Annotated in this window: 50 protein-coding genes and 5 tRNA genes (1 of these 55 cut by a window edge); 41 read left to right on the plus strand and 14 right to left on the minus strand. The window is 45.5% G+C overall.

Annotated features, from left to right (window positions below; all coding sequences use genetic code 11):
* The 7 genes in view from meaB to ICN44_RS06340 are tightly spaced (at most 32 nt apart) and all read left to right on the plus strand, a layout consistent with a single transcriptional unit that may run on beyond the window.
* On the plus strand, nt 1–687 hold the 3' portion of the coding sequence (gene meaB / locus ICN44_RS06310; RefSeq protein WP_216263232.1) for a methylmalonyl Co-A mutase-associated GTPase MeaB. The gene continues 339 nt to the left of window position 1, outside the view; 687 of the gene's 1,026 nt are visible here — the last part of the coding sequence; the start codon falls outside the window, past its left edge; it ends in the stop codon at nt 685–687.
* 10 nt (nt 688–697) lie between these two features.
* A complete protein-coding gene (locus ICN44_RS06315; protein WP_072582555.1) occupies nt 698–2,230 on the plus strand; it encodes an acyl-CoA carboxylase subunit beta in 1,533 nt (510 codons plus the stop codon).
* A gap of 15 nt (nt 2,231–2,245) precedes the next feature.
* Nucleotides 2,246–4,282, plus strand: a complete 2,037-nt coding sequence (gene accC, locus ICN44_RS06320; RefSeq protein ID WP_255537449.1) for an acetyl-CoA carboxylase biotin carboxylase subunit — start codon at nt 2,246–2,248, stop codon at nt 4,280–4,282.
* A 14-nt stretch (nt 4,283–4,296) separates the two neighbouring features.
* A complete protein-coding gene (locus ICN44_RS06325) occupies nt 4,297–4,764 on the plus strand; it encodes a VOC family protein (RefSeq protein ID WP_216263180.1) in 468 nt (155 codons plus the stop codon).
* A 32-nt stretch (nt 4,765–4,796) separates the two neighbouring features.
* Complete coding sequence (gene tsaB / locus ICN44_RS06330) at nt 4,797–5,501, plus strand: tRNA (adenosine(37)-N6)-threonylcarbamoyltransferase complex dimerization subunit type 1 TsaB (RefSeq protein ID WP_216263181.1); 705 nt, start codon at nt 4,797–4,799, stop codon at nt 5,499–5,501.
* Nucleotides 5,498–6,031 carry a ribosomal protein S18-alanine N-acetyltransferase gene (gene rimI, locus ICN44_RS06335; protein ID WP_255537450.1) on the plus strand — a complete coding sequence of 178 codons (534 nt, stop codon included), beginning with the start codon at nt 5,498–5,500 and terminating at the stop codon, nt 6,029–6,031. Before tsaB ends, rimI begins: the two co-directional genes overlap by 4 nt.
* The gene (locus ICN44_RS06340) at nt 6,028–6,552 is read left to right on the plus strand and encodes a hypothetical protein (protein ID WP_216263182.1); all 525 of its coding nucleotides are present in this window, start codon (nt 6,028–6,030) and stop codon (nt 6,550–6,552) included. The genes rimI and ICN44_RS06340 overlap by 4 nt, the downstream gene beginning before the upstream one ends.
* Before the next feature lie 17 nt (nt 6,553–6,569).
* Here ICN44_RS06340 and lplT read toward each other — a convergent pair whose 3' ends face one another.
* A complete protein-coding gene (gene lplT, locus ICN44_RS06345) occupies nt 6,570–7,889 on the minus strand; it encodes a lysophospholipid transporter LplT (protein WP_216263183.1) in 1,320 nt (439 codons plus the stop codon).
* Nucleotides 7,890–7,963: 74 nt separating this feature from the next.
* Here lplT and alr point away from each other — a divergent pair, with 74 nt between their 5' ends.
* Entirely contained in the window at nt 7,964–9,055 is a 1,092-nt protein-coding gene (gene alr / locus ICN44_RS06350; RefSeq protein WP_216263235.1) for an alanine racemase, read from the plus strand.
* A 71-nt stretch (nt 9,056–9,126) separates the two neighbouring features.
* On the opposite strand, the gene ICN44_RS06355 is transcribed toward alr, so the two are convergent.
* Nucleotides 9,127–10,014 (minus strand): outer membrane protein assembly factor BamD, encoded by an 888-nt coding sequence (locus tag ICN44_RS06355; protein ID WP_216263184.1) that lies wholly within the window; start codon nt 10,012–10,014, stop codon nt 9,127–9,129.
* Between the two features lie 20 nt (nt 10,015–10,034).
* On the opposite strand from ICN44_RS06355, the gene ICN44_RS06360 reads away from it, so the two are divergent.
* From ICN44_RS06360 to ICN44_RS06390, 7 genes are all read left to right on the plus strand, one after another.
* The gene (locus tag ICN44_RS06360) at nt 10,035–11,072 is read left to right on the plus strand and encodes an RluA family pseudouridine synthase (RefSeq protein ID WP_216263185.1); all 1,038 of its coding nucleotides are present in this window, start codon (nt 10,035–10,037) and stop codon (nt 11,070–11,072) included.
* Nucleotides 11,072–11,833 (plus strand): peptidoglycan editing factor PgeF, encoded by a 762-nt coding sequence (gene pgeF, locus ICN44_RS06365; protein WP_216263186.1) that lies wholly within the window; start codon nt 11,072–11,074, stop codon nt 11,831–11,833. Before ICN44_RS06360 ends, pgeF begins: the two co-directional genes overlap by 1 nt.
* A gap of 116 nt (nt 11,834–11,949) precedes the next feature.
* The gene (gene phaC / locus ICN44_RS06370) at nt 11,950–13,584 is read left to right on the plus strand and encodes a class I poly(R)-hydroxyalkanoic acid synthase (protein WP_216263187.1); all 1,635 of its coding nucleotides are present in this window, start codon (nt 11,950–11,952) and stop codon (nt 13,582–13,584) included.
* Between the two features lie 32 nt (nt 13,585–13,616).
* Nucleotides 13,617–14,357, plus strand: a complete 741-nt coding sequence (locus ICN44_RS06375; RefSeq protein WP_216263188.1) for a 3-ketoacyl-ACP reductase — start codon at nt 13,617–13,619, stop codon at nt 14,355–14,357.
* A 128-nt stretch (nt 14,358–14,485) separates the two neighbouring features.
* Nucleotides 14,486–15,046: a polyhydroxyalkanoate synthesis repressor PhaR gene (gene phaR, locus ICN44_RS06380; RefSeq protein ID WP_216263189.1), complete on the plus strand. Its 561-nt coding sequence runs from the start codon at nt 14,486–14,488 to the stop codon at nt 15,044–15,046.
* A gap of 2 nt (nt 15,047–15,048) precedes the next feature.
* Nucleotides 15,049–16,407 (plus strand): 30S ribosomal protein S12 methylthiotransferase RimO, encoded by a 1,359-nt coding sequence (rimO, locus tag ICN44_RS06385; RefSeq protein WP_216263190.1) that lies wholly within the window; start codon nt 15,049–15,051, stop codon nt 16,405–16,407.
* Between the two features lie 81 nt (nt 16,408–16,488).
* Nucleotides 16,489–17,673 (plus strand): acetyl-CoA C-acyltransferase family protein, encoded by a 1,185-nt coding sequence (locus tag ICN44_RS06390; protein ID WP_216241650.1) that lies wholly within the window; start codon nt 16,489–16,491, stop codon nt 17,671–17,673.
* Between the two features lie 43 nt (nt 17,674–17,716).
* On the opposite strand, the gene serB is transcribed toward ICN44_RS06390, so the two are convergent.
* Nucleotides 17,717–18,607, minus strand: a complete 891-nt coding sequence (gene serB, locus ICN44_RS06395) for a phosphoserine phosphatase SerB (RefSeq protein ID WP_216263191.1) — start codon at nt 18,605–18,607, stop codon at nt 17,717–17,719.
* Nucleotides 18,608–18,627: 20 nt separating this feature from the next.
* Nucleotides 18,628–22,170 carry a transcription-repair coupling factor gene (mfd, locus tag ICN44_RS06400; RefSeq protein ID WP_216263192.1) on the minus strand — a complete coding sequence of 1,181 codons (3,543 nt, stop codon included), beginning with the start codon at nt 22,168–22,170 and terminating at the stop codon, nt 18,628–18,630.
* 23 nt (nt 22,171–22,193) lie between these two features.
* On the opposite strand from mfd, the gene ispD reads away from it, so the two are divergent.
* The 9 genes from ispD to ICN44_RS06445 all read left to right on the plus strand — a co-directional run bounded on the left by ispD (nt 22,194) and on the right by ICN44_RS06445 (nt 31,457).
* Nucleotides 22,194–22,946 (plus strand): 2-C-methyl-D-erythritol 4-phosphate cytidylyltransferase, encoded by a 753-nt coding sequence (gene ispD, locus ICN44_RS06405; protein WP_216263193.1) that lies wholly within the window; start codon nt 22,194–22,196, stop codon nt 22,944–22,946.
* A 10-nt stretch (nt 22,947–22,956) separates the two neighbouring features.
* Nucleotides 22,957–23,460 carry a 2-C-methyl-D-erythritol 2,4-cyclodiphosphate synthase gene (gene ispF, locus ICN44_RS06410; RefSeq protein ID WP_216263194.1) on the plus strand — a complete coding sequence of 168 codons (504 nt, stop codon included), beginning with the start codon at nt 22,957–22,959 and terminating at the stop codon, nt 23,458–23,460.
* 77 nt (nt 23,461–23,537) lie between these two features.
* Nucleotides 23,538–23,624 (plus strand) — tRNA-Leu (locus tag ICN44_RS06415).
* 56 nt (nt 23,625–23,680) lie between these two features.
* The gene (gene tig / locus ICN44_RS06420; RefSeq protein ID WP_216263195.1) at nt 23,681–25,018 is read left to right on the plus strand and encodes a trigger factor; all 1,338 of its coding nucleotides are present in this window, start codon (nt 23,681–23,683) and stop codon (nt 25,016–25,018) included.
* 42 nt (nt 25,019–25,060) lie between these two features.
* A complete protein-coding gene (clpP, locus tag ICN44_RS06425) occupies nt 25,061–25,690 on the plus strand; it encodes an ATP-dependent Clp endopeptidase proteolytic subunit ClpP (protein WP_072582405.1) in 630 nt (209 codons plus the stop codon).
* 28 nt (nt 25,691–25,718) lie between these two features.
* Nucleotides 25,719–27,080 carry an ATP-dependent Clp protease ATP-binding subunit ClpX gene (clpX, locus tag ICN44_RS06430; protein ID WP_216263196.1) on the plus strand — a complete coding sequence of 454 codons (1,362 nt, stop codon included), beginning with the start codon at nt 25,719–25,721 and terminating at the stop codon, nt 27,078–27,080.
* Between the two features lie 189 nt (nt 27,081–27,269).
* Nucleotides 27,270–29,702, plus strand: coding sequence for an endopeptidase La (lon, locus tag ICN44_RS06435; protein ID WP_215322156.1), 2,433 nt, complete (start codon nt 27,270–27,272; stop codon nt 29,700–29,702).
* A gap of 106 nt (nt 29,703–29,808) precedes the next feature.
* Nucleotides 29,809–29,884, plus strand: a tRNA-Val gene (locus tag ICN44_RS06440).
* Nucleotides 29,885–29,993: 109 nt separating this feature from the next.
* Nucleotides 29,994–31,457, plus strand: a complete 1,464-nt coding sequence (locus ICN44_RS06445) for a peptidylprolyl isomerase (RefSeq protein WP_216263197.1) — start codon at nt 29,994–29,996, stop codon at nt 31,455–31,457.
* Nucleotides 31,458–31,475: 18 nt separating this feature from the next.
* Here ICN44_RS06445 and ICN44_RS06450 read toward each other — a convergent pair whose 3' ends face one another.
* On the minus strand, nt 31,476–32,147 hold the full coding sequence (locus ICN44_RS06450) for an arylesterase (RefSeq protein WP_216263198.1): 672 nt from the start codon (nt 32,145–32,147) through the stop codon (nt 31,476–31,478).
* Between the two features lie 2 nt (nt 32,148–32,149).
* Here ICN44_RS06450 and ICN44_RS06455 point away from each other — a divergent pair, with 2 nt between their 5' ends.
* From ICN44_RS06455 to ICN44_RS06465, 3 genes are read left to right on the plus strand one after another with little or no spacing between them, the layout of a single operon-like run.
* The gene (locus ICN44_RS06455) at nt 32,150–32,824 is read left to right on the plus strand and encodes an ABC transporter ATP-binding protein (RefSeq protein WP_216263199.1); all 675 of its coding nucleotides are present in this window, start codon (nt 32,150–32,152) and stop codon (nt 32,822–32,824) included.
* A 21-nt stretch (nt 32,825–32,845) separates the two neighbouring features.
* Nucleotides 32,846–36,883, plus strand: coding sequence for a phosphoribosylformylglycinamidine synthase (gene purL / locus ICN44_RS06460; RefSeq protein WP_216263200.1), 4,038 nt, complete (start codon nt 32,846–32,848; stop codon nt 36,881–36,883).
* A complete protein-coding gene (locus ICN44_RS06465; protein WP_255537451.1) occupies nt 36,828–37,658 on the plus strand; it encodes a spermidine synthase in 831 nt (276 codons plus the stop codon). Before purL ends, ICN44_RS06465 begins: the two co-directional genes overlap by 56 nt.
* A gap of 82 nt (nt 37,659–37,740) precedes the next feature.
* Here ICN44_RS06465 and ICN44_RS06470 read toward each other — a convergent pair whose 3' ends face one another.
* Both ICN44_RS06470 and ICN44_RS06475 read right to left on the minus strand, forming a co-directional pair.
* On the minus strand, nt 37,741–40,326 hold the full coding sequence (locus tag ICN44_RS06470; protein ID WP_216263201.1) for a bifunctional aconitate hydratase 2/2-methylisocitrate dehydratase: 2,586 nt from the start codon (nt 40,324–40,326) through the stop codon (nt 37,741–37,743).
* A 173-nt stretch (nt 40,327–40,499) separates the two neighbouring features.
* On the minus strand, nt 40,500–40,688 hold the full coding sequence (locus tag ICN44_RS06475; protein WP_216263202.1) for a superinfection immunity protein: 189 nt from the start codon (nt 40,686–40,688) through the stop codon (nt 40,500–40,502).
* Between the two features lie 111 nt (nt 40,689–40,799).
* Here ICN44_RS06475 and ICN44_RS06480 point away from each other — a divergent pair, with 111 nt between their 5' ends.
* The 4 genes from ICN44_RS06480 to ftsB are packed head-to-tail and all read left to right on the plus strand — an operon-like array spanning nt 40,800 to nt 44,988.
* Nucleotides 40,800–42,461 (plus strand): CTP synthase, encoded by a 1,662-nt coding sequence (locus tag ICN44_RS06480; protein ID WP_216263203.1) that lies wholly within the window; start codon nt 40,800–40,802, stop codon nt 42,459–42,461.
* Nucleotides 42,462–42,470: 9 nt separating this feature from the next.
* Complete coding sequence (kdsA, locus tag ICN44_RS06485) at nt 42,471–43,334, plus strand: 3-deoxy-8-phosphooctulonate synthase (protein ID WP_216263204.1); 864 nt, start codon at nt 42,471–42,473, stop codon at nt 43,332–43,334.
* Between the two features lie 41 nt (nt 43,335–43,375).
* Nucleotides 43,376–44,662, plus strand: coding sequence for a phosphopyruvate hydratase (gene eno, locus ICN44_RS06490; RefSeq protein WP_072582415.1), 1,287 nt, complete (start codon nt 43,376–43,378; stop codon nt 44,660–44,662).
* Nucleotides 44,663–44,682: 20 nt separating this feature from the next.
* Nucleotides 44,683–44,988, plus strand: a complete 306-nt coding sequence (gene ftsB / locus ICN44_RS06495; protein WP_216263205.1) for a cell division protein FtsB — start codon at nt 44,683–44,685, stop codon at nt 44,986–44,988.
* A 4-nt stretch (nt 44,989–44,992) separates the two neighbouring features.
* On the opposite strand, the gene ICN44_RS06500 is transcribed toward ftsB, so the two are convergent.
* On the minus strand, nt 44,993–45,958 hold the full coding sequence (locus ICN44_RS06500) for an Hsp33 family molecular chaperone HslO (RefSeq protein WP_216263206.1): 966 nt from the start codon (nt 45,956–45,958) through the stop codon (nt 44,993–44,995).
* A gap of 65 nt (nt 45,959–46,023) precedes the next feature.
* On the opposite strand from ICN44_RS06500, the gene gltX reads away from it, so the two are divergent.
* The 4 genes from gltX to ICN44_RS06520 all read left to right on the plus strand — a co-directional run bounded on the left by gltX (nt 46,024) and on the right by ICN44_RS06520 (nt 47,812).
* Nucleotides 46,024–47,421 carry a glutamate--tRNA ligase gene (gene gltX, locus ICN44_RS06505; protein WP_216263207.1) on the plus strand — a complete coding sequence of 466 codons (1,398 nt, stop codon included), beginning with the start codon at nt 46,024–46,026 and terminating at the stop codon, nt 47,419–47,421.
* Nucleotides 47,422–47,499: 78 nt separating this feature from the next.
* Nucleotides 47,500–47,575: transfer RNA gene (locus tag ICN44_RS06510), tRNA-Ala, on the plus strand.
* Between the two features lie 32 nt (nt 47,576–47,607).
* Nucleotides 47,608–47,683: transfer RNA gene (locus ICN44_RS06515), tRNA-Glu, on the plus strand.
* A gap of 52 nt (nt 47,684–47,735) precedes the next feature.
* A tRNA-Asp gene (locus ICN44_RS06520) sits at nt 47,736–47,812 on the plus strand.
* A gap of 83 nt (nt 47,813–47,895) precedes the next feature.
* On the opposite strand, the gene ICN44_RS06525 is transcribed toward ICN44_RS06520, so the two are convergent.
* The 3 genes from ICN44_RS06525 to ICN44_RS06535 are packed head-to-tail and all read right to left on the minus strand — an operon-like array spanning nt 47,896 to nt 50,544.
* Nucleotides 47,896–48,423 (minus strand): hypothetical protein, encoded by a 528-nt coding sequence (locus tag ICN44_RS06525; protein WP_216263208.1) that lies wholly within the window; start codon nt 48,421–48,423, stop codon nt 47,896–47,898.
* Between the two features lie 9 nt (nt 48,424–48,432).
* On the minus strand, nt 48,433–49,662 hold the full coding sequence (locus ICN44_RS06530; protein ID WP_216263209.1) for a TolC family protein: 1,230 nt from the start codon (nt 49,660–49,662) through the stop codon (nt 48,433–48,435).
* 3 nt (nt 49,663–49,665) lie between these two features.
* Nucleotides 49,666–50,544 (minus strand): carboxylesterase, encoded by an 879-nt coding sequence (locus tag ICN44_RS06535; protein ID WP_216263210.1) that lies wholly within the window; start codon nt 50,542–50,544, stop codon nt 49,666–49,668.
* A 41-nt stretch (nt 50,545–50,585) separates the two neighbouring features.
* Between ICN44_RS06535 and ICN44_RS06540 the strand changes: the two genes are divergently transcribed.
* Nucleotides 50,586–51,047, plus strand: a complete 462-nt coding sequence (locus ICN44_RS06540; RefSeq protein ID WP_216263211.1) for a DUF4118 domain-containing protein — start codon at nt 50,586–50,588, stop codon at nt 51,045–51,047.
* Nucleotides 51,048–51,198: 151 nt separating this feature from the next.
* On the opposite strand, the gene ICN44_RS06545 is transcribed toward ICN44_RS06540, so the two are convergent.
* Nucleotides 51,199–51,363 carry a hypothetical protein gene (locus ICN44_RS06545; RefSeq protein WP_216263212.1) on the minus strand — a complete coding sequence of 55 codons (165 nt, stop codon included), beginning with the start codon at nt 51,361–51,363 and terminating at the stop codon, nt 51,199–51,201.
* A gap of 39 nt (nt 51,364–51,402) precedes the next feature.
* Nucleotides 51,403–52,011, minus strand: coding sequence for a hypothetical protein (locus ICN44_RS06550; RefSeq protein WP_216263213.1), 609 nt, complete (start codon nt 52,009–52,011; stop codon nt 51,403–51,405).
* Between the two features lie 162 nt (nt 52,012–52,173).
* Here ICN44_RS06550 and hyi point away from each other — a divergent pair, with 162 nt between their 5' ends.
* From hyi to ICN44_RS06575, 5 genes are all read left to right on the plus strand, one after another.
* On the plus strand, nt 52,174–52,953 hold the full coding sequence (gene hyi / locus ICN44_RS06555; protein WP_216263214.1) for a hydroxypyruvate isomerase: 780 nt from the start codon (nt 52,174–52,176) through the stop codon (nt 52,951–52,953).
* A 15-nt stretch (nt 52,954–52,968) separates the two neighbouring features.
* On the plus strand, nt 52,969–53,868 hold the full coding sequence (gene glxR, locus ICN44_RS06560) for a 2-hydroxy-3-oxopropionate reductase (RefSeq protein ID WP_216860470.1): 900 nt from the start codon (nt 52,969–52,971) through the stop codon (nt 53,866–53,868).
* An 8-nt stretch (nt 53,869–53,876) separates the two neighbouring features.
* Nucleotides 53,877–54,461 carry a YqiA/YcfP family alpha/beta fold hydrolase gene (locus ICN44_RS06565; protein ID WP_216263215.1) on the plus strand — a complete coding sequence of 195 codons (585 nt, stop codon included), beginning with the start codon at nt 53,877–53,879 and terminating at the stop codon, nt 54,459–54,461.
* A gap of 83 nt (nt 54,462–54,544) precedes the next feature.
* On the plus strand, nt 54,545–55,114 hold the full coding sequence (locus ICN44_RS06570) for an HNH endonuclease (RefSeq protein WP_370624875.1): 570 nt from the start codon (nt 54,545–54,547) through the stop codon (nt 55,112–55,114).
* Between the two features lie 254 nt (nt 55,115–55,368).
* A complete protein-coding gene (locus tag ICN44_RS06575) occupies nt 55,369–56,112 on the plus strand; it encodes a DUF3108 domain-containing protein (RefSeq protein ID WP_370624876.1) in 744 nt (247 codons plus the stop codon).
* A gap of 9 nt (nt 56,113–56,121) precedes the next feature.
* Here ICN44_RS06575 and ICN44_RS06580 read toward each other — a convergent pair.
* Nucleotides 56,122–56,234, minus strand: a 113-nt coding sequence (locus tag ICN44_RS06580; RefSeq protein WP_216262962.1) for an integrase core domain-containing protein, incomplete at its 5' end; no start/stop codon positions are given.

Genomic DNA, 56,234 nt, shown 5'->3' on the forward strand with positions numbered 1-56,234 from the left:
CTATCCGTTCTGGAGCACGCCTTTATTCGCCCCAGTCCATCGTCTTGTACGCTGGGTGGCGTAGCGGAGAAGACGCGTGAAGCCATGTTGGTTGCTGAAGCCGCAGGTTTTGATGTGATTATTGTTGAAACAGTCGGCGTAGGGCAGAGTGAGATTGCAGTTGCGGGTATGACAGACATGTTCTTGTTAATGCAACTCCCCAATGCTGGCGATGATCTGCAAGCGATTAAAAAAGGTGTGATGGAAATTGCCGATCTGATCGTCATCAATAAAGTAGACATTGATCCTGATGCTGCAATGCGCGCTCAGTTATTTATCACCAGCTCCTTACGACTGCTCGGCTTTCAAGGCAATCCAGATCACGCATCCCATGACAAAGAGTTTTGGCACCCACAAGTCATGACCTTAAGTGCTTTAGAAGGTAACGGCGTTCCGGAGTTATGGGAAAAGGTATCTCATTTTGAATCTCTCCAAAAAGCCAATGGGAAATTTGACTCTCGTCGCAAAGAGCAATCAGGTGCATGGATGTGGGATCGCATCGATGCAGGATTAAAAAATGCATTTCGTAGCAATGAAGCCGTTCAAGCGCTTCTACCAAGCTTGGCAGCACAAGTAAACCAAGGAGCTATGGCAGCTTCAGTAGCGGCAAGACGACTACTGGAAGCCATGGGGCATGAATTTTTCTAAGGAGCAGGAAATGAAGGAAATCATTCAACAACTCGAAGCTAAGCGTGAGCTTGCTCGATTGGGTGGCGGGCAAAAGCGCATCCAGGCTCAACATGCGAAGGGCAAATTAACTGCTCGTGAGCGCATTGAACTTTTGCTTGATGCAGGCACATTCGAAGAGTGGGATATGTTTGTTGAGCACCGTTGTCATGATTTTGGCATGGCTGATCAAACCGTTCCTGGTGATGGTGTTGTCACGGGTTATGGAATGATTAATGGCCGCCTGGTATTTGTTTTCTCACAGGACTTCACCGTTTTAGGCGGCTCCTTATCAGAGGCCCATGCAGAAAAGATTTGCAAGATCATGGATCAGGCACTCAAGGTAGGCGCTCCTGTAATCGGCCTGAATGATTCTGGCGGTGCGCGTATTCAAGAAGGCGTTGCCTCGCTTGGCGGCTATGCAGAGATTTTTCAGCGCAATGTAACCGCATCTGGCGTAATCCCACAAATATCCTTGATCATGGGGCCTTCGGCTGGGGGTGCTGTGTATTCACCAGCCTTGACCGACTTTATCTTCATGGTCAAAGATAGCTCTTACATGTTTGTAACGGGACCTGAAGTAGTGAAGACCGTTACTCATGAAGATGTTACTGCCGAAGAATTAGGTGGTGCAGTGACTCACTCAACAGTATCTGGTGTTTGCGATTTGGCTTTCGATAACGATGTTGACGCGATCATGATGCTGCGTCGTTTCTTTAACTACTTACCGCTCTCAAACCGTGAGAAACCACCTTTGATCAAAGGTGCAAACCGTACAGAAGAGCCTGATTTTTCATTAGACACCTTAGTACCATCCAACCCCAATCAACCTTACGATATGAAAGAGTTGATTGAGAAGATCGTGGACGACGGTGAATTCTTTGAATTACAGCCTGACTACGCAAAAAACATCGTAATTGGCTTTGCTCGTATCGAAGGCCGTTCGATTGGTATTGTTGCTAATCAACCACTGATTCTGGCTGGTTGTTTAGATATCAAGGCATCCATCAAAGCTGCGCGTTTCGTGCGCTTCTGCGATGCCTTCAATATTCCGGTAGTGACTTTAGTTGACGTTCCTGGCTTTATGCCTGGCACTGCACAAGAATACGGCGGGATTATTAAGCATGGTGCGAAATTGCTCTATGCGTACGCCGATTGCACCGTGCCCAAGGTAACTTTAATTACTCGAAAAGCATACGGTGGCGCCTATGACGTGATGGCTTCTAAGCATTTACGTGGTGACGTCAACTTTGCCTGGCCTTCAGCAGAAATTGCCGTGATGGGCCCTAAGGGCGCTGTTGAGATTATTTTCCGTGAAGAGAAATCGGATCCAGAAAAAATCACTGCACGTGAAGCTGAGTACAAGTCGAAGTTTGCCAACCCTTTTGTGGCGGGTCGTCGCGGTTACATCGATGACGTCATTCTCCCGCACGAGACCCGTAAACGGATTGCTCGTTCACTAGCGATGCTCAAAGATAAAGACTTGAAGAATCCTGCGCGTAAACACGGCAATATTCCTCTGTAAAGGCGCTGACAAATTATGACTACGAAAATGTTTAAGAAAATACTGATTGCTAACCGCGGCGAGATTGCTTGCCGTGTGATGATGACCGCTAAAAAGATGGGCATCAAGACTGTAGCCGTTTACTCAGAGGCCGATAAAGAAGCGCGTCACGTTCAGCTGGCAGATGAGGCTGTTTGCATTGGGCCAGCACCTTCGCGTGAATCCTACTTAGTAATGGACCGAATTATCCAAGCCTGTAAAGATACCGGTGCTGAAGCGGTTCATCCTGGCTACGGCTTCTTATCTGAGAACGAGCAGTTTGCTAAGCGTTGCGAGGAAGAAGGCATTGTCTTTATTGGCCCCAAACATCAGTCTATCGCCGCTATGGGAGATAAGATTGCCTCCAAGAAGCTTGCCTTAGAAGCCAAGGTAAATACCATTCCTGGTTATAACGAGGCGATTGACACCACTGAAGAAGCGGTCAAAATTGCTCAAGGTATTGGCTATCCCGTCATGATTAAAGCTTCGGCAGGCGGTGGTGGTAAGGGCTTGCGCGTTGCATTTAATGATAAAGAAGCTGCCGAAGGTTTTGCAGCTTGCAAAACCGAAGCAATGAATAGCTTCGGTGACGATCGTATTTTTATCGAGAAGTTTGTAGAGGGTCCGCGTCATATTGAGATTCAGGTTTTAGGCGACTCCTTTGGCAATGTGGTTTATCTCAATGAGCGTGATTGCTCCATTCAGCGCCGTCATCAAAAAGTCATTGAAGAAGCGCCTTCGCCTTTTATCGATCCGGCTACTCGTAAAGCGATGGGCGAACAAGCAGTTGCATTGGCAAAAGCTGTGAACTACCAATCTGCCGGTACGGTGGAGTTTGTGGTTGGCAAAGATAAGTCTTTCTATTTCCTAGAAATGAATACCCGTTTACAAGTTGAGCATCCAGTGACCGAAAGCATTACTGGTCTTGACTTGGTCGAGCAGATGATAAGGGTAGCTGCTGGTGAGAAGTTGGCGTTCAAGCAAGAAGATGTGAAGTTGGATGGTTGGTCGATGGAATGCCGTATCAACGCCGATGATCCATTCCGCAATTTCCTTCCTTCAACTGGCCGTCTAGTGAAGTACCGTCCGCCAGAGTCTATCAATGGAGTGCGCGTTGATACTGGCGTGTATGAGGGCGGTGAAATTCCGATGTACTACGACTCAATGATTGCTAAATTGATTGTTCACGGCAAGGATCGTACGGAAGCAATTGAAAAGATGCGCGCAGCATTGAATGATTTTGTGATTCGCGGTATTCATTCCAATATCCCATTTCAAGCGGCCTTATTGCAACATCCTCGCTTTGTAAATGGCGACTTTACAACTGGCTTTATTGCAGAAGAATATCCAGAGGGCTTTAAAAAGGATTCTGTACAGCCCGCTGATCCTAAGCGTTTGGCAGCATTGGCTGCTTTTATGCGCTATCGCTATCTTGAGCATATCAAGATGATTGATGGTCAATTAGCTGGCCATGAAATGATCATTGCGAAGAAATTTGTAGTGGTTACTGGCAAAAAAACTGGCTCCATGAATGATCCGTATGAAGTGCCTATTCGTGTTGAGCTGAAAGACGGGATCTATTCTGTCTACATTGATGACGCAGATGGTGTAAGCCGTTATGACATTGTCAGTGACTGGCGTCCTGGACAAATTTGTCTGCATGCGACTATTAATGGCACTCACAAAATCACTGCACAAGTTGAGCGTCGTGGCGTTAAGTATCTGTTAATTCTTGATGGCGCTCATTACGAGTGCATGGTTCTGAGCCCCTTGGGCGCAGAGTTACAACGTCGCATGCCAATCAAGTTACCGCCAGATACTTCTAAATTAGTGATGTCTCCAATGCCAGGGCTGCTCACAAAAATTGCTGTCAAGGCAGGTGAAGCGGTTACAGCAGGTCAGAAACTAGCCTCAATTGAAGCGATGAAAATGGAAAACACACTATCCGCCATGCAAGATGGTGTGGTCGCTGAAATCTGCGCTAAAGAGGGCGATAGCTTGGCGGTGGATCAATTAATTATTCGCTTTGAATAAATAGGTAAATGATTATGAGCACAAAGCCATTTAAGATTTTAGGTATTCAGCAAATCGCTATAGGCGCTGAAAATAAAGATCGACTTAAGAAATTGTGGGTTGATATGCTCGGATTTGAATACAAAAGTACTTTTGTCTCTGAACGTGAAAACGTTGATGAGGACATCTGTGCAATTGGTTCTGGTGCCCATGAGATTGAGGTTGATCTGATGCAGCCATTTGATATCGACAAGAAGCCGGCCGTACACCAGACGCCTTTAAATCATATTGGTTTATGGGTGGATGACTTGCCTAAAGCGGTCGAGTGGCTCTCAGCCAATGGCTTGCGATTTGCTCCAGGTGGTATCCGCAAGGGTGCAGCTGGCTACGACATCACCTTTGTCCATCCCAAAGGGAATGACGAGTTCCCAATAAGCGGTGAAGGGGTGCTCATTGAGTTGGTACAAGCGCCCCCCGAAGTGATTGCAGGATTGAGTTCATAATTTAGTTTTGTAATTAGCAAACAGGATTCAAATTGGCAAATATATTGGCCATCGACACCTCTTCAGCGTGGTGTTCGGTGGCTTTATCTTTAGGTGATAAAGCACCAGAATTCAGGCATGAAGCTGTTTCAGCGGGTGCCAGCCAACTTCTATTGCCCTGGGTTGAGTCACTACTAGCTAATGCAAAACTGTCTTTAAAAGATCTTGATGCTATTGCTGTTGGTATTGGACCAGGCGCATTCACGGGAGTTAGATTGGGTGTGGCGGCAGTTCAGGGTCTCGCTATTTCAAATAATCTTCCAGTCATATCCGTATGTAGCTTGGATGCAATAGCTGCGCAAATCACAGGTACTGACACATACAAAAAAACCAAGCCCCAACGATTCATGATTGCCATTGATGCACGCATGGAAGAGATTTATTGGGCGAACTATGAGTCTCAAGCCACTCAATTACCAAAACGCGTAGGTGATATCCGCCTTACAAAGCCTGAAGATCTCAACTTTGATGGCTTGCAGCTCATAGCTGGCAGCGCTTTAAATGCTTACAGCAGTCGTATGCCGATATTTGATAGCCCAAAGGATGTCGAGATCTCAATCTCTGCATTGGGTGTCTTAGAATGCGCCAAACAATCGTTTAAAGAAGGTTTGCAGGAAGATGTTCGACTGCTTGAGCCAATGTATGTAAGGAATAAAGTGGCATTTACCACTGCAGAGCGTGAAGGGGGGATGAGATGATGTCCGACATTTCCCCTGGGGAAGGGGTTGCAGAGCTCTCGTTCATGCCAATGCAAGCCGCCGACTTGGATGAAGTTCTCAAGATAGAGTCCGTCTCGCACATTCACCCTTGGACAAAAGGTAATTTTTCTGATTCTTTAGCGGCAGGACATTGGGCATATTGCATTCGGCCGCAGGTAGACCAAATGGTGAAGGGTAGTTATTTGGATCCAGCAGTGCTTTGGGCTTACTGCATCCTATTTCCTGCGGTAGATGAATTACATCTTCTAAATATTACGGTGTCGCCCCATTTGCGCAAGCTTGGGCTAGGCCAACGAATGATGGCTGCGATTGAGGGTGTGGCCGCCCAGCAAAAAATGCCTCGTATCATCCTGGAGGTAAGGCCAACTAATGCAGCTGCGGTAACGCTCTATCAAAAATTGGGTTACGAACAAATCGGTGTTCGTAAAAACTACTACCCAGCTAATCCAGAGACTGGATCTCGTGAAGATGCGCTTGTAATGGCTAAATCGATTAAGCTAGAGCCATGACCAATACACATTCAGCCTTCTTAAAAGAAATGGGCATCACCGAATGGACTTCTCGGGATGTCGAGCAAGCGACAGGCTCAGCAACCGAGCAGACCAATGCTCAAGCTTCTCCTGAAGTTGCACAATCAACTCCAAGAACTAGCTATGGAATGTGGTGGTTTTTTGGTAACGAACCACAGGGCGATGCTCAAATCTTGTTCCAAAATATGATTCGTGTTTTAGGGTTGGCTAAAAATGAGTGGGCTTGGAAAAATCCAGGTCAGAGTCTGAGTCAGTTGAGCGCTCCTGAAATGCCTGTTATAGCAATTGCCTTCGGCGGACCCACTACTCAAAAAATCACTGGTGAAAGAGATCCATTGCCGCAGTTGCGCGAAACAGTTTTGGCTTTAAATACTGGTAATGAGGAAGAGATTCCGGTGATTGCTTCTTTTGAGCTCAATCAAGTGCTTGCAAAATCAGGTGATAAAGCGTTGCTGTGGCAGGATTTGTTGTTAGCGAGATCTGTTCTGCAAAATAGTTGATATGAGCGTAAGCAAGCCTATTGCTTGTGTTCGCCGATCAGATGCATGGAGTCGTACTCCGCTTGATTCCTGGCGTGGCGTTTAATCACTAGCCACATAATTAGGCTAACAATCAAACCAAATCCGATGATTACAAATTGAACTGGTATATCCAGCCAGATCAGCAGAGAATAAACTAACAACATCACTAAAACAGAAATGTTCTCGTTAAAGTTCTGTACTGCAATGGAGTGACCTGCAGACATTAAAACGTGGCCACGATGTTGCAACAAGGCATTCATTGGCACTACAAAGTAACCGGCCAACCAACCTACTAGAATTAATAAAAAATAAGCAGGCAATAAGTTCAGGGATATCTGAAACTTACCCACTGTAAGGATGCTTACACTGGGAAGCATATCTGAGTTATAGACTGCCATGACGCAGACAACCAGGCCCATAGCAATGCCATAGGGCAATACTTTTAAGGATTTACGAAGTGGAATACGCCAAGCGGCATAAACAGCGCCACCAGCAACACCTACAGCTGAAATAGCTTGCAGAATGGCGCCCTGTGAAAGGTTCATATGTAAAGCCACTTGTGCCCACTTAATGACAATAAATTGCAGAGTTGCACCAGCACCCCAAAATAAGGTTGTTACTGCGAGGGAAATTTGACCTAGGCGATCATTCCAGAGCGTTTTAAAGCAAATGGCAAAGTCTTTGACCAATTCAATTGGATTAGTTTTCTGTGAAACATATCGAGCGCCAGTATCAGGAATCTTTAAGTTGATTAGGGCGGCAACGACATAAATCATCATGATGATCAAAATTGCTGACTCGGCTGGCGTATCTATGCCAGTGTCAAATGCAGGCATGTCCAGAGCTAAGAGGCTTTGAGATACGGTACTACTAATTAATACGCCACCTAAAACAGTACCCAAAATGATAGAGCCTACCGTTAACCCCTCGATCCAACCATTGGCAGCAACTAATTTTTCAGGGGGTAGAAGTTCGGTCAAAATTCCATATTTAGCTGGTGAGTAAGCAGCGGCACCCAAACCAACAATGGCATAGGCCATCAGGGGATGACTGCCAAACAGCATGGCCACGCATCCAACAAATTTAATGGTATTGGTGATGAACATGACATTACCCTTGGGGCGGGAATCTGCAAAGGCTCCAACAAAGGCTGCCAGAAGAACATAGGACAGTACGAAGAACAATTTGAGCAGCGGCGTCATCCAGGCCGGAGCTTGAAGCTGAGCCAGGAGCGCAATAGCTGCGATTAGAAGTGCATTATCGGCAAGCGACGAAAAAAATTGCGCCGCCATAATGATGTAAAAGCTACGGTTCATTCGTACAATCTAGTCATTACTGTAATTAAAGCATGAAAGGAGGGGTGAAAATGGATGATTCAGCTAACGGCCTGATTAATAGGCCAATTTTGGCATCTATTAATACTGCCGCCTTTCAGCATAATTTAAACCGAGTTCGGGAATTAGCGCCAGAATCCAAAATTTGGTCTGTCATTAAAGCCCGCGCCTACGGTCATTGTTTTGAAGCTGCATTAAAGGGACTTTCCTCTACGGATGGCTTTGCCCTATTGGATATACAGGATGCCGCCTGGCTAAGGGAGCACGGCTGGCAAGGGCGCATCCTCCTTTTAGAGGGTTTATTTCATGAAAATGAGCTAAGCCGAGCGGAAGATTTGGCATGCGACCTCGTGGTCCATTGTGATGCTCAAATAGATTGGCTGGAGCGATTTAAAGGTAAAAACCATAAGCCTTTAAGTGTCTTTCTAAAGATGAATACCGGCATGAATCGCTTGGGATTTAAGCCCGAAATATATCGAACTATTTTCCATCGCTTGCATGCAGCTGGTTATCACATGCATCACATGACCCATTTTGCCAATGCTGATCAAGTGGATCAGTTACCCTCAGTTGGAGGTCAACAAGAATTATTTAATGAAACAATTGCTGGTTTAGAAGGTGCAACATCCCTGGCGAATTCTGCGGCCATTTTGTGGCACCGCAACGCCTTAGGCGATTGGGTGCGCCCTGGCATCATGCTCTATGGGGCATCGCCAACTGGACTGCATGCTGATATTGAGCATGCCAATCTCAGAGCGGTCATGCAACTTCATAGTGAAATTATTGATATTCAAGAACTTCAAAAAGGTGATCGCATTGGTTACGGCGGTCGTTATGAGGCGCCTAATGCCATGCGTATTGGTATTGTGGCTTGTGGCTATGCTGATGGGTATCCACGTCATGCTAAAGATGGCACGCCAGTTTGGGTTGGCAATAGTGATCATGGGATCATTTGCCCTCTAGCTGGAAGAGTCTCTATGGATATGCTAGCGATTGATTTAAGCAATGCGCCAAATGCAGGCATCGGTAGCGTAGTTCAACTCTGGGGTGACAAAGTTCCAGTCGATGATGTGGCGCAAATGAGTGGGACTATTGGTTATGAGTTGCTTTGTGCTGTGGCGCCTAGGGTTCCTGTTGAGATCCAGTAGATAAAGAAAATACCAAGCCAGTAAATAAAAAATCCTCCATGGCGGAGGTTTTTTTTGAGATTCAAACAAGCTTACTTGTTCCAGAACTGCCACCATCTGCGTTCTTTTTGAACACGTTGACCGGTGACCATCATTTGACTGTCTGGGAAGTTTAATTTGAAGACGCGGGCTGAATCATTGCTGAGATCAACCATTCCAAGCTTCTCATAAGACTTGGTGAGTATGTAGAGCGCTTCTTCAACGGCAGGTGCGCGATCATAATCACGAATAACTAGTTGCGCACGATTGGCTGCAGCCAGATAGGCGCCACGCTGATAGTAAAAGCGGGCAACGATAACATCTGCCTCAGCAAGAGAATTCACGATATAGCGCATACGATCTAATGCATCTGGAGCGTACTTACTGTCTGGGAAGCGTTCTACAACTACTTTGAATGACTCAAAGGCTTCTTTCGCGGCTTTAGGATCGCGCTCACTGAGATCCTGTCCAGTGAACTTACCAAGCCATCCCAAGTCATCATTAAAAGTAATAAGGCCTTTTAAGTAATAGGCGTAATCAAGACTCGGACTGCCTTGATGTAATTTAATAAAGCGATCAATCGCAACCAGTGCTTGAGTTTGCTCTTGCGCTTTCCAGTAGCAATAAGCAGAGTTAATTTGTGCTTGTTGTGAATAGGGCCCGAAAGGAAAGCGCGCCTCTAATTTTTCAAAGTATTTGCCGCACTTAGCAAAGTCAGCATCATTGAGTTTGTCAGTGGCTTCAGAATAGAGTTTTGCCTCTGACCAAATATCGGTGTCATCTTTACTGCCATCGCTACCTGCGCATCCACCCAAAAGCATTAATGCGAGCATGAAGGCTAAAAGCAGGGCAAAAGGAGTGCCGTATAAATGGAAGCTCTTTTTTTGTGAGGAAGAATTCCCAGCAAGCCTTAAACTGGCGTCTGATATTACGTCGGACATAACTGAAAGGCTCTCTAAGCGTGGCATTGCCGCAAACTCCTGAATCGAATCCCATTGATTATATCGATGATGAGGATTTCATCTCCCTAGATATCTCTTTGGAGATGGCTGGTGAGCGCTTGGACAAGGTGCTAGCAGGGTCTTTGCCTGATTATTCACGTAATCGCCTTAAAGCTTGGGTTGAGGCTGGGGCGGTTATGGTCGACGGAAAGGTTACTAAAGCCCGTTATTTGCTCCATGGCGGCGAGAGCGTTAAGGTCTTTCCACAGGAAATGCCCGAGCAGTTTGCCTTCAACCCTGAAGATATTTCCCTGGATGTGGTCTACGAGGATGAGGACATCATTGTGGTCAATAAGCCGCCTGGCCTCGTGGTACATCCAGCGGCGGGAAATTGGTCCGGAACCCTGTTAAATGGTCTCTTATTTCATTATCCTGAGCTCAAGTCACTCCCCAGGGCGGGAATAGTGCACCGCTTGGATAAGGACACTTCAGGCCTGATGGTCGTGGCAAGAACATCGCATGCCCAAACCTCCCTGGTACGTCAACTTCAAGAAAGAACGGTAGGACGTCGTTATTTGGCTTGGGTGTGGGGTGATGCCCCAAGTCAAGGCAAAGTCCTGGCTTCGGTTGGGCGTGATCAGCGAGATCGCCTCAAGATGTCCGCAGGCAGTCCACAGGGAAAACCGGCAGCTACTTTATTTCGACGCTTGGCGAAGGGATTAGTTGGAGAATCTGCTGTCGCATTACTAGAGTGCCGATTGGAAACAGGGCGCACGCATCAGATTCGCGTCCATCTAGAATCGCTCGGTTTTCCATTGGTGGGCGACCCGGTCTACCGTAAAAAGGTTCCGGGTGCAGCTAAAAATCTTTCATTTAATCGCCAGGCGTTACATGCCTTTGCTTTAAGTCTTCAGCATCCAGTAAAGCATGAATTAATGACTTGGTTCCGCTTGCCACCACAGGATTTATTGGACTTATTACCGCAAGTTGGAATGAGTGACGAAGTTCTTCCGAAAGAATCTGTCGTGTTGGCCTCTATTGAAAATGAGTCACGCTGATGAGTTTGGTTGAGCCTCAATGGCCCGCCCCAAAGTCGGTGCGCACAGCGGTGAGCACAAGGATAGGCGGTGTAAGTCAAGCTCCCTATGATTCCTTAAACTTGGGTGATCATGTGGGGGACCGCGTTGAAGATGTATTGGCGAATAGAGCTATTTTTACAAAAGACATGCCGGGTGAGCCTATCTGGTTAAAGCAGACTCACCAAACAATAGTAAGCACTCCGAAAAGTCGAGACTTAAACCGGGGGCTGGCAATTGAGGCTGATGCCTCGGTTACTAATGCTCTTGAAGAGGTCTTGGTCATCATGACGGCAGACTGCTTGCCAGTGTTATTGACTAACTCCAAAGGAACTGCCGTTGGTGCTGCACATGCTGGCTGGAGGGGTCTTTGCGCTGGAATTCTGGAAAATACGATTACTGAGTTGCTCAAAATTTCTGACGGATCCACTGCGGCAGACTTCATGGCTTGGTTAGGGCCAGCAATTGGACCTGAATCATTTGAGGTTGGGGAGGATGTTGTGAAGTCGTTTCAAGACTCTGGATTTCCTGTGCCAATGAATGCATTCACAGAAATACCTCATAAACCTGGAAAGTTTCTGGCAGATATCTACCTGTTGGCACGAACGCGTTTAGAGGCTTGTGGCGTAAAAATGATTTTTGGCGGTGAATACTGCACCGTTAGAGATCAGCAGTATTTTTTTTCTTATCGTCGTGATGGCGAGACTGGAAGATTTACCTCAGCTATCTGGATTGAAAAATAGCTTGTACACAAAACCATGCGGGTTAGTACTAGCCCATGCACCAAGCTAGGGTTATTGCGTATAACTCTATAGTGCTTAAGGGCGGAGAATGTCTCTAATTCATTAAAGAGACTACTATGTTTGCAGGCACGAATACCGGTGCAACACCATCTTTGGCACCGCATCATATGGCGCTCATCCCGCCAGAGCGTTTATCAGAAATCCAGAAAGAATATTTTACGGAGTTGGCACACATTGCCACTAACCCTGAGGCCATTGAAGTTAAAGATCGCCGTTTTGCGGGGAAGGCTTGGCACTCATCCTGGAGCAAAGTGATTGCTGCTACCTATTTGCTTAACTCTAAACATCTGATGGCGTTGGCCAACGCAGTAGACACAGATGAGAAGCAAAAGCAAAAAATTCTGTTTACTACTGAGCAAATGATTGATGCCTTATCGCCATCAAACTTCATCGCTACCAATCCAGAAGTATTGGAAAGTATTATTAGCTCCCAAGGACAATCCATTCAAAAAGGGATTGTGAATTTATTGGGGGATATGAAAAAAGGCAAGGTCTCTCAAACAGATGAATCTGCTTTTGAAGTGGGAAAAAATATTGCCACTACAGAAGGTCATGTGGTCTTTCGTAATGAATTATTCGAGTTAATTCAATACACACCATTAACAGAGCAAGTATTTGAACGCCCTTATTTAATGGTGCCACCATGCATCAATAAGTATTACATTCTCGATTTACAGCCTGATAACTCTGTAGTTCGCCATATGGTGAGCCAAGGTCATACCGTGTTCTTGGTTTCCTGGAAGAACCCGGATGCTTCCATGGCTCAAGTGAGTTGGGATGATTACGTAGGTAAGGGTGTTATCAAAGCAATTGACGTCGTAAAAGAAATTGGCAGTACCAAGCAAATTAATATCTTGGGATTCTGTGTTGGCGGCACATTAACAAGCTCTGCATTAGCCGTGCTAGCAGCCCGCAATGAGCACCCAGCAGCAAGCTTGACACTCCTAACCACCTTATTGGATTTCACAGATACCGGAATTCTCGATGTCTTTATCGATGAAGGTATGGTGGAGATGCGCGAGAACTCTATTGGCGGTAAAGGCGGCAAGTACGGCATGATGTCTGGCCTTGATTTGGGTAATACCTTTTCATTTTTGCGACCAAATGATTTAGTCTGGAACTACGTAGTGGAGAATTACCTCAAAGGCAACTCACCACCCCCATTTGATTTACTGTATTGGAATGGTGACTCCACCAATCTTCCTGGTGCAATGTACTGCTGGTATCTGCGCCACACTTATTTGCAAAATGATTTGGTCAAGCCGGGCAAGGTAAAAATTTGCGGTGAAAAAGTGGATCTCGGAAAAATCAAATGCCCCTCCTATATATATGCATCGCAAGAAGATCATATTGTGCCGTGGCAATCTGCTTATGAATCAACCCATCTGCTCAAGGGTAAAAATCACTTTGTATTAGGCGCTTCTGGACATATTGCAGGGGTGATTAATCCTCCAGCAAAAAATAAGCGCTATTACTTTGAAAATAACAAGATTGCTCCAACAGCACAGGAGTGGCTTGAAGGCGCAAAACAAATTCCAGGAAGCTGGTGGCCTGATTACACCAAATGGCTTGCGCAATTTGGTGGTGAAAAGAAACCAGCAAGTACTACTTTTGGAAATACTAAGTACAAAAAAATGGAAGCAGCACCTGGTGTGTATGTAAAAGAAAAAGCAACACCGGAACTCAACTAATAATTAACGAAGGTTTTAAAAAGGGGAAACTAATGTCTCAAAAAGTCGCATATGTAACTGGTGGTATGGGTGGTATTGGTACCGCTATCTGTCAACGTCTGGCTAAAGATGGCTTCAAAGTGATTGCAGGCTGCGGTCCAAATTCTCCGCGTAAAGATCGCTGGATTGGCGAACAAAAGGTGTTGGGCTATGACTTTATTGCTTCCGAAGGTAATGTTTCCGATTGGGATAGTACGGTCGCTGCCTTTGAAAAGGTCAAGGCTGAAGTGGGTCGTGTAGACGTATTGGTTAATAACGCCGGCATTACCCGTGACAGCGTTTTCCGCAAAATGACTCCAGACGCCTGGAAAGCCGTGATTGACACTAATCTGAACTCCTTGTTTAACGTTACCAAACAAGTGATTGATGGCATGGTTGAAAACAACTGGGGCCGGATTATTAATATTTCTTCTGTAAACGGTCAAAAAGGCCAGTTTGGCCAGGCGAACTATTCAACTGCAAAAGCAGGTCTTCATGGCTTCACAATGGCCCTAGCTCAAGAAGTTGCTACCAAGGGCGTTACTGTAAATACAGTATCTCCTGGTTATATCGGCACCGATATGGTTAAAGCCATTCGGGAGGATGTACTTGAAAAGATTGTTTCTGGCATTCCAGTCAAGCGTTTAGGCACCCCCGAAGAGATTGCCTCTATCTGTTGCTGGATAGCTTCTGAAGATGGTGGCTATGCTACTGGTGCAGACTTCTCCTTAAACGGCGGTATCCACACTGGTTAATATTGCACTGCAACAATTAATTCAGTATTTGTAGTATGCGCAGTACGCAACACAGCGTATTTACCTTTTGGTCAACTTAAGGCTAAACTACGTTGATGTTGCGATGCAGTAAATAGTAAGGAAAATACATGGTTACCCGCGCTAAACGAGCTGGCGAAGATCGGCTCATCAAGAAGTATCCGAATCGTCGTCTCTACGATACCCAGACAAGTACATATGTCACGCTATCTGACATCAAAAACTTAGTTATGGCCAATGAAGTATTTAAAGTGGTCGATGCTAAAACTGAAGAAGATTTAACGCGCAACATCTTGCTGCAAATTATTCTTGAGGAAGAGGCTGGTGGCGCACCAGTGTTCTCTTCACAAATGCTTTCTCAAATCATTCGCTTTTATGGAAACTCCATGCAAGGTTTGATGGGGAATTATCTTGAAAAGACTATGCAATCGTTTGTAGATATCCACAATAAGCTTGGTGATCAAACAAAAGGTCTTGGTGCTGGCAGTACGCCAGAGGCTTGGTCACAAATGATGAATCTCCAAAACCCTCTTATGCAAGGTTTGATGGGTAACTACATGGAGCAAAGCAAAGATCTCTTTATCAAAATGCAAGAGCAGGTACAGGGCTCACAGAATATCTTTGGAAATTTTCCATTTACTCCTCAGTCCAATAAAGCTGAAAAAGAATAGTTGTGGCTGGGAAAATTGGATTTGTATCCTTAGGGTGCCCTAAGGCGCTTGTAGACTCTGAACTTATCCTGACGCAATTGAGTGCCGAAGGGTATGAGACCGCCAAGGATTACTCTGGCGCCGATCTTGTAGTTGTGAATACCTGTGGCTTTATCGACTCTGCGGTGGAAGAAAGCCTTTCTGCTATTGGCGAGGCCCTTGCTGAAAATGGCAAAGTCATTGTGACTGGTTGTCTAGGCGCAAGAAAAAATGCCGACGGTAGTGATCTCATCTCGAGTATTCACCCAAAAGTCCTTGCTGTTACAGGGCCTCATGCAACCGACGAAGTAATGCAAGCCATTCATTTGTATCTGCCTAAGCCGCATGATCCATTCATAGATTTAGTTCCCCCAGCCGGAGTCAAGCTCACACCAAAGCATTACGCCTATCTCAAAATTAGCGAGGGATGCAACCATCGCTGTACTTTCTGCATCATTCCTAATATGCGTGGTGATTTAGTTTCACGACCGATTGGTGAGGTGTTGCTTGAAGCAAAAAGATTGTTTGAGTCCGGCGTAAAAGAGTTGCTGGTTGTCTCACAGGACACAAGCGCTTATGGTGTTGATATTCAATATCGCACTGGCTTTTGGGATGGCAAACCAGTCAAAACGAAAATGTTTGATTTGGTAAACGCCTTAAATCAAATTGCTCGCGACCACCAGGCTTGGGTGAGATTGCATTATGTTTATCCCTACCCGCATGTGGATGATGTGTTGCCTTTGATGGCCGAGTTTTCGGAACATGGTTATGGTGTTCTACCGTACTTGGATATTCCATTGCAGCATTCCCACCCAGATGTCCTCAAACGCATGAAGCGCCCTGCGAGTGGTGAGAAAAACTTGGAGCGCATCTTAGCGTGGCGCGAAGCTTGTCCTGATTTAGTTATTCGCAGTACCTTTATTGCAGGCTTCCCGGGAGAGACTGAAGAAGAGTTTGAGCACCTTCTCAATTTCTTGGAAGAGGCGCAAATCGATCGCGCCGGCTGTTTTGCCTACTCACCCGTTGAAGGGGCTACAGCAAACCAATTGGATAACCCAATTCCTTCTGAAATTAGAGAAGAGCGGCGCGCTAGGTTTATGGCCAAAGCCGAAGATATTTCTATCAAACGGCTTGCTAAAAAAATAGGCAAACGCATGCAGGTCATTATTGATCGGGTAGATGAGTCTGGCGGTATTGGCAGAACCATTGGTGATGCCCCAGAAATTGATGGTCTAGTGCGGGTTTTACCTCCTAGCAAGCCTTCTAAGCGCTACCGTGCTGGTGAAATCATCAAGGCTACTGTGATTAGCTCCCAAGGGCATGACCTAATAGCCGAAACTTGACGAATGCAATAAAACTGATAGTTGGATTACTTATTTAGTACAAAGTCAGCCTAATAATTGGGCTTAGCAAAGGGGATTGATATGAGTCGTGATGTCGTTGTCTTAAGTGCAGTTCGTTCCGCAATTGGTACTTTTAACGGCGCTCTCAGTAGTTTTGAGCCTTCCGAGCTCGGCGGTATCGTGATGAAAGAGGCGGTAGCACGTTCAGGTGTAGATCCTGCTTTGATTAATTACATCACTGTGGGTAACACCATTCCTACAGATAGCCGCTATGGTTATGTTGCCCGTGTTGCATCGATCCAAGCTGGCCTGCCAATGGAATCAGTGGCGATGGCATTAAACCGTTTGTGCAGCTCTGGCTTACAGGCAATTGTTACAACCGCACAGCAAATTATGTTGGGTGATTGTGACTATGGCATTGGTGGTGGCGTTGAAGTAATGTCCCGCGGCATGTATGGCTCTCCAGCGATGCGCAGTGGTGCGCGCATGGGCGATACCAAAATGATCGACTTGATGGTTGGTATTTTGACTGACCCATTTGGTGTTGGTCATATGGGCGTAACAGCAGAAAATCTCGTTGAAAAATGGAAGTTAACACGTGATGAGCAAGATGCTCTGGCCATGGAATCTCATCGTCGTGCAGCCAATGCAATTAAAGAAGGCCGCTTTAAATCTCAGATCGTGCCAATCACTATTAAAACTCGTAAGGGTGATGTAGTGTTTGACACCGATGAGCATGTGAAGCCTGAAACTACGATGGAAACACTTGCCAAGATGAAGGCAGTGTTCAAAAAAGAGGGTGGTTCCGTAACGGCTGGTAATGCATCAGGCATTAATGATGGTGCTGCATTCTTTGTTTTGGCTGATGCTGAAACTGCAAAGAAAGCTGGTCATAAGCCTATCGCTCGCTTGGTATCTTATGCAGTTGCTGGTGTTCCAAACCACATCATGGGTGAAGGCCCAATTCCTGCAACCAAATTGGCTCTTGAGCGTGCCGGTCTGAAATTGGATCAAATGGACGTCATTGAGTCTAACGAGGCTTTTGCTGCTCAAGCGTTGGCTGTTACTAAAGGTTTGGGCTTAGATCCAGCTAAGACTAACGTCAACGGCGGTGCAATCGCTTTGGGTCACCCAATTGGCTGTTCTGGTGCAGCGATTGCTACTAAGGCAATCCATGAGTTACACCGCGTTCAAGGTAAATACGCTTTGGTAACAATGTGTATTGGTGGTGGACAAGGTATTGCTACTATTTTTGAGCGTCTGTAAGAATAACGCTCGTAACTATTACCCTGATCTCTTGGGTACAAGCCTAAGAGATCAGTAGTAAAGCAGCATCTAAGCCGACTCGGTCAAAAGCCGCATCGGCTTTTTCTTTGACAACGGGCTTTGCTTTGTAGGCAACGCTGATGCCAGAGCCATTCATCATCATCAGATCGTTGGCACCATCACCCATGGTGATGGCATTCGCTTTTGTGCAGCCAAGGCGAGCACAAGCTTCGTCTAGATGGGCGGCCTTCGCTGCACCATCGACAATGTCGCCAAGAACCTTGCCGGTGAGCTTGCCATCGATGATTTCAAGCGTATTCGCCTGCGTTTGCTTAAAACCTAATTGCTCGCGTAACTTTTCAGTAAAGAACGTAAACCCGCCTGAGACAAGCAGGGTGTACAAACCCCGTTCATGAGCCCCGGCTAAAAGTTCTACTGCTCCTGGGTTGGGTCGTAAGCGCTCTCGATAAACAGATTCAAGTGCATTAGCATGTACGCCTTCTAAAAGTGCAACACGCCTTCTTAGGCTTTCTTTAAAGTCTTTGATTTCACCACGCATAGTAGCTTCGGTAATTTCAGCTACAGTGGACTTCTTGCCTGTGAAATCAGCAATTTCATCAATGCATTCAATATTAATCAACGTTGAATCCATATCCATTGCTAGTACGCAGATGTCTTGTGGCAATAGATCTGGCCTTAGAAAGCAGAGGTCGATATTAAAGCTTGCTGCAATAGTTCGCAGTTGCTCCCGTTGAGTTGTATCTAGATGGGCGCTTGCTTCAAAACGCTCGGAGTAGTAGCTTCCATTGCTAATTTGACCGCCGTTAGAATGTAACGATATGCCCAGCTTTAAGACTTGATCCTTTAATGAAAAGATCAGCTTCTCGGCAATAGGCTCTCTAGACAGGGCAACAAGAACTTGGTAATTAGGCATGGCTTAATAATATCGGATTGTTAGCTTACTTTTGCAGAGCTCAACACTGCAGAATCATTGAGGCGTCGCAAGATATTGCGTATAGCGTCAAGACGTTGTTCTAACTTCTCGAATTCACGATCTTTTTGAGGAAGTACCTTAAGCTTATCTTGGCCATTAAGTTGAATATGCTTAGAGGACTGGATAAGTTGAATGATCTTCATCGGGTCAATCGGTGGGTTTGGGATGAATTGAATCTGTATAGATGCAGGTGTGGCATCAATCTTTTTAATTCCAAAACCGGTCATCTCTAAACGTAGACGGTGAGTCTCATAAAACGATTTAGCTTGATCGGGAAGGTCACCGAAACGATCAACCAATTCTTCACGCAATCCCATGAGTTCTGAGAAATCATTTGTACCAGCAAAACGCTTATATAAGGATAGACGCTCGTGAACGTCAGGGCAGTAGTCTTCAGGAAAGAGAGCGGGAACGCCGAGATTTACATCGGTGGTTGCTTGCAATGGTGAAAGTAAATCAGGCTCCTTCCCGCTGCGCAGGGACTTAACAGCACGATTAAGCATCTCGGTATATAGCTGGAAGCCAATCTCATGAATTTCACCGGATTGTTTGTCCCCTAGTACCTCACCAGCCCCCCGAATTTCTAGATCATGCATAGCTAAATAGAAGCCAGAGCCAAGCTCTTCCATGGCTTGAATGGCATTAAGACGCAACTGCGCTTGCTTACTGAGTGCCTCAGGATCTGGCACTAGTAAATAAGCATAAGCCTGGTGATGTGAGCGGCCTACACGGCCACGCAGTTGATGTAATTGAGCTAAACCAAACTTATCTGCGCGGTGCATGATAATGGTGTTCGCTGTGGGTACGTCAATACCTGTCTCAATAATCGTGGTACACAGCAAAATATTGGTACGCTGTGTAACAAATTCACGCATGACTGATTCTAGCTCGCGCTCATGCATCTGTCCGTGCGCAACACTAATACTCGCCTCCGGAATCAGTTCTTGTAAAGCATGTTTACGATTCTGAATGGTTTCAACTTCGTTATGCAAGAAGTAGACCTGGCCGCCGCGTTTAATTTCGCGAAGCACGGCCTCACGAATAACACCATCTCCCTCGCGACGAACAAAGGTCTTAATTGCCAGACGTTTCTGTGGGGCAGTGGCAATAATGGAAAACTCACGTAAACCTTCCATAGCCATGCCCAAGGTCCTTGGAATAGGTGTAGCGGTTAGCGTCAGAATATCGACTTCAGCACGTAATGCCTTAAGAGCATCTTTTTGCCGTACTCCAAAGCGATGTTCCTCGTCCACAATCACTAGTCCAAGATTGGCAAATTGGGTTTCCTTGGAGAGTAATTTATGCGTGCCAATAATGATGTCGGCATCACCTTTCGCAATGGCCTCTAGGGCTGCATTAATTTCCTTGGTTGTTTTAAAGCGTGATAACTCAACAATACGGACAGGCCAATCAGCAAAACGATCTTTCCAGGTGGCCACATGTTGCTCAGCCAGTAGGGTGGTGGGCGCCAAAATGGCGACTTGTTTTCCACCCATGACTGCAACAAAGCTTGCTCGGAGTGCTACTTCGGTCTTCCCAAAGCCAACATCTCCGCAGACTAAGCGGTCCATTGGCGTGCCGCTCGTCATATCGCCAATAACGGCTGCAATAGCATTGGCTTGGTCTGGAGTTTCCTCAAAGCCAAAGCTTTCTGCAAAAGCAGCATAGTCATGGGCTGAGAATTCAAAAGCATGACCCTTGCGTATCGCTCTAGCCGCATAGAGTCCTAATAACTCTGCTGCGGTATCTCGAATTTGTTGGGCGGCCTTGCGTTTGGCCTTATCCCATTGGCCCGAACCTAATTGATGCAGTGGAGCTGAATCAGGGTCAGAGCCTGCATAACGTGTGACCATTTGTAATTGCTGAACAGGAACATACAAAGTTGCCTGTCCTGAATATTGTAAATGCAAGAGCTCTTCAAAAATTGGCGCCTCTTTAGGCGGAGCTAAATTCAGAAGCACTAATCCCTGGTAGCGTCCAATACCATGTTCGGCATGGACTACGGGATCGCCGATCTTTAGCTCAGACAGATCCTTAAAGAGCATGTCAGGATCAGCATTCTCATTGCTTTTACCCTTATGCCTCTGCCTTGCTGTTGTGGTAAATAACTCTGCCTCGGTAATGACCAGGAGATTTTCAGCTGGCCATGAAAATCCATTAAAGAGCGGTGCAGTTACCAATCCAAATAATGAATCACTTTTAATAAACTCGGCAATGCTGTCAAAGCTCTCTGGCTTTAGCGGGTAGAGTGGTTTACCGTCCAATCCAGCAACCGAATTACTTTCATCAAAGAGTTGTCGAATCGATTCTTTACGTCCTGCACTGTCGCTGCAAACTAATACACGAACCTTTTCAGATGACACTACTTTGCGCAATAGGTTGATCGGATCAGTATCGCGACGATGGACCGCAATATCTGGTACGGCTAAGAATTGACTTTTTTCAGCGCCGTCTTTCTCTAGCGTTAGACGTGCATAAGATTTAGAGGTGGTGAAAAATTCATCGACATCCAAAAATAATTCTTTTGGAGGAAGAATGGGGCGATCAAGATCGTGCTTGAGGAACTCATAACGAGAAAGCGTGTCCTTCCAAAACCCTTTGATGGTTTCTTCAACATCACCAATACTGACAAGCCATACAGGGTCGCCTGAGCGGGGAAAATAATCAAAAAGGTTGGATTTCTCTTCAAAGAAGAGGGGCAAGTAGGATTCAATGCCTGCACTAGGTATGCCTAGGTTGGCATCTTTGTAAATAGAGCAGCGACTCGGATCACCCTCAAATACTTCTCTCCAGCGGCCTCTAAAAGCAGTGCGTGAAGCATCATCAAATGGAAATTCATGGCCAGGAAGAAGGCGGACTTCCTTGACGGGGTATAGGCTTCGTTGCGTATCCGGATCAAACGCCCGAATCTGTTCAATTTCATCACCAAAGAGATCCAATCGGTATGGCAGATTTGATCCCATAGGAAATAAATCAAACAAGCCACCCCGAATACTGTATTCACCGGGACGCATTACAGCGCTCACAGGATCATAGCCAGCTTGTTGCAGTTGCAGCTTTAGTGCAGCTTCATTCAGTTTGTCGCCTTGCCGAAAGAAAAAAGTATGGCCAGATAAAAAGTTCGGCGGCCCCAATCTTTGCAAAGCGGTTGTCACTGGAACTAAAACAATGTCGCAACTACCATTCAGTAATTCATACAGAGTCGCGAGTCGTTCTGAAACCAAATCTTGATGCGGTGAAAAATGGTCATAAGGAAGAATTTCCCAATCAGGCAAGAGCCTGGTTTTTAGCTGCGGAGCAAAAGCGGGGATTTCTTCTAGAAGCCTCTGGGCCTCCTGGGCTTGAGCGCAAAAAATGACCATCACTGAAAACTGATTGCGGTAGCGCAGGGCGGTTTGGGCGATTAAAGCGGCATCTGCTGAACCCACCAGACCTGAAAAGGTAAAGCGCTGCCCAGCCCGCGGAGCAGGTATAGGGGGTGCTAGATTTAATGCATCAGACATCTGTGCTCATTATAGAATCAGGTATGCACCCTGGAAATCATTCCATTAAGAAATGCCATGCCCTTTTGCCAACGGCAGGTACTGGCTCGCGCCTAGGTGGTGAGTTGCCTAAGCAGTTTCAGCAGCTGGCCGGTAAACCCATGGTCTCTTACGCGCTAGAAGCCTTTAAGGGGTCTCCACTGATCCAGTCTATTTGGATTGGTGTCAGTCCTGGCTTTATCGAGAACCCTATTTTAGGAGCTATTGCAAGCACTGGGGCCGATATTCATTTCGTAGCAACCGGTGGCCCAACACGACAAGAAACAGTCCGAAACACGCTCACAGCAATGCTAAAGGCTGGCATTCCCGAGGATGACTGGATACTGGTTCATGATGCAGCTAGACCAGGTATCACCCCTGCATTGATTGAGAAACTCATTCACTCAGTACAGGCATCCAATAGTGGCGGCATTCTAGCCGTTCCGTTGGCTGATACCTTAAAACAGGCCGATCTAGATTCAGTGATTGCGGGCAACATCCCGCAATCAGAGAGAACTATTCCACGCGAGCATCTCTGGCAAGCACAAACGCCACAGATGTTTGGTTTAAAACAATTGCATGATGCCCTGCAGGATGCTATCCGCCTTGAGGCTGACGTTACTGATGAAGCAAGCGCAATCGAGTTAACTGGAGCTAAACCTTTATTGATTGAAGGTGCCGCTCGTAACTTTAAGGTCACACATCCAGCGGATTGGGAGTTAATGCAATTGCTGTTAAGTTCACGTGCCAAACAATGAGAAATCCAATATGACTCAGAGCAATCCCCATATTCCGCAATTTCGTATTGGCCAGGGTTACGATGTACATGCATTGGTAGCGGACCGAAAGTTGATCCTGGGTGGAGTCCATGTGCCCTTTGAAAAGGGATTATTGGGTCACTCGGATGCAGATGCCTTATTGCACGCCTTAACAGACGCCTTATTGGGCGCTGCAGGTTTAAATGATATTGGACAGTTATTTCCGGATACAGATCCTCAATTTAAGGATATGGACAGTCGTATCTTGCTAAGAAGCGCCTTGCAAAAGATCCAGGCAGCGGGATTTCAGATTGGTAACGTTGATGCCACCATTATTTGCCAAAAGCCGAAATTGGCGGATTTGTTGCCAGAAATGGTCCGCAATATTGCTTCAGATTTGGCGGTGACCCCCAGTCACGTCAATCTTAAGGCCAAGACAAATGAATCCCTGGGCCATTTAGGCAGAGGCGAGGGCATTGCCGTCCATGCCGTTGCTTTGCTCTACAAGGCCTAAAAGATCCTCTAAAACCCTAGGCATTGTAGAATTACGGTCTTTAGAGTGAAGTCTAGGCTTGGCAGTTTGCGAATATCGCGAGGATGGCGAAATTGGTAGACGCACCAGGTTTAGGTCCTGACGCCAGAAATGGTGTGGGGGTTCGAGTCCCCCTCCTCGCACCACAAGATTGCTACTTGGCTTGGACTTCACATTTACAGATTTCAACTAAGAGACGAGAATGGCTGTGCAGATAGAAAATTTAGGTTCACTAGACCGCAAAATGACTTTGGAATTCGCTCGTGCCGATTTGGCAAAAGCGCGTGAAGCCCGTTTGGCTAAAGTTGGTAAGACCATGAAAATGGCCGGCTTCCGCCCAGGCAAGGTACCAAAGAATCTCGTTGAAAAACAACATGGCATGCAAGTGGATTTTGAACTCCAATTTGATAAAGCTGCTGAACTCTTTTATGACCAAGCTCAAAAAGAAGGTGTTGCTTTAGCTGGTCAACCACGCCTTGAGCCAAAGAGCGAAATTGATGCTGACAAGATTGTTTTTGATGCTTTCTTTGAAGTGTTGCCAGAAGTAAAAATTGGCGACTTTAGCAAAGCAGAAGTTACAAAACACACAACCGATATTGGCGAGGCAGAAATTGACCGCGCCTTAGATGTGCTGCGTAAGCAGCAGGTTCATTACCACCCACGTGTTGAAGCTGGTGCCCATGGCGACGGCGGCTCTAATGTTGCCGCACAAAGCGGTGACCAAGTGGTGATTGATTTTGTTGGCAAGATTGATGGTGTTGAGTTTGCCGGTGGTAAAGCGGAAAACTTTGAATACGTGTTGGGCGAAGGGCGCATGTTGCCTGAGTTCGAAGCTGCAACATTGGGCCTTAAAGCAGGCGAGAGCAAATCTTTCCCATTAAGTTTCCCTGCTGATTACCATGGCAAAGATGTTGCAGGCAAAACAGCAGAGTTCACTATTACTGTGAAGTCAGTCAATTGGCCGCATCTACCAGCTGTTGATGATGCATTTGCATTGTCTTTAGGTGTTACTGAAGGCGGCGTTGCGAAAATGCGTGCTGAAGTAAAAGAAAATTTAGATCGCGAAGTAAAGCGTCGCATTACTTCTTTGCTCAAGAATGAAGTAATGGATAAGCTCAATAGCTTGTGCGAACTTGATGTTCCTAAGTCTTTGGTTGCCTCCGAGCAAGAGCGCTTAGTTGAAGGCGCCCGTCAAGACTTAATGCAGCGCGGTGTTCCGAATGCTAAAGACGCTCCTATCCCTGCTGAAATTTTTGCAGAGCAAGCTACCAAGCGTGTTCGTCTTGGTTTGATCCTCAGCGAGTTAGTTAAAAAGCAAAACTTGGCTGCTACCGCAGACCAAATTAAAGCCGAAATTGACGAGCAAGCTGCTACATACGAAGATCCAAAAGAAGTGGTGCGTTGGTTCTACAGCAATCCGAGTCGCTTGAAGGATATTGAAAACCTCGTGCTTGAAGATAACGTGATTAAGTATTTCACATCCCAAGCCAAGGTAATTGATAAAGCGGTTACCTTCGAAGAACTCAGCAAGCTAAACTAAGTTAACTACTAAGTCATCCATTTACCAACAAGAGGTTTCGAAATGATCTACAACCATTCTCAGTCTGAAAATCTAGAACCGAAAGGCTTGGGCTTGGTTCCAATGGTGATTGAAACCTCTGGTAGAGGTGAGCGTGCTTACGATATCTACTCAAGATTATTGCGTGAGCGCGTAGTCTTTTTGGTAGGGGAAGTAAACGACCAAACTGCTAATTTGGTAATCGCGCAATTACTGTTCCTTGAGAGTGAAAATCCAGATAAAGAAATTTCTCTGTATATCAACTCTCCAGGTGGTTCAGTTTCTGCAGGATTGGCTATCTACGACACAATGCAATTCATCAAACCGCATGTCAGTACATTGTGTATGGGCATGGCAGCAAGTATGGGCGCATTCTTATTGTGTGCCGGTGAAAAAGGTAAGCGCTATGCTTTGCCAAATTCACGCGTCATGATTCATCAGCCATTAGGTGGTGCACGCGGTCAAGCATCTGACATTGAGATTCAAGCTCGTGAGATTTTGTATTTGCGTGAGCGCTTGAACAAAATTTTGGCAGACCGCACCGGCCAATCAATCGAAACGATTGCCAAGGATACTGATCGCGACAACTTTATGTCTGCTGAGCAAGCCCGTGATTATGGTTTGATCGATAAGGTTATCGAGAAGCGTCCTTAATCTTTCATAGAAATATACAGAGTCCATTTTGAGCGATACCAACACTACGAATTCAGCAGACAAAGTTCTGTATTGCTCTTTTTGCGGCAAGAGCCAGCATGAAGTTAAAAAACTTATTGCTGGTCCATCTGTTTTTATTTGCGATGAGTGCATTGATCTTTGCACAGACATTATTCAAGAAGAAATTGCCAAGCTTCCCAAGGAAGAGGGCGATGACTCTCTGCCAACACCACATCAAATTCGTGAAAACTTAGACCAATACGTTATTGGTCAAGATCATGCCAAGAAAACATTGGCAGTTGCCGTATACAACCACTACAAGCGCCTACAGTATTTGCCTAAGCCTAAAAAAGAGAAGTTGGATAAGGATGGTAAGCCGGTAGAGGGAGCGGAGAAGAAAGAATCTAAGCTCCCTGCTAAAGCAATGGTTGATGGTGTAGAGCTTGCAAAGAGCAATATTTTGTTGATTGGACCTACTGGCTCAGGTAAAACATTATTAGCGCAGACATTGGCGCGCATGTTAGATGTGCCATTTGTGATGGCCGATGCAACCACCCTAACTGAAGCAGGTTATGTTGGTGAAGACGTTGAAAACATCATCCAAAAATTGTTACAAGCTTGCGACTACAACGTAGAAAAAGCGCAGCGTGGCATTGTCTATATTGATGAGATCGATAAGATTTCACGTAAGTCAGATAACCCATCCATTACACGCGATGTATCGGGTGAGGGTGTGCAACAAGCGCTGTTAAAGCTGGTTGAGGGCACGATGGCCTCTGTGCCGCCTCAAGGTGGACGAAAGCATCCCAATCAAGATTTCTTGCAAGTAGATACAACGAATATTTTGTTTATTTGTGGCGGTGCATTTGACGGACTTGAAAAAGTCATTCAGCAGCGTACCGCTAAAACGGGTATTGGATTCAATGCAACTGTTCCTGGTAAAGATGACCGCGGTGTTAGCGATCTCTTGATTGAGGTTGAACCAGAAGATCTGATTAAGTTTGGCTTGATTCCAGAGTTAATTGGACGCTTACCCGTAGTTGCGACTTTGGCTCAATTGGATGAAGAGGCTTTAATTCAGATTCTGACTGAACCTAAAAATGCCTTAGTTAAGCAATATCAGGCACTTTTGACTATGGAAGGCTCTGAGCTCGAAGTACGTCGCGAGGCGCTATCAGCTATTGCCAAGAGGGCAATCGCCCGCAAAACTGGCGCTCGTGGCCTGAGATCTATCCTTGAAGGCTCTTTGATGGATGTCATGTATGACCTGCCATCCCTGAAGAATGTCCAAAAAGTGGTTATCGACGAAAGCAGTATCGCTGAGGGTGGAAAACCGCTTTTAGTCTACAAGCAGGATGCTGATCAGCTGGATTTAAGCAAAAAAGCTTAAATTCCTAGGGTTTTCGCTATTTTTGGGGTATTTTTGCCCCTTTTTTGTTTTTTTACCCCTTGTTTTTCTCTAAAGCCTACCCATATAGGTAGTATGCTACTCATGAATACTGTCTCTATTTAGTGGTTGTTGATTCAATTGCTTCTAAACAAGACTTTTGAGGTTTGATTACTTTGGAGGATTTGCCCCATGCCTGGCCACTTATTGTTACCCTCTGAACCAATTCAACTACCTTTGCTCCCATTGCGGGACGTAGTTGTATTTCCTCATATGGTGATCCCGTTGTTTGTGGGTCGCCCAAAATCGATTAAAGCCCTCGAGGCTGCCATGGAAACTGGCAAAAATGTCCTTTTAGTAGCCCAAAAAACGGCCGCTAAGGACGAGCCTGTCATTGAGGATCTCTATGAGGTGGGCTGTATTGCCAATATCTTGCAAATGCTCAAATTGCCTGATGGCACTGTGAAAGTACTTGTTGAAGGTGTGCAGCGCGCAGAAGTCAGTCAAATTGAAGATAGTCTGGGTTACTTCAATTGCGAAGCAACGCCAACTGCTATCAATGCAATTGATGCGCATGAAACCGAAGCCTTGCGCCGCGCAATCATGGCGCAGTTTGATCAATACGTAAAACTCAATAAAAAAGTACCTCAAGAGATTCTCTCTTCTCTCGGTGGCATAGATGATCCAAGTCGTTTGGCTGATACCATCTGTGCGCATCTACCTGTAAAGCTAGAGCAAAAACAGCGCTTACTTGAAATGATGGATGTTGTACAACGCCTGGAAAGCTTGTTGGCTGATCTGGAGAGTGAGATTGATATTCTGCAGGTTGAGAAGCGTATTCGTGGACGTGTTAAGCGTCAGATGGAAAAGAGTCAGCGCGAGTACTACCTCAATGAACAGGTAAAAGCGATTCAGAAAGAGTTAGGCGAAGGCGAGGAGGGTGCTGATCTCGAAGAGCTCGAGAAGCGTATCAAGGCTGCACGCATGCCTAAAGAAGCATTGAAAAAGGCGGAATCAGAACTTAAGAAGCTCAAGTTGATGTCGCCCATGTCTGCAGAGGCAACGGTCATCCGCAACTTTATTGATACGCTGGTAAATCTGCCTTGGAAGAAAAAAACCAAGATCAATAACGACCTTACTAATGCTGAGAAAGTATTGGACGAAGATCACTATGGTTTGGATAAGGTCAAAGAGCGTATTTTGGAGTACCTCGCAGTTCAACAGCGCGTTGATCGTGTCAAGGCTCCGATTCTTTGTTTAGTCGGCCCTCCTGGGGTTGGTAAAACTTCTTTAGGTCAATCTATTGCGCGTGCGACCAATCGAAAATTTGTCCGCATGGCCTTAGGTGGTGTGCGTGATGAATCTGAGATCCGTGGTCACCGTCGTACCTATATTGGTTCGATGCCAGGTAAGATTTTGAGTAGCCTCACTAAGGTGGGCGTTCGTAATCCTTTATTCCTTCTTGATGAAGTAGACAAGATGGGTATGGATTTCCGCGGAGATCCAGCCAGTGCCTTGTTGGAGGTTTTGGATCCAGAACAAAATCACACATTCCAAGATCACTATGTAGAAGTTGATTTTGATCTATCAGATGTGATGTTCGTGGCTACCTCAAACTCCTTGAATATTCCTGGCCCATTGTTAGATCGTCTTGAGATTATTCGCCTAGCTGGTTATACCGAGGACGAAAAAACCAGCATTGCTGTGAATTATTTGATTCCTAAACAAATCAAAAATAATGGCTTAAAGAAGGACGAGCTCAAGATTGAAGATAGCGCAGTTCGTAACATGATTCGTTACTATACGCGTGAGGCTGGCGTGCGTTCTTTAGAACGTGAAATCAGCAAGATTTGCCGCAAAGTAGTAAAGCTATTGCTCTTAAAAAAAGAAGCTGCCCCGATTGTTGTGAATGCGGATAATTTAGAGAAATTCTTATCGGTACGCATGTATGACTTTGGTTTGGCCGGAAAAGAAAATCAAGTTGGTCAGGTGACCGGTTTGGCTTGGACTGAAGTGGGTGGTGATTTGCTCACCATCGAAGCTGCTGTGATGCCAGGTAAGGGTGTTATTACCCGCACCGGTTCTATTGGCGATGTGATGAAAGAATCCGTTGAGGCTGCTAGAACAGTAGTTCGCTCTAGATCCAAAAGACTTGGCATTACGGATGAAGCCTTTGAGAAGAAGGACATTCATATTCACTTCCCTGATGGCGCAACACCAAAGGATGGTCCATCTGCCGGTATTGCGATTACGACAGCCTTGGTATCAGTCTTTACTGGGATTCCGATTCGTTCAGATGTTGCGATGACAGGTGAAATTACGTTACGTGGTGAAGTGCTACCTATTGGCGGATTAAAAGAGAAGCTTTTGGCTGCCCATCGTGGTGGTATTAAGCTTGCCTTAATTCCTGAAGAGAACGTCAAAGACCTGATTGATATTCCAGACAATGTTAAGAATGCAATTGAGATTATTCCAGTTCGTTGGATCGATAAAGTATTGGAATTGGCTTTAGAACGTATGCCCGAAGCCTTGCCAGATCCTTCGCCTGAAGAGTTGGCTAAAAAGGCCGCTGAAGCCAGTAAGGCAAATGAAAAGGGTGCTGCCTCAGACGTTCTTAAGCACTGAAAATAGGGTGATTTTTCGTTAAATCGTACTCATCTAATGAGGCAGGTATAGCCGAAAATCCACCCTAAGCTCACGCTTAGGTTACAATCTTAGCTGTAATATTTTGGGGCGCTTAGCTCAGTTGGTAGAGCGTCTGCCTTACACGCAGAATGTCGGGAGTTCGAGCCTCTCAGCGCCCACCAAACTATTACTCTTGTCAGTTCTTCTTAGCCTACTCAGGCATTTCAATACCCATCTGCTCAGTGCCTAGTACACTCGTGGTATTCATCTTTTTTACTAGCGAACTTTTACATGTTTGATACCGTCCGTAAGCACCAGCGAATTCTGCAGTTTGTATTAATGCTTTTGATCGTTCCATCTTTTGCCTTCTTTGGAATCTCTAGCTATTCCAGCTTCATGGACAAAGAGACTGACATTGTCAAAGTTAACGGCAAACCCATTACTGCTCAGGAAGTAGATTCAGCTGCGAAACGTCAAGCTGAGCGCGTTGGTGGAAACGCGCAGATTGCTCAAAGCCTCCAATTTAGACAGGCAATTTTGAATGAGCTATTGCAACAACGCATCCTTGGATTTACAGTCAGCAATTTGCGTTTACAAGTTGGGAAAGAAGCCCTCGTGAAAAGCTTGCAAAATATTCCGCAGATTCGCGCTCTATATAAACAAGATGGAAGTTTCGATGATGCGCGCTTTAAACAGCTCTTGGCTAGTAATGGCTTAAATGAAGAGCAGTTTTATGCGAGCCAGGCTTTTGATTTAAAAATCAGTCAATTGGTGAACTCTGTAGCCCGTACGGAAATCGCCAGTCCAAAATTATCTGAAATTGTTTCAACCCTTTATGAGACTGAGCGTCAAGTTCAGACTCTATCATTTGATGCAAAAGATTATTTAAACAAGGTAAACCCTTCCCAAGAAGACTTACAGGCTTTCTATAACGCCAACACAAAGCTATTTGAGAGTCCAGAGTATGTGGATGTCGAGTACATCGTTCTCAAAGCTGATCCAAAAGAAGATGCCAAAGTATTTAGCGAGAAAGCGGATCAATTTGCTAACATCACTTACGATCAGTCAGATAGTCTTAAGCCAGCTGCAGATAAGTTAAAGCTTAGCGTTCAAACACAGAAGGGCGTAACGCGTTCCGGCGCACCTGGCGTTGCAAAAGATCATCCGCTGGCCAATCCTAAGGTGGTTCAATCCCTGTTTGGTGATGATGCTGTTAAGAACAAACGCAATATTGAAGCTGTACAAACCTCTCCAGGCGTTTTTGTTTCAGCGCGAGTAGTTATTTTTCATCCTGCTCAAACTTTGCCATACAAAGATGTTGCCGCTGAAGTGAAGCGTCAAGTAAGTCAACGTATGGCTGAAAAACTTGCCGTCAGCGCTGCTGCAAATCGCTATGCGGCATTAGAAAATGATCCAAAGAATAGTGCTGGCTTTGCTAGCCCGGTTTGGGTTTCTCGTAATAAACCTGCAAATTTAGTGGGTGGAGCTTTAGATGAAGTGATGTCCGTCAATCCTGATAAATTCCCTGCGCTGGTTTCTGTTCAAAATCCCGGGATCGGCACTATTTTGTATCGCGTTGATCAGACAAGGCAACCTGCAGGTGTTGATGCCAAGGTTCATAAGGCACAAGCGCAACAAATTCAAGCATTGGCAGCCCAGTCTGAATTTGCTGGCTTTATGTCTTACTGGCGTGATGTTGCTGGCGTTAAGGTAATTAATCCCCTTAAGCCGCCATCATCTAGTTCGGGTAGCTAAGCTTTATCGCTAAATTACTTATTTACTCTTAAGTAGTGCATGATATGGGGCCATAGCGCCCCATACGTTTTTAAAGAGTATGGCTTGCGCCTTTTCGTTAGGATGCATGCGATCTGCCTGAAATAAATCAATGTCAGAAGCAACGTTCTTTAAAAAAAATGGCACAAGTTCAACTTGTTCCTGGCGAGCAAGCTTAGGATACAGATCCTGAAATTGCTTGGTGTACTCTTGTCCATAATTGGGCGGAATCTGCATGCCAAATAACAGCACTCTTGCTCCTGAGCTTTTACTTAATTGAATCATCTTGCGTAGATTTCTATCTGACTCTTGGATTGATAGGCCCCGTAATGCATCATTTGCTCCAAGTTCTAAAAGGACAATTCCCGGTTTCTTTTGCTCCAATAGTTTTGGTAATCTAGATAGGCCACCGGAACTAGTTTCCCCACTAATGCTGGCGTTAAAAACAGTCCAAGGGCTAGCTTCTTTATGAAGTTGGTCCTCCAGGAACTTTACCCACCCGGTACCGCGTGTCAATCCATATTCTGCCGAGAGACTATCTCCCATAACCAAAATAACGGGATTGGTCTGAGCCTGTGTGCCAAAGGGAATAAACAGGCAAAATAGGGAGCTTGCCATCAATATGGCTTGCAATTTTTTACTCAAGAAGTTCAACCAAATATATTGATTCATTTATGAGTATTCCAGTCAAGGTCCTTAGTGCAATACACCTAGGTAAAGAAGTTTTATCTAGCGATGGATCATTAACTATTTTGCACGACATTAGCTTTGATGTCTTTGCTGGCGAAAGTGTTGCTATTACTGGCGCGTCGGGGTCTGGGAAGAGTACTTTGCTTGGTCTTCTAGCCGGCTTAGATACCCCCTCTAGTGGGCATGTTGAATTGGTCGCCCAAAATCTCAATCAGCTTGACGAAGATGGGCGGGCAAAATTACGAGGGCAAAAGGTAGGCTTTGTATTTCAATCCCTTCAATTGCTACCTCATTTGACAGCCCTCGAAAACGTCATGTTGCCAGCCGACCTAAATGGGATGGGTATGGCTAAGGAAAATGCATTAGCCTGCCTAGAGCAGGTGGGTTTAAGCGAGCGAGCCAACCATTTCCCCAAGACCTTGTCTGGCGGAGAGCAGCAACGGGTAGCGCTAGCTAGGGCCTTCATCATGAAGCCAGAGATTTTATTTGCTGACGAGCCCACGGGCAGTCTGGATGAGGTTAGCGGAAATCGGGTTATTGAGCTGCTTTTTGAGCTAAATCGAGCCAATCATTCCACCCTTATTTTGGTCACCCACGACCAAGCCTTGGCTGATCGGTGCCAGCGGCAATTACACCTTCAAGGCGGTCGATTGCTGTAGGCAAAACCTTATAATCTAGGGATGTCTTTTTTCCACTTTTTGCCTGGCGCTGATGCGCTTTCCCCCTTCCGCCAGCAGCGACTTTTGGCAGCTTTGGCCGCGCAAGGGGTTGATCTTGAGTCCATTGAAGCTCAATACCTTCATTTCATATGGTCAGAGGCTGAGCTAAACGCCAAAGATCAAGAAGTCATGGCTAGTTTGTTGACCTATGGCGAGCCATTTCATTCCAAAATACATCCAGGAAAATCTTGGTTTGGAAGTGGTAAGACCGAGAATCAAGATGTCATTGTTATCCCAAGATTTGGAACACTTTCTCCATGGGCCAGTAAGGCTACAGATATCGCTCGTCAATGTGGATTGGATGTATTGCGTATTGAGCGTGGCGCTCAATTTTCATGGAAGAGCAAAAAAGCGCTGACACCAGAGCAAAAACAATTAGTGCTGACTGCGGTTCACGACAGAATGACTGAAGCTGTGATTGATTCAACTGAAGCTGCTATTGCTTTATACCAATCACTAGAAGACAAGCCGTTAACACGTATACCGGTAATGACTGAAGGTAGGTCTGCTCTCGATAAAGCAAATCAAGAATTGGGCCTTGCCTTGTCGGATGATGAGGTGACATATCTTGTTGAAAACTTTACTAGACTCAAGCGCAACCCATCAGACGTTGAGCTGATAATGTTCGCTCAAGCGAACAGTGAGCACTGTCGGCATAAGATTTTTAATTCCAGCTGGACAATTGATGGGGATGATCAAGAGCGATCTTTATTTGCCATGATCCGCAATACTCACCAATTGCATCCAGAGGGAACGATTGTTGCGTATTCCGATAACTCTGCAGTCATGGTTGGCTGCGAAGCGGAAACCTGGGTTCCTCAAGGTGATGATCAACGCTATGAAAAGGATACGCGCATGGTCCATACCCTTATGAAGGTGGAGACTCATAATCACCCGACTGCGATCGCTCCTTTTCCTGGCGCATCTACAGGTGCGGGCGGTGAAATTCGTGATGAGGGTGCCACTGGTATAGGCGGACGTCCTAAAGCTGGCCTTACCGGTTTCTCAGTATCTAATTTAAATATTCCTGGCACAGATCTTCCTTGGGAGAATCTGAAATACGGCAAGCCTGAGCGCATCGCTACACCTTTACAAATCATGATTGAAGGCCCACTAGGCGGCGCTGCATTCAATAATGAATTTGGCCGCCCAATTTTGGGTGGTTACTTTAGAGTCTTTGAGCAAACATTGGATGGCACACGTCGTGGTTATCACAAGCCCATCATGATTGCCGGCGGTATTGGAAGTATTGATTCAATCCACACTGCAAAAAAAGCAATTCAAGCAGGGCACTTATTGATTCAATTAGGTGGTCCGGGTATGCGAATCGGTATGGGTGGTGCTACTGGTAGTTCCGTTGCAACAGGGACAAATACTGCCGATCTTGATTTTGATTCTGTGCAGCGAGGCAATCCAGAAATGGAGCGTCGAGCACAAGAGGTGATTAATGCCTGCCGCGCTCTTGGTGATCACAATCCAATCGTGTCAATACATGATGTGGGTGCGGGCGGTATATCCAATGCATTCCCGGAGCTTGCAGATGGAGCTGGTTTGGGGGCTTCATTTAAACTTCGGAGCGTTCCACTCGAAGAAAGTGGCATGAGTCCTGCAGAGATTTGGTGCAATGAATCTCAGGAACGTTATGTTTTGGCTATTGATGCAAAAGATTTGGACCTGTTTAAATCATTTTGCGAACGTGAGCGTTGTCCTTTTGCGGTAGTTGGCGAAGCAACCGCAGAACGTCAGTTGAAATTAAGCGACTCAAAGCAGTCCTCATCTGATGATGCTGCGCTGCCAATTGATATGCCAATGGAAGTTTTGCTTGGTAAGCCTCCAAAGATGCATCGCAACGTTACAAGAGTTGCCCAGGAGTTCAAAGAATTAGATGTAACTGATGCCGATCTTGCACAATCAATAGCCTGGGTCTTGCAACAACCCACCGTAGCAAGCAAATCATTCTTAATTACGATTGGCGACAGAACTGTTGGCGGTCTAAATGCTAGAGACCAGTTTGTTGGGCCATGGCAAATTCCTGTAGCTGATTGCGCCGTTACTCTGATGGATTACAAGGGTTATTGTGGTGAAGCAATGTCGATGGGTGAAAGAACCCCATTAGCGGTTATAGACGCAGCAGCGGCTGCGCGTATGGCAGTGGGTGAGGCGATTACCAACCTCTTGGCTGCAGATATTGCCAGCCTCGAAAGCGTAAAACTTTCTGCAAACTGGATGGCGGCATGCGGTTCTCCTGGTGAGGATGCCAAGCTCTATGACTCCGTTAAAGCGATTGGCATGGAACTGTGTCCTGCGCTTGGAATATCGATTCCAGTTGGCAAGGATTCTTTATCTATGTCTACCGCATGGCAAGATGGTGATGAAGCCAAGAAAGTAGTCGCACCCGTATCTTTAATCATCTCTGCTTTTGCATCTGTGCTGGATGCCCGTAAAACATTGACTCCCCTGCTGCAGTTGAAGGGTAAAGACGGATCTCCACAAGAGACTGAGCTGATCTTGATCGATTTAGGGCGTGGCAAGAATCGCATGGCGGGAAGTATCTTGGCTCAAGTGCTTGATCAGTCCGGAAAATCAGCGCCTGATATTGATCACCCAGAAGATTTGAAGTCTTTGGCTGCCGCCATTATTGAATTGCGTAAAGAGAATAAGCTTTTGGCTTATCACGACCGTTCTGATGGTGGATTATTTGCCTCTGTTGCTGAAATGGCTTTTGCTTCCCACTGCGGCATCTCGCTTAACGTAGATATGATCGCTAGGGATGCTGGGCAAGAGCCTGATTATGGTGACGCCAAGAATTGGGCGCAACAGGTATCTGGTCTTCGCCATGAACAAACCATGCGTGCGTTATTTAATGAAGAGTTAGGCGCAGTAATTCAGGTTCGCAAAGAAGATCGTGATGCGGTATTTGCTGTATTGAGAAGGTTAGGTTTAAGTGCTCATAGCCATGTGATCGGCAAACCCAATACCAACGGCCGTATTGAAATTTGGCGTGATGCTAAAAATATTTTTGCTGAGCCGCGTGAGGTGCTGCAAAAGATCTGGACTAACACTAGCTATCAAATAGCGCGTTTACGTGACAATCCTGTCTGTGCTGATAGTGAATTCTCGCTCTTGGACAATGTTGCCGATGCAGGCATGAATCCTAAACTCACATTCAATCCTTCTGAAGATATTGCAGCGCCGTTTATCGCCAAGAACTCACGCCCTAAAGTGGCCATTTTGCGAGAGCAGGGCGTTAATTCACATGTTGAAATGGCTTATTCCGTTAATTGGGCTGGATTTGAGAGCTATGACGTCCATATGTCAGATTTGCTCAGTGGCAAGGCTAAATTAGAAGACTTTAGAGGGCTTATTGCTTGTGGTGGCTTTAGTTACGGAGATGTATTGGGAGCTGGAGAGGGCTGGGCAAAAACAATTCTGTTCAACCAACAGCTTCGCGATCAGTTTTCTAGGTTCTTTGAGCGTCAAGACAGCTTTGCGTTAGGCGTTTGTAATGGCTGTCAAATGATGAGTAACCTCTCAGGAATTATTCCGGGTGCAGAAGCTTGGCCTAAATTTACACGCAATCAATCAGAGCAATATGAAGCGCGCTTAGTGATGGCTGAAGTAATGGCTTCGCCTTCCATATTCACCCAAGATATGGAAGGGAGTCAGATACCCATTGCGATTGCTCACGGTGAAGGGTTTGCCAACTTCAGCCAACAGGGCAGCTTAGAGCAGATTCAAAAGCAAGGCTTGGCCTCATTCCGCTTTGTGGATCATCAAGGCAACCCAACAGAAACTTATCCAATGAATCCAAACGGATCTCCCAATGGTTTAACTGGGGTCACGACACCCGATGGTCGTTTTATGGTCATGATGCCTCATCCCGAGCGTGTATTTAGAGCTGTACAGATGAGCTGGTGTCCACCTGGTTGGTTGGATACCCCTGATGGTGCTAGCCCTTGGCTACGCTTATTCCGCAATGCCCGTCGTTGGGCGAATTAAGTTGTCTACTGACGGATTAATGGAGCCGGTCACTTTTTCTGAAAGTGGCGGCGTTCGCTATCTCCACTTTGGCACTGACTCTATTCAGGGTGCGATGCGTATTCGTGATCCAGGTGAGATTTATTTAGAGTACAACCAGCAGATGATGGCCTGGCTTTTGTTTTTAGAGACTAAGCCCGGCATGCGGATAGCCCAGTTAGGTTTAGGCACGGGCGCATTAACTAAATTTCAACATCGATATTGCCCGGCTGTGAAAACTACCGTAGTAGAGTTCAATCCTGCTGTAATCGTTTCTGCAAGATCTATGTTTTTTACACCTGACGATGATCGCCGCTTAGAAACTCTACAAGCTGATGCAAAACTATTCGTCAAGAATAAAAAGTATCAAGACTACTTTGATGCTGTACAGGTTGATTTGTATGATGCAATCTGCGATGGCCCTGCGGCAAGTTCATTGGATTTCTATAAAGGTTGCTACGATATTCTCAAAGGGCCCGGTGTGATGACGGTGAATTTATTCTCGCGACACAAAAGCTTTGATATAAACCTTAAGAATATTTGCGAAGCCTTTAATAATAGAGTGCTCTTATTTCCAGAGTCCCATGATTGCAACGTCGTGGCGATTGGATTCAAAGGACCTAAGCTCGAGGCGGAATGGAAGGATGTCTCAAAACGAGCAAAACTGATCCTTGAAAAAACCGGGCTTCCTACTAATAAATGGGTCTCAGGCATTAGTCGGGAGAATGCCCGACAAGAAAATAAGCTCTCGATCTAATACTTCGAAGCAAAAGAAAAAGGCGATCGTTTGATCGCCTTTTTTGCTGCTCAACCTATTGCTAGGTTGAGGGTATTGCGCATTACACAGTCACAGTATCTGCAATATCGCTAAATGACTTGAGCTTATCAAAACTCATGTATTTATAGACATCACCAGCTTTAGCATCGAGTGCCTTCACTTGCTCTAAATACTCAGCAGGTGTAGGTAGGCGACCCAAGAGGGCGGCAACAGAAGCCAATTCAGCAGAAGCCAAATACACGCGAGTGTCGATACCCAGGCGGTTAGGGAAGTTACGAGTAGAAGTCGATACAGCTGTTGAGCCCTTGCGGATCTGTGCTTGATTACCCATGCAAAGTGAGCAGCCTGGGCTTTCCATACGGGCACCAGCTGCGCCTAACATGCCGTAGTAGCCTTCTTCCATCAAGACCATGGCATCCATCTTGGTTGGCGGCGCTACCCATAAACGGGTTGGCATATCTTTCTTGCCTTGTAGCACCTGACCAGCTGCGCGGAAGTGACCAATATTGGTCATGCATGAGCCAATAAACACTTCATCAATCTTGTCGCCTGCTACTTCAGACAATACTTTCACATCATCCGGATCGTTAGGGCATGCAAGGATAGGTTCTTTGATTTCATCGATATTGATTTCGATGATCTCTGCATAGTCCGCATCCGCATCAGCTTTGAGGAGTTGTGGATTAGCAATCCAAGCTTCCATGGCTTTGATACGGCGACCAAGAGTACGTTTATCTTCATAACCATTAGCAATCATCCACTTCATCAAGGTGATATTTGATGTCATGTATTCGATGATTGGCTCTTTGTTCAAGTGAACTGTACAACCACCAGCAGAACGTTCAGCAGAAGCATCAGACAATTCAAAGGCTTGCTCAACTTTTAGGTCAGGTAGGCCTTCAATTTCAAGAATACGGCCAGAGAAAATATTCTTCTTGCCTTGTTTCTCAACAGTCAACAATCCCTTTTTGATTGCATACAAAGGAATCGCATTTACTAGGTCACGTAAGGTGATGCCAGGTTGCATCTTGCCTTTAAAGCGGACCAATACAGACTCAGGCATATCCAATGGCATCACACCTGTAGCTGCGGCAAAGGCAACTAAACCTGAACCAGCCGGGAAAGAAATGCCGATTGGGAAGCGAGTATGGCTATCGCCACCAGTTCCGCAGGTATCTGGCAGGAGTAAGCGATTCAGCCAGCTGTGGATCACGCCATCACCTGGGCGCAAGGCAACACCGCCGCGATTGGTCATGAATGGTGGCAATTCATGTTGAGTGCGAATATCTACAGGCTTTGGATAAGCTGAGGTATGACAGAACGACTGCATTACTAGATCAGAAGAGAAACCAAGGCAAGCCAAGTCCTTCAATTCATCGCGCGTCATTGGGCCTGTTGTGTCTTGTGAGCCAACGGTAGTCATATGCGGCTCGCAATAAGTACCAGGACGTACGCCTTGTCCTTCTGGTAAGCCACATGCTCGGCCAACCATCTTCTGAGCCAAGCTAAAGCCCTTCTTGTTGTCGACTGGATTGACCGGCAAGCGGAATTCAGTAGAAGCAGGCAAGCCCAAGGCAGCACGTGCTTTAGCGGTTAAGCCACGACCAACGATTAAAGGGATACGTCCGCCAGCGCGTACTTCATCCAGAATGACCGGCGACTTCAATGTAAAAGTGGTGATTTCCTGACCGTTTTTAAATACTTTTCCTTCGTACGGCCGAAGTTCAATCTCATCACCCATATTCATTTGAGAAACATCTAATTCGATTGGCAATGCTCCAGAATCTTCCATTGTATTGAAGAAGATTGGGGCAATATTGGTACCTAAGCACACACCACCAAAACGCTTGTTGGGTACGAATGGAATATCTTGACCTGTCCACCAGAGAACAGAGTTTGTTGCAGATTTACGTGATGAGCCTGTACCAACTACGTCTCCAACGTAGGCAATTTGATTGCCTTTTTTCTGGAGAGCAGCGATTTGCTTCATCGGACCACGAACACCACTCTCATCTGGCTCAATGCCAGGACGGGGGTTCTTGAGCATGATGGTTGCATGCAGCGGAATATCAGGGCGGCTCCATGCGTCAGGCGCAGGAGAAAGGTCATCGGTATTAGTTTCACCCGTTACCTTGAAAACAGTTAACTTCATGCTTTCTGGAACTGCAGGGCGGCTAGTAAACCAGTCCGCATTGGCCCAGCTTTGCATCACTGCTTTAGCATTTGCATTGCCTTTTTCAGCAAGCTCTTGGACGTCATTGAAATAATCAAACATCAAGAGTGTTTTCTTGAGCGCTTCGGCAGCAGCAACACCACACTCAGAGTCAGATAAAAGCTCTACTAAAGGTTTGATGTTGTAACCACCTAGCATCGTGCCCAAAAGTTCAGTAGCACGTACGCGGGAAATTAATGGGGATTTTTCTGTACCTTTGGCAACAGCATCTAAGAACTCAGCTTTAACTTTAGCTGCATCGTCAACACCAGCAGGAACGCGGTTGGTGATTAATTCAAGTAACTCAGCTTCCTTACCGGCAGGTGGGTTCTTCAACAACTTCACCAGTTCAGATGTTTGATCCTTGGTTAAGGGCAGGGCCGGAATACCGAGGGCTGCGCGTTCAGCGGCGAGGGCGTTATAGGCTTCTAACATTATGTTTCCTATGAGGTAAAGGTGATCAATAGAAAGACCAAATGGGAATTCTCTCCCGTTTTGCCAAATTATAGTTGCTAAATTAAGTCTTATATAAGAGTTTAAACCCTAAAAAGGAGGCAATATTGCCAAAATCAGGACCTTATTTGGGTCTATGACCTAAAAAAGGGCAATTACACAACTCGCTCTTCTTTGAGGGCCCAAACCAGTGCAATTACCCAGCCAATCAGGGACCATCCTAAAAACAGGTTTAAGGCAAAAATAGCCCCTGTATTTGCCCTTTTTTTGTGAAATGCAATGGCAAAAGGGAGGAAATAAAAGAGGGAGAGAATAGTGATTAATATCGCAAATAAAAGGCGCATAGGTAATAAATTATTAGATTTGGGTAGATAAGATCCTATATTAACGATTTTGAAATTCCCCCGCCCCTGATGGCTATCGTTATAATTACTTTTTCCAACAGAGCTTAAGCGATGACCAAATACGTTTTTGTCACTGGTGGTGTGGTTTCTTCTTTAGGGAAAGGAATCGCAGCTGCCTCGCTTGCCGCGATTCTTGAATCCCGCGGTCTGAAAGTCACCCTCCTAAAATTAGACCCTTATATCAACGTTGACCCGGGCACTATGAGCCCACTCCAGCACGGAGAGGTTTTTGTAACTGAAGATGGTGCAGAGACAGACTTGGACTTGGGTCACTATGAGCGCTTTGTTTCTGCAAAGATGCGCAAAAGTAATAATTTCACCACTGGTCAGATTTATGAGTCAGTTATCAGCAAAGAGCGTCGCGGTGAATATCTTGGAAAAACAGTCCAAGTTATTCCGCACATTACAAATGAAATCCAAGCTTTTGTAGAGCGTGGCGCTAAAGCCAGTCATGATGGCAAAGCAGATGTTGCTATTTGCGAAATCGGCGGCACCGTTGGTGATATCGAATCACTTCCGTTCCTAGAGGCCGCAAGACAGATGAGCTTGCGACTACCTTTGCATGATTGCGCTTTTGTTCATTTGACTCTCGTCCCTTATATCCATAGCGCCGGCGAGTTAAAAACTAAACCAACGCAACACTCTGTTCAGAAGCTTCGTGAAATTGGCATCATGCCGACAGTATTGCTCTGCCGTGCTGACCGACCAATTCCTGAAGATGAGCGTGCAAAGATTTCTTTATTCTCAAATGTTCGTGAAGAAGCGGTAATCTCAGTTTGGGATGTAGATACGATTTACAAGATTCCTGAAATGCTCCAAGCCCAAGGTATGGATGATTTAATTTGCCGTCAACTAGATCTCAAAGCCAAGCCAGCAGATCTTTCTGTTTGGGCTAATCTTGTTTATGAAATGGCAAACCCACAACATGAAGTGACCATTGGCATGGTTGGCAAGTATGTGGAGCTAACGGAGTCATACAAATCACTGATTGAGGCTTTGCGTCACGCCGGCATTCATACGCATACTCGCGTCAATATTAATTACATTGATTCCGAAGTCATTGAAAAAGATGGTATCGGATGCCTACAAAATCTCGACGCTATCCTGGTTCCCGGTGGCTTTGGTAAACGTGGCACTGAAGGCAAAATTGCAGCCATTCGTTATGCGCGTGAAAACAATGTTCCTTACTTGGGAATTTGTTTGGGTATGCAATTGGCTGTGATTGAATTTGCACGCCATGTAGCGAACCTCACTAAAGCAAATAGCACCGAATTTGATCCTCAGTCTGAACAGCCTGTTGTTGCCCTGATAACCGAATGGTTGGACAGAGAAGGGCGAGTAGAGAAGCGCACTAACGACTCTGATTTGGGAGGCACTATGCGTCTTGGGTCGCAACGCTGTCCAGTTAAAGCTGGAACCTTAGCCTATCGCATTTACGGTCCTGAGGTAAATGAGCGTCATCGTCATCGTTATGAAGTAAACAATACCTACGTACCTCAGCTGGAGAAATCTGGTTTGATTATTTCAGCTAGAACCCCTAATGAAGAGTTGCCGGAGATGATGGAATTACCAACCTCTATGCATCCTTGGTTCTTCGGTGTGCAGTTTCACCCTGAATTTACTTCAACACCACGGGATGGGCACCCTTTGTTCTCAGCCTTTATTGGCGCTGCACTTGAGCACCAAAAAGCCGCTGAAAAGCAGGCTGCATAAAGGAAGAATATGAGCGCATTTAAGTTGTGTGGCTTTGACGTTGGTCTAAATCAACGTTTCTTTTTAATTGCTGGTCCTTGTGTCATTGAGTCAGAGCAATCTGCTATTGATATTGCGGGTCAATTAAAAGAAATTACTTCTGCTCTAAAGATTCCATTTATCTACAAGTCATCCTTTGATAAAGCCAATCGTTCATCAGGAACGTCTTTCCGTGGTTTAGGTATGGATAAGGGCTTGGAGATTTTGGCTAAGGTTAAAAAGCAAGTTAATGTTCCGGTGCTTACGGATGTTCATGACATCAGCGAAATTACTGCCGTAGCTAGCGTTGTAGATGTATTGCAGACCCCAGCTTTTTTATGCAGACAAACCGACTTCATTCGCGCCTGCGCTCAAAGTGGCAAGCCGGTGAATTTTAAAAAGGGCCAGTTTCTTTCGCCGCATGAGATGTTGAATGTTATTGAGAAGGCTCGAGTAGCTGCTGCAGAAAAAAATCTTCCAGATCAATTTATGGTTTGCGAACGTGGCGCCTCCTTTGGCTACAACAACCTGGTTTCAGATATGCGTAGCTTGGCAATTCTGCGGGAATCTAATGCGCCAGTAGTATTTGATGCTACTCATTCAGTTCAATTGCCTGGGGGTCAAGGCACCTCTAGCGGCGGTCAACGTGAATTCGTACCCGTTTTGGCGCGTGCTGCTGTAGCAGTGGGCATTAGCGGCCTATTTATGGAAACCCATCCTGATCCAGCAAAAGCGCTATCCGATGGACCGAATGCTGTTCCTTTGGATCGCATGAAAGATCTACTTGAATCACTAGTAGCTATCGACGGGGCCGTTAAATCGTCCGGAAGTTTTTTAGAAGACAGCTTTAAGTAAATTATTACAACCCATTTCATATTGTTTTAAGGAGAAGGTGCATGAGCGCCATTGTTGACATCATCGGTAGAGAAGTTCTGGATTCACGTGGTAACCCAACGGTTGAGTGCGATGTTTTGCTTGAGTCAGGCGTTATGGGTCGTGCGGCTGTGCCTTCTGGAGCTTCCACAGGATCTCGTGAGGCAATTGAGTTGCGCGATGGGGATAAGTCACGTTACCTGGGTAAAGGCGTCCTCAAGGCTGTTCAAAACATCAATATTGAGATTGCAGAATCCATTCTTGGACTTGATGCTAGTGAACAAGCTTTTCTTGATCGCACTCTGATTGAATTAGATGGCACTCATAACAAAGCACGCTTAGGTGCTAATGCAACGCTTGCGGTTTCTATGGCTGTTGCTAGAGCTGCAGCTGAAGAAGCGGGCCTGCCTTTATATCGTTATTTTGGCGGATCTGGCGGTATGCAGTTGCCAGTACCTATGATGAATATCGTGAATGGCGGTGCTCATGCCAATAACAGTTTGGACATTCAAGAATTCATGGTGATGCCAGTTGGCGCCGAAAACTTCCGTGACGCACTCCGTTGTGGTGCAGAGATTTTCCATGAGCTCAAAAAGATCTTAGGTGCTCAAGGTATGCCAACTACCGTTGGTGATGAGGGTGGTTTTGCACCAAACTTCAAGAGTAATCACGAATGCTTGCAGACCATCATGAAAGCAATTGAAGGAGCCGGCTATACGGCAGGCGAAGATGTTCTGTTGGCCCTAGATTGCGCTGCTAGTGAGTTCTACAAAGATGGCAAATATCACTTGTCAGGCGAAGGTCTCCAATTAAGCTCAAGCGAGTTCTCTGACTACCTTGGTAACTTGACAGACCAATTCCCAATTGTTTCGATTGAGGATGGTATGCATGAAGGTGATTGGGATGGTTGGGCTGACATTACCAAAAAGCTTGGCAAGAAAATTCAATTGGTTGGTGATGATTTGTTTGTTACAAACACCCGTATCCTCCAAGAGGGAATAGACAAAGGCATTGCCAACTCTATTCTGATTAAGATTAATCAGATTGGTACTTTGACAGAAACGTTTGCTGCTATTGAGATGGCTAAGCGCGCAAACTACACTGCTGTGATTTCCCATCGCTCTGGCGAGACCGAAGACAGCACCATTGCAGATATTGCTGTTGGCACTAACGCAGGTCAAATTAAAACCGGTTCTTTATCTCGCTCCGATCGCATTGCTAAATATAACCAGCTGTTGCGTATAGAGGAAGATCTGGGTGATGTGGCAACTTATCCAGGTAAATCTGTTTTCTATAACCTCAAACGCTAACTCAGAGTTCTTAATAGCTTATGCGGATTGTCATCTACTCTATGCTGGTATTGCTCATTGCAATCCAGTACCCACTTTGGCTGGGTAAGGGTGGATGGTTAAAGGTTTACGAAATGGAGCGACAAGTAGAGCTTCAAGAGGCTAAAAATAGTCTCTTGGCTCTTCGTAATGTTAAGTTATCTGGCGATGTTAAAGATCTGAAGGATGGCACTCGAGCTATTGAAGAGCGTGCTCGTGTTGAGCATGGCTTAATTAAGGAAGGTGAGTTTTTCGTGCAAATCTTGCCGACAGATAAAATATCAAACACCCAAGCTACCAAACAGTAATATTTTAATGCCCGCTGGATGGGGGTCTTGTGGCATCACTCAGTAAATCAGTTTTAAATACCTGCAGGCAATCAACCGCATCAAAGCGGTATGGTTTTGCACAGAAATCACAGACGGTTTCCACGGCTCCTTGCTCCGCAAGAATGCTTTGAACCTCTTCTTCACCAAGCATTCGCAAGATATCCGCAACCTTAGTTCGAGAACATCTGCAAGCAAAACGAATGGGGCGAGCAGGGAAGCTGCGTACACCGTTTTCGGCGGACTCTTCTAAAAATAAACGCCTCAAAATAGTCTCTGGTGCAAGCGTTAACAGCTCTTCATCAGTAATTGTTTCACCAAGCGTTTGGATACGTGACCAGCCTTCAGAGGCAACCTGCGGATCTAGATGTGCATGACCCCCAGAATTTGGTAAGCGCTGTAGCAATAAGCCGCCAACATGGGTATCGCTGGAAGCAAGCCAAATGCGCGTATCCAATTGTTCGGAGTTTTGCATATACAGGGCTATAGCCTCTGCAGCGCTGGTGACCGGCTTAATGACTGCTCCTTGATGATCTTGTAGCGCTACGATACCTTGGTAGGGGGCTTGTCCCGGTTCACGGTCAGCCGGATCTAAGGTGATCACCAATCTTCCGCTGCCACTCACATCCAGTAGATCGGCCAAGGTTGCGTTGGGCATTATTTCAGAGGGGTCTACTGAAAGCTTGACTGTAGCCCTCATGGACAAATCAGACTTACATTCCACAACCAGCAGCTGAATAGGACCCTTGCTTTGCGCTTGAATAATGAGGGTTCCATCAAATTTAAGGCTGGCACTTAGAAGGGTGGCTGCACCAACGAAGTCGCCCAGTATCCGACGGACGGCAGGGGGGTCATTACGACGCTCTAGAACAGCCTGCCAGGCACTTCCAATTGACACAATTTCCCCGCGAACTGGGGCGCCATCGCACATAAAGACTAGTAATTCATTCATAGGGCAAAGTATCCACTTTTTTTCGGTTTTAGTCTCAGTAAGCCCGACCTGAGATAATACGATTTATGCATATTCGTACACGTTTCGCCCCAAGTCCCACGGGCTTTATTCATCTGGGAAATCTTCGCAGCGCTCTTTATCCGTGGGCTTTTGCGCGCCACAATAAGGGTGACTTCATTCTTCGTATTGAAGATACTGACCTTGAGCGCTCATCACAGGAAGCAGTTGACGTCATTATCGAAGGAATGGCGTGGCTTGGCCTCGATTTGGATGAAGGTCCAATCTATCAGATGCAGCGTATTGATCGATACCGTGAAGTAGTAAAACAAATGTTGGATTCTGGATTGGCCTATCCCTGCTACATGAGCGAAGAAGAGCTCAATAAACTCCGTGATCAGCAAATGGCAAGTAAAGAAAAGCCTCGCTATAACGGACTTTGGAGACCTGAGCCTGGCAAAACATTGCCGCCCGTTCCCGAAGGTGTAAGCCCAGTAATCCGCTTTAAGAATCCAATTGGCGGGTCAGTCATTTGGAATGACGCTGTCAAAGGTCAAATAGAAATTAGCAATGATGAGTTGGATGATTTGGTTATTGCTAGGCCAGACGGAACACCTACCTACAACTTTTGCGTGGTGATTGATGACATGGATATGAACATCACCCACGTCATTAGAGGTGATGACCACGTCAATAACACCCCAAGACAAATTAACATCATGAGGGCCCTTGGCGGATCCCCGCCTGTTTATGCCCATCTGCCAACCGTGCTTAATGACGCCGGTGAAAAAATGAGTAAGCGTAATGGCGCAATGAGTGTGAGAGATTATCAAAGAGCAGGTTACCTTCCTGATGCAATCCTGAATTACCTTGCAAGACTTGGCTGGTCTCATGGGGATGCCGAGGTATTTACAAAGGAACAGTTTGTAAATTGGTTTGATTTAGAAAGTTTAGGGCGCTCACCAGCGCAACATAATCCAGAAAAATTACTTTGGCTAAATCATCAATATATTCAGAATTCCGATCCAGTAAAACTAGCAGCTGCTACTAAGCCATTTGCACATGAGATGGGTATGGATACCGAAGCTGGCCCAGACTTTGTTCAGGTGGTTAGCCTATTAAAAGATCGAGCCAATACCCTGATTGAGATTGCCGAAGGTGCAAAGCTTTTTTATTTGCCGGCACCCAATTTAACTGCTGATCAAATTAAGGAAAATATTGCCGAAGCCGTTATGCCTGCCTTAAAAGATTTGGTTGAAGCTATTTCAACCGCTGAACCGACTAAAGAAGCTTATGCAGCTGTTTTTAAGCAAATATTGGCAAAGTACCAAATCAAAATGCCGGCACTAGCAATGCCCGTTAGATACGCATTATTTGCCACCACACAGACCCCAGCGATTGATTCTGTACTGGTTGTGTTGGGCAAGGATGAGGCTGTCAAAAGGCTTTCTAAGGTGGTCCAATAGAGAATTTGCGCACCTGCACAAAAATAGGATAAAATCTTGGATTGTTTTGAGTGTCTTGTAGTTTTATCGCGGGATTTCGGGGGTATAGCTCAGCTGGGAGAGCGCTTGCATGGCATGCAAGAGGTCAGCGGTTCGATCCCGCTTATCTCCACCAAGCATTTAAAATAGTTTTATGTAGTAGTCCAGGTCCCCATCGTCTAGAGGCCTAGGACATCACCCTTTCACGGTGAGTACGGGGGTTCGAATCCCCCTGGGGACGCCAGATTCTTCTGGTAGAAGTAAAGTTGTATGATGTTGTGTTACGCGATGTATTTGGAGCGGTAGTTCAGTTGGTTAGAATATCGGCCTGTCACGCCGAGGGTCGCGGGTTCGAGTCCCGTCCGTTCCGCCAAGACAATTAAAAGCCCCCTTAATCGGGGGCTTTTTCTATTTTTAATATTATTTTTATTGGATTTTTACCCACAAAGCAATTAATTACTTAGACGCGGTGGGGGCGGGTGCAATGTAGTTTGAATTTAAATCAGTAGGCCCACCAAAGTTAACTCCTGCTCCCACAGAGCTATTGATGTTGCTTGATGGATAGGTGGGGTTAAATTGCATTGCTTTTGATGTCAGATTTGTAGCGCCGTTAGTAGCGTTATTAGCGCTGCTGGAGTTATTGGTGGTGCTTGGTTGTGCAGAGGTCTTTGCGCTTGTTGCACTACTAGTAGCCGGCTTAATAGTGGAGCCTGTAGTACTCATCGCGCTAGTTGCTACAGATTTCTGTGCAGCAGTTGTCTCAACGGCAATAGCCTTTTGAGTGGCAGCTTTTTGTGCAGCGGCAGCAGCCTTCTGTGCAGCTGCAGCGGCAGCAGCAGCCCTCTGTGCAGCTACAGCAGCTGCGGCTTTTTGGGCAGCGGCAACATCAACAGTGGCGGGAGTTGTTGCTGCCGTAGCAAGCAATGGGGGCAGCATGCTTAGGTAGCCAGCGGTTACATATAAAAATAGTTTGTAAAATTTCATAGGCTAACCTTAATTTAAATTAGGTATATCAAAATGACCGCTAAGACGCTTTAACAGTATGAGTGTTTTAGTATGTACTGTACGAGCATCAAAAAGCTCATATTCGGCCTCCCGCAGCTGTAAAACTGACTGAATCCCGGCTTTCTTGGGGGCTTTAGCCAAATTATAGGCAGCATTAGCCTTTTCAAGGCGTTCTTTAGCCGCTTCGTATTGCAAGTAAGTTTGATTTATCTCAGTTATGACTTTAGTTTTGGTGGCCACTAAGTTAAGCTCTTGTTCTGCAATCGAATTGGACCCAGAGATAACATCGGAGTCGATCATGAATCCGTTGCCTATAGGTATGGACAATAAAAAACTAAACGATTTTTGTGCGCCATAATCAAGCCCGCCTGTTGAGTAAGAGGGCGTTTCGGTATAGTAAATGCCAGGCAAGAAATCCATTCCTTTGCTTGCCCTAATAGCCTCTAAATTTGCGTTGGCGGAATCAATCGATGCCTTTCCTTGATGTATATCAGCCCTTTTTTCCAACCCCTCAGAAACCAGTGATTTCACATTAAAATTCTCCGGCGGCATATTAAGTGTGCCTACTGGCAATGGCAACTCTTTATCGGTGTTGCCGACAAAGCTAACTAATGTGTATGAATAATATTTGAGGTCATTACCAAGAACGCCCTGAGCAGCAATAAACTCCGCTTTATTTCTGATAGCCTCATCGGATGAAAATGCTTTGAGACGGTCGATTGCAGCTTGATAAGACTGCCATAGTAATTTAGCGCGTAAGGCATCTATGTAAGCAAAAATAGCCTGAGTTTCAACGGACTTACTCTCGGTTAACGCTTCAGCTATTTGTCGGTTTAAATCAGCTTCCGCCTGGGCTTGCCTTGCAGAGCGCTTACCCCAACCTTCAACCGTAATAGATGCGCCATAAGTATTTGATGATGGATTGGTATACCCAACATATGGCGTTTGGGTATACATACTTCCTCGTACATACGTCAAAATTGGGCTTGTATTGGGTCGGCCAGCTTGCTTTGCAACAGAGGTAGCAGAATCGGAGCTAAGCTTTTTTATCTTAATGGTTGGATTATCTAGATTTACTTCCCCAATGTAGGCAGGTAGCGCTATTGGTCTGAATTGGGTATTGCCAGAATGGAAGGGGGGGAGTGTTTGCGCTCCACATAAAGAGCTATAGAGTAATGCTAATAGGATCGGTGTAAATAATTTTGCGGATAATTGCATTGCTTAAGTCTCATTGCGGTTTTTAATGATTAAGCTAGACGTATTGAGATTTATCTCTCTTGAGATTTCTCGTTTTTTGATAGATTGCGCTATGAAGTTAATGGTTTCGTTAGCAACAATCTCGCGCTCATTATCGACAGTAATTATGTGGTACGAGTTTCCTAGCCAAATCGTACGTCTGGTCTCGGATGAAATAGATTCCAGAATCAAATCTGGATTTTTGGGGGAGGCTGTTTCATCATCAATTGCATGAATAATCAAGATATCTACAGTAACGGATGGCAACTCTTTTTTGGTTTCTTTAATTAATTTTAGGGACTCAATCAAGTGTCTTGCAGGCAAATGAGCCGCTCCAAGCTCGCTGATATTGTTACCTTCTACAGCCTTTTTTATGCGTTTTCGCATCTCTAGGTTTTTAACTCCAAAAGGGGCTGTTTCTTTGTAGTGCCAATTACGAAATCCAAGTAGATATATAGCCTTAAGAAGTGGGTAGTACCAAGGAACGGACCACCCATCAAAAATCAATACTGGCGAAAGAATGCTCAAGCTTTGAATCATTGGGTTGCGTGCTGCAACAGCCAGGGATAGGGTCGCACCCATACTAAGCCCTACAAGCGATACCGATGAATGAGTTGCCATTAAATCAGTAACAAACTGTTCCACTTCATCAATCCAGTTTTTGTATGATGTGATGCCGGTGTGTGCAGAGTAACCCTTTACGCTAGGAATTGCGTAGGTGTAGCCAGCCGCCTTAAGCAATCTGGGAATGACGCCCATTTCTAGCTCAGATCCACATAAGCCAGGCAGCAGAACAACGGCATGACCATTGTTTCCCTGTTGAAACAGAAGGCAGCGGTCCGTATTTAGCATTGGATCAGTCATTCGGCATTATTGTTTAATAGTTTGTTGTTATATTATTAACCATGAAAATTAATAACGCTAAGCGCTGGGCAAAGCCGGGTTTCGAAGGTTATTTTGCAGCCATTTGCGGGGTTTGTATTGCTTTCGCAATTAGGTATACCCTGCATCCATTTTTGCAAAGTAATTTGCCTATGACAGTTTTCATACTAAACACTATTATTATTTCGTTGTTTTATGGCTACTTACCCAGCATTTTCACAATCATCCTCTCTATTCCCCTGGCGTTCTTTTTCTTTGTTCCGCCATTTGATTCTTTTGAAATGCCAACTTCCCAGGATTCATTTGTATTTGCCTCCTACATCCTAATTGCTTTTATTGCGGTGGGGGTTGTGGAGTGGCTGCAAAGAGAGCGCTATAAAGCCACCCTTATCTACAGGGTAAGTAATAGTAATTTTCAAATGCTCAGTCAGGCTAGCTCCCACCTCAAGAAAGAGTGGGCTTCTAATCAAAAACCCTCTATTTAGCTCTAAATAGAGGGGTGCATGCGCCTCTGGTATCAAAAAACGGGTATTTGTGCCACAATCGCGAGTTAATGTACATCAGATTATTAATCTCTCTTTTTGGCCTTTGTTTATCTTTCACTGCATCAAGTGCAGGGTTAGGCTTTAATCCTTTTCAAAAGTCATTATCTCCAACGTCTCCTGGCGGCACAAACCAGAAGCCGCCCCCTGTGCCTGCTCCAGCACCAAATGTGCAGCCTAGCAAGCCGCCTGCGCCTGTTTTGACCCCCTCTGCAAAACCCGAGAAACAATCAAAAAAATAAGCTTGTATTTCCATCATCTTTGCATGATATGAAATACAAGCTAGCAAGAAATTAAACTATTTCTTAGTCGGTGTAGTAATTGATGCGGCCATAGCGTCAAAGTAAATTACTTTAACTTGCTCGCCTACATTGATGTCTGCCATAAGAGCAGGATTCTTAACGGTTACAGTAGTGATCTTCCCACTAGGCCCTTTAACGGAAACCAGTTTTTTCTCGCGATTTACTTCCACAATATCAGCGATGATGGTTGTTTTATTGGTAATCGTCTGAGATGGCTTTTCGTCAGCTTTAGATTTGGTTACCGTGTTGGTCTCAACTTTTGAGCGCACGCCATCACTTTTAGTCTTAATCAGTTCAATAGCCACAGCGAGTTCGTAATTTACACTCACTCGATCACCTTTTTTGATCTGCGCAAAGTTGGTGATATCTGGACCGGCAACAAATTTAGATTCACCTTCTTTGTTTTTAAAGGTGATAGTGCGAGTCTTCTTGTCAATCTTGACTACTTCACCTTCATATAGCTGATAGCGGTTATCTGTTACGGCGGCATCGATCACTGTTGGCTTGGCCGAACTTGATGCTGGCATAGATTGGGCAAGGGCCGCAGCAGATCCAGCAAAAAGTGTCGCAATCAGTAAGGCAATCTGAGCATATTTGGTATTCATTATTTTCCTTGTATGTAAAAGGTACTAAATTCAATCTTAGCCTATTTTTAGAGCTAAATTGGCCCATAAGGTCAGATATTTGTTGACGAGGCTTAAATAGTTATCTTTTGTTAATATCTCACATCACATTGTTTTGCTTTATTTTGTCTACAAGGAATTTAAATGCCCCAATTCGCCGCTAATCTCACCATGCTTTTTAATGAAGTGCCATTTATGGAGCGTTTTGAAAAAGCAGCGAAGTCTGGATTTCAGGCTGTGGAATTTCTTTTTCCTTATGCTTTTTCTGCAGAAGATATCAAGCAAAAGCTGGAGCAAAATAAACTTAAATTGGTTCTTCATAATTTACCTGCTGGTGATTGGGATAGGGGCGAACGCGGTATTGCCTGTTTGCCAGATCGTATTGCAGAATTTCAGGAGTGCGTTGCTATAGCTATTAAGTATGCAAAAGCGCTTGATGTTAAACAGTTAAATTGTCTAGCTGGAAAAATTCCTCCCGGTGCTGATAAAGAGTTATTGCATAAAACATTTATTTCAAACTTACGTTATGCAGCCGATGCTTTAAAAGAAGTCAATATTAAACTTCTCATTGAACCAATCAATACATTCGATATTCCAGGGTTTTATTTATCTAGAACGCAGCAGGCCTTAGATATTCTGAATGAAGTGGGCTCAGATAATTTATTTATTCAGTACGACATCTACCATGCCCAGCGCATGGAGGGTGAGCTCTGCAAAACTATAGAAACCAATCTTTCTAAAATTGCTCACATTCAATTGGCGGATAACCCCGGCAGAAATGAGCCAGGTACTGGAGAAATTAACTACCCGCATCTATTTCAATTCATCGATAGCATTGGTTATCGTGGCTGGATTGGCTGCGAGTACAAACCAGCATCCAATACTGAAGCAGGATTAGGCTGGATTAAAAATCTAAATAAATAACAATACGGAGACATTATGAGTAAGCAATTAAAGCTAGGATTTGTTGGTTTGGGAATAATGGGTGCGCCCATGGCAGGCCATTTAGTCAATGCAGGGCACGAAGTGTTTATCAACACTCGCAGCAAAGCTCCGGAAGGACTAGCGTCTTCATCTGCAGTGCAATGCTCTTCACCTCAAGAAGTTGCTAGCAAAGCCGACATTATTTTTACTATGGTCCCAGACACTCCTGATGTTGAGAAGGTGCTATTTGGTGACAAAGGAATAGCATCTGGCCTTACCAAAGGGAAGATTGTTGTTGATATGAGCTCCATATCACCAATTTCTACCAAAGAGTTTGCTAAGAAAATAAATGCATTAGGCTGCGATTACCTAGATGCTCCAGTTTCTGGCGGTGAGCTCGGTGCAAAAAATGCGACCCTCTCAATCATGGTTGGCGGAGATGAGGGTGTCTTTGAGAAAGTGAAGCCCGTATTTGAGTTGATGGGCAAAAATATTAATCTCGTGGGTGGAAATGGAGATGGTCAAACTGCTAAGGTGGCCAACCAAATCATTGTTGCCCTGAATATTGAGGCTGTAGCAGAAGCGCTCTTGTTTGCTTCTAAGGCTGGAGCAGACCCTGCAAAGGTGCGTCAGGCTTTAATGGGTGGTTTTGCAAGCTCCAAGATCTTAGAGGTGCATGGCGAAAGAATGGTTAAGCGCACTTTTGATCCCGGCTTCAGAATTGAATTACATCAAAAAGATTTAAACCTTGCCCTCAATAGCGCTAGAGCTTTGGGTGTTTCATTGCCAAATACAGCCACAGCACAGGAATTATTTAATTCATGCGCAGCTCATGGTGGTAAAGCCTGGGATCACTCAGCAATGGTGCGCGCTCTAGAGAAGCTTGCAAACTTTGAAATTGGGCAAAAGGCATAAGCACCCACATGCCTTCAACTTTAGTAGTCTATTTACATGGTTTTCGCTCCTCCCCAAGATCGAGTAAAGCGGTCTTGACGGGGGATGCAATAAAAGCCTTATCCACTGCGAATAATCCAATGGGGTGGTATTGCCCTCAATTGTTAGCTTCACCAAAGGACAGCATGGATATGGTGATACGGCATATTGAAGCATCAACACATGATCGCTTAGTAGTTATCGGCTCTTCTTTGGGTGGCTACTACACCAACTACTTGGCCGAAAAGTTTGGCTGCAAAGCCGTAGCTCTTAACCCAGCAGTTAGAGCACCGAAAGAGTTGGCGCCGCATGTTGGAATTCTGACCTCATACGACACCAATGAGCCCTACGATTTTCGTCCAGAATACATTGATGAACTAAAGGCGCTACAGGTTGAATCTATTAGCAACCCGTCGCGTTACTTTCTAATCGCCGCAAAAGGTGACGAGCTCCTAGACTGGCAGGAAATGGTTGATTTCTACAAGGGTTCAGAGCAGCTGGTGCTTGATGGGGGTGACCATGGTATTTCAGATTACCCAGTTCATTTACCCAAAGTTCTGAATTTCATCTCTTGATAGTGGATTGATTGCTACCTGCTTCTTCTGTAAGATGATCGAAACGACTGCCGCTCATTTGCGCTGTCTAGAAAGGAGAGTTTGTGCTGAGCATCTTGAAATTAGACGCAGGTGGAATTCCCCAGGGCTGGGTTAATGCAGAAGAAGCCACCAAACAATATGCTGATAGTAGCGTTTTGTGGACCTTAGGTGACCCCATTTTTCAAATGCGCGGTGGCATTTCAAGATCCACTGGTAAACAATCCATCATCGAGTTGCACTCCATCATTGCGGTAAAGGGAAGTGCCAAGATCAATCTCTTTGATGTGGTTCCCGTAATTACAAAACACAAACTGTTTAAGCGTGATCGTGGACTATGCGCTTATTGCGGTGACCCCATATACGAAAACCAAGCAGAAGCCGAGCACATCATTCCCAATAGTCGCGGCGGTAAATACAGTTGGATGAACTTGGTAATCTCCTGCAGGCCTTGCAATCAACGCAAAGGCAATCGCACTCCAGAGCAGGCCGGCATGTCCCTGTTGTATACGCCATATTTACCCAGCCTCTATGAAGACATGATTCTAAAAGGGCGCAACATTTTGGCGGACCAAATGGACTTCCTCGCAGCTAATTTGCCTAAAAATAGTCGCCTTCTAGAAGGTCTGATCTGAGCTTGAGAATAGGGTGGTGTAATTTTTTTCATCTTCCCAAGATACATTCCTTCAGAATCATTTTTGCAGCTTTGCTGCTATCGGTATTAGGACATCTCATTCTTTTTTTTGGACTCCCCTTCATCTCTTTTTCTGAACCTGCGCCAATCGCAGATGACTTAATTATTAGGACCGAGCTAAAAGTAGATCCCCCAAAGAAGATTCAAATTACAAAAGCCCCCAGGAAGATTCCAAAAAAAACTGAATCATCCAACGTGGTTGAAGACTTAAATTCAACTGCAACCGGTCAACAGGGTGGCGACTCCAATCAGGCGGGCGTAGCTTTCAAATTACCCGAGTCAGGCATCATTTATTACGACTCTTACGTGGATGGTCAAAAGTATCAAACCGGTGAGATCGATTGGAGGGTTGATGGCAATAACTATCGCCTCTATATCAATATCCCGTATGCATTTGTTGGCCCATTTGTTTTTGAATCTCGTGGCTCGGTTGATTCCTATGGAATAGCCCCAATTCTCTATTGGTCACAACGGGGCACAAAAACCCCTCGTTATTCACGCTTCGATCGAAATGAAAGTGGGCGAGGGCAGATGTTCTTCTCCGAGAAACCTGAGTTCACCCCTGAAATATTGCCTGGAACCCAAGATCGTTTCAGCCTAATGTTCCAGCTGGCCTCATTATTGAATGGAGATAGCAAGTTGGATGAAGCGGGGGCTATTCGGCAAATACCGGTGGTTGACTACAACACCCTAGAGATGTGGAACTTTAAAAGCTATGGTGAGGTAACTTCAGAGGATATACCCAGCCTAGGCAAGGCTGTAAATCGTCATTACGCCTTAATGCAACGAGAAAACGACCCATACAAGCGCCAGGTAGACATCTGGCTTGCAAAAGACCTTGAGTGGCTACCAGGGCGAATTCGTTCTCAAGAATCGAATGGAAGGGTACTTGAGCTGGTTTTCAAGCAAAAGAACCCTATTGCAAGTGTAGTAATGTAGTATCCCCCGTCAATCCGACATTCCTAAAGTGTTGTTTTCTGCCTGTGCTCGATAGTCTCTAGGCGATATTCTGCCAAGAGAGCTGTGCGGTCTTTCTTCGTTGTAAATCGTGATCCAGTTTT

Source organism: Polynucleobacter sp. JS-Fieb-80-E5 (assembly GCF_018882015.1).
GTDB lineage: Bacteria > Pseudomonadota > Gammaproteobacteria > Burkholderiales > Burkholderiaceae > Polynucleobacter.

Bases quoted from the DNA above. Each gene is read 5' to 3' on its own strand.
- ICN44_RS06315 (WP_072582555.1), top strand. From the start codon at position 698: ATGAAGGAAATCATTCAACAACTCGAAGCTAAGCGTGAGCTTGCTCGA.
- accC (WP_255537449.1), top strand. From the start codon at position 2,246: ATGACTACGAAAATGTTTAAGAAAATACTGATTGCTAACCGCGGCGAG.
- ICN44_RS06325 (WP_216263180.1), top strand. From the start codon at position 4,297: ATGAGCACAAAGCCATTTAAGATTTTAGGTATTCAGCAAATCGCTATA.
- rimI (WP_255537450.1), top strand. From the start codon at position 5,498: ATGATGTCCGACATTTCCCCTGGGGAAGGGGTTGCAGAGCTCTCGTTC.
- ICN44_RS06340 (WP_216263182.1), top strand. From the start codon at position 6,028: ATGACCAATACACATTCAGCCTTCTTAAAAGAAATGGGCATCACCGAA.
- lplT (WP_216263183.1), bottom strand. From the start codon at position 7,889: ATGAACCGTAGCTTTTACATCATTATGGCGGCGCAATTTTTTTCGTCG.
- ICN44_RS06355 (WP_216263184.1), bottom strand. From the start codon at position 10,014: ATGTCCGACGTAATATCAGACGCCAGTTTAAGGCTTGCTGGGAATTCT.
- pgeF (WP_216263186.1), top strand. From the start codon at position 11,072: ATGAGTTTGGTTGAGCCTCAATGGCCCGCCCCAAAGTCGGTGCGCACA.
- phaC (WP_216263187.1), top strand. From the start codon at position 11,950: ATGTTTGCAGGCACGAATACCGGTGCAACACCATCTTTGGCACCGCAT.
- ICN44_RS06375 (WP_216263188.1), top strand. From the start codon at position 13,617: ATGTCTCAAAAAGTCGCATATGTAACTGGTGGTATGGGTGGTATTGGT.
- phaR (WP_216263189.1), top strand. From the start codon at position 14,486: ATGGTTACCCGCGCTAAACGAGCTGGCGAAGATCGGCTCATCAAGAAG.
- ICN44_RS06390 (WP_216241650.1), top strand. From the start codon at position 16,489: ATGAGTCGTGATGTCGTTGTCTTAAGTGCAGTTCGTTCCGCAATTGGT.
- serB (WP_216263191.1), bottom strand. From the start codon at position 18,607: ATGCCTAATTACCAAGTTCTTGTTGCCCTGTCTAGAGAGCCTATTGCC.
- mfd (WP_216263192.1), bottom strand. From the start codon at position 22,170: ATGTCTGATGCATTAAATCTAGCACCCCCTATACCTGCTCCGCGGGCT.
- ispD (WP_216263193.1), top strand. From the start codon at position 22,194: ATGCACCCTGGAAATCATTCCATTAAGAAATGCCATGCCCTTTTGCCA.
- ispF (WP_216263194.1), top strand. From the start codon at position 22,957: ATGACTCAGAGCAATCCCCATATTCCGCAATTTCGTATTGGCCAGGGT.
- tig (WP_216263195.1), top strand. From the start codon at position 23,681: ATGGCTGTGCAGATAGAAAATTTAGGTTCACTAGACCGCAAAATGACT.
- clpP (WP_072582405.1), top strand. From the start codon at position 25,061: ATGATCTACAACCATTCTCAGTCTGAAAATCTAGAACCGAAAGGCTTG.
- lon (WP_215322156.1), top strand. From the start codon at position 27,270: ATGCCTGGCCACTTATTGTTACCCTCTGAACCAATTCAACTACCTTTG.
- ICN44_RS06445 (WP_216263197.1), top strand. From the start codon at position 29,994: ATGTTTGATACCGTCCGTAAGCACCAGCGAATTCTGCAGTTTGTATTA.
- ICN44_RS06450 (WP_216263198.1), bottom strand. From the start codon at position 32,147: ATGAATCAATATATTTGGTTGAACTTCTTGAGTAAAAAATTGCAAGCC.
- ICN44_RS06455 (WP_216263199.1), top strand. From the start codon at position 32,150: ATGAGTATTCCAGTCAAGGTCCTTAGTGCAATACACCTAGGTAAAGAA.
- purL (WP_216263200.1), top strand. From the start codon at position 32,846: ATGTCTTTTTTCCACTTTTTGCCTGGCGCTGATGCGCTTTCCCCCTTC.
- ICN44_RS06465 (WP_255537451.1), top strand. From the start codon at position 36,828: ATGGTGCTAGCCCTTGGCTACGCTTATTCCGCAATGCCCGTCGTTGGG.
- ICN44_RS06470 (WP_216263201.1), bottom strand. From the start codon at position 40,326: ATGTTAGAAGCCTATAACGCCCTCGCCGCTGAACGCGCAGCCCTCGGT.
- ICN44_RS06475 (WP_216263202.1), bottom strand. From the start codon at position 40,688: ATGCGCCTTTTATTTGCGATATTAATCACTATTCTCTCCCTCTTTTAT.
- ICN44_RS06480 (WP_216263203.1), top strand. From the start codon at position 40,800: ATGACCAAATACGTTTTTGTCACTGGTGGTGTGGTTTCTTCTTTAGGG.
- kdsA (WP_216263204.1), top strand. From the start codon at position 42,471: ATGAGCGCATTTAAGTTGTGTGGCTTTGACGTTGGTCTAAATCAACGT.
- eno (WP_072582415.1), top strand. From the start codon at position 43,376: ATGAGCGCCATTGTTGACATCATCGGTAGAGAAGTTCTGGATTCACGT.
- ftsB (WP_216263205.1), top strand. From the start codon at position 44,683: ATGCGGATTGTCATCTACTCTATGCTGGTATTGCTCATTGCAATCCAG.
- ICN44_RS06500 (WP_216263206.1), bottom strand. From the start codon at position 45,958: ATGAATGAATTACTAGTCTTTATGTGCGATGGCGCCCCAGTTCGCGGG.
- gltX (WP_216263207.1), top strand. From the start codon at position 46,024: ATGCATATTCGTACACGTTTCGCCCCAAGTCCCACGGGCTTTATTCAT.
- ICN44_RS06525 (WP_216263208.1), bottom strand. From the start codon at position 48,423: ATGAAATTTTACAAACTATTTTTATATGTAACCGCTGGCTACCTAAGC.
- ICN44_RS06530 (WP_216263209.1), bottom strand. From the start codon at position 49,662: ATGCAATTATCCGCAAAATTATTTACACCGATCCTATTAGCATTACTC.
- ICN44_RS06535 (WP_216263210.1), bottom strand. From the start codon at position 50,544: ATGACTGATCCAATGCTAAATACGGACCGCTGCCTTCTGTTTCAACAG.
- ICN44_RS06540 (WP_216263211.1), top strand. From the start codon at position 50,586: ATGAAAATTAATAACGCTAAGCGCTGGGCAAAGCCGGGTTTCGAAGGT.
- ICN44_RS06545 (WP_216263212.1), bottom strand. From the start codon at position 51,363: ATGATGGAAATACAAGCTTATTTTTTTGATTGTTTCTCGGGTTTTGCA.
- ICN44_RS06550 (WP_216263213.1), bottom strand. From the start codon at position 52,011: ATGAATACCAAATATGCTCAGATTGCCTTACTGATTGCGACACTTTTT.
- hyi (WP_216263214.1), top strand. From the start codon at position 52,174: ATGCCCCAATTCGCCGCTAATCTCACCATGCTTTTTAATGAAGTGCCA.
- glxR (WP_216860470.1), top strand. From the start codon at position 52,969: ATGAGTAAGCAATTAAAGCTAGGATTTGTTGGTTTGGGAATAATGGGT.
- ICN44_RS06565 (WP_216263215.1), top strand. From the start codon at position 53,877: ATGCCTTCAACTTTAGTAGTCTATTTACATGGTTTTCGCTCCTCCCCA.